This window comes from Bacteroides sp. MSK.18.37, from assembly GCF_019129155.2.
GTDB classification, from domain to species: Bacteria; Bacteroidota; Bacteroidia; order Bacteroidales; family Bacteroidaceae; genus Bacteroides; species Bacteroides ovatus.
The window spans coordinates 3,114,261-3,171,931 of the sequence record NZ_JAHOIB020000001.1 but is presented as its reverse complement, the minus strand read 5'-3'; the positions used below and the strand labels follow the sequence as shown (position 1 = coordinate 3,171,931).

Here is a 57,671-nt window from a genome sequence, read left to right as displayed (position 1 = left end):
AATTCCAGTCAATTCCACTTTAGATATAGTATAGGTATAACCAGCCTCTTTTGTCACCTCGATATTTACTTGAGTCAATGCATGTTTAAAAGTTAAAGAAACATCTGTTGCTGCTTCATTTTTCTTCTTTTGAGCATTTGCCACAGATGCAATCACTAAGTCCTTTTGAAGGGCAGCTGTATTTCCCACTGTATAAGTAAACTTAGGATATCCTTTATCAGTAGTACCATTCGGAGCTGTATATGTAACTCCGTCTTTTGGAGAGTATGCAAAGAATTGCAGATTTTCTGCAAGAGGCCAATAATATGGACCTCCAGATACCGTCCATTTAGAATCCGAACAAGTAGCAGAACCATTTATCCATGGTGTCGAAAGAGTCACCGTAGCACTCATCTCCTCTGCCTTCGTATTATACGCATAAACCTGAAAGCCAGAATTCTCTAAACCGTCTGTATCCAGTTCAGTAGCTCTAGTTACCGCCGTATTAAAATTAATTTCGGCCTTCTGTGAAGGGGCTTCAAACTCTTCATTCTGTGAGCAACCCGTAATTGCCAAAGCAGCTGTTACTGCCAATAAAATCTTCTTCATAACTGTATTTTTTTAAGTTTATAATATTGTTATATTTTGTTTATAGCATCTATTTCATTTCACGGGTAACTCAACATTATCTTCGGGTCCCCATCCATCAACATTGCCCCCCATTCCTCCACCTCCATCAGGATTCGGTGGTGTTTCCGGCTTATCAACTTCAATCTTATCATCAGGCGGTAACTCAATTTCCGGTGGTGGAGTTGGTTTTCCATCTTCCCCTGTTCCAGCATTTTCAAGTGTACCTATTATTTCAGTAACATCAATTGTTGCTTCCTGAACTGTATTATCTGTTTTGATAAATTTCAATATTAATATTATAGCATCTTTCTCACTAGAAGTTTCCCTCTCTGATATTGACATTCGCGTCGGCATTGTCATTTCCTTTACTTGTTTGAAAGCGGTGAAAGATGCCGTTACCTTATTGTCTCCCTTCTTTACCTCAAAGTAGATAGGTTGTGAGCTACACACTCCACGACCTTTGCCTATACAGTAACAATCGGATAATCCATCAATGCTCCCTACCACTGTTGCAACATACTCCAAACCTTTAGCCTCTACTGCAAAAGAATATTTCTTCACCACAGATTCCATCTTCCAGTCTAAATGAAGCACTTCTTCACTCTTCTCTATTTTCAGCTCATCTATATTCAATACATACAACGAATCGGGTGACCAAACCATCTTTTCCATTCCTGCAATCCCCAAATCATTGCAATATTCTGTATAAGCTTCTATAGATTCATAGGACTCTTCTCCTCTAATTCGTATACGATCCGAGTTAAAGTTATAACCCATAGTTACTACTGAATACCGTCCCGGAGGAACTTTCATTTCTCCGCCTCGCACCGAAAGGTATTTATCTACTTTCCTGCCATCTCCGTTCTTCGGATAAAAAATCACCCGAACTCCCTCCGGCAGTTGATCTGTCACTCCATCCCAATCCAGCTTTATATCTACCCCACTTACGGGATAATCATCCAATATATCGCGACGGCTACATCCAGTTAGCATCAGTAGCGAGGACAAAAGCACAAGAAACCTGTATCTTGTATTCCGCATTGCGCCCTCCTATCTCTTTGTTGTTATCAGCCATACCAAAGAAACTTTCGCCTTGGTAGGACCAATAAAGTTATAACGCCCACTATTTATCCATATAATATCTCCCTCATAAGGAGTATATTTTTTATATTCTGTTGTCAAATACCCTATGCCAAGACTGAATTCAAGGGAAAAATGCCGTGCCAACTGCCGTACATATCCATAAGTCACTCCCGCAGCTCCGTAATACTTACCTTGATAGCCGTCGCCACGTAACTGAAAATCATATATCCCGCCTTCAGCATAAAGTCCGATAAACTGTCCGGTCAATCGGTCACGTCTCTGACGGTTTCCCAGCCAACAACGTCCTTCCATCCCTCCCGAAAGAAGCTGATAGCAGAAATCATGTTTGCTATTCAGCCACCACGGACATTTATATTCAGTATTCAAAGACCACCTCTTGCCTATCGGAATTTCCACTTCTATATTTGGCGCCAATGCCAAATCATATAACAGATTATTCTTCACTGCAAGTACAGTTTGGCTTTTCACCGGCCCTTCTGCCTCCGATATATCGACCTCACAGGCCTGTTTTTCTTCACTTTCTCCCACAGACTTATCAGGTTGATCTTTCGGAAGCGCCTCTTCCTGATTTGAAACAAACAACCCGGAGACAGAAGATACCGGTTCAAAAGCCTCTTTACTTAATTTCGGAGTTTCTCCAACAATCGTAATAACCGATCGCCGCAGCTCCGGAAAGATATTGTGAACAATGTATCGGTAAGCAATTCCCCGATTCAATTTCCGCAACAGTTGCTTCCGTTTATTGACATCATTCTTATGATAATCAATTAATATCAGCACTTCTTCCCGATCCGGCAAGTTGGAGTCGGATGCCACCAACTTACGAAACTCCGACCAATCCTCTCCCTCTGAAAAAAAATGAATCTTATCAACACTAACATCCGAATTATACCGTTGCAAGAATTCCTTTATCGAATCATTTCTCCGGGCAACCAAACTTTTATTATCAGACTCGTTGCCATCAGGAGAAACAAAAGTTTCCACATTTAGCGCAGTTATATATTTCGTATTCAAATTCCCGGGAAACAAAGAATCCAAAGCTGCAATCACTTGATTATTACCTTTATAACAAGGATTCACTCCCGCATCATTCGCATCAAAATATATCACTACCCGCCGGATTGTATCATTCGCAACAGCGAAAAATGGAATCGAAGCATACCCACTTTCTGGAAGGCTTAATAAAGCCATAAGAATAGTCAATATATAGATACCATGTTTCATTGTCGTTCGTTTCTGATGACAAATATAGAAGTTAGAAAACAAACCGAATCATACTTTTAGAACAAAAATCAAGACATGAAAGATTCTGTGAAACGATTGAAACGATTTTGCAAGTTTTGAGAGTTTAAGCTCAATAATAAACAGAAAAAATGTCCTTGGTAACTCATCTGCGTGATAACACCGTACTTCTGTTCCGCCTGCAAACAGTTCACATTCATAGGAAGTTCTGACAAGCGGCTTTTCCACATACACATGGATACCAAGCTTCATCGCCTCTATACAAATCGGAAAATAACTATGATCGGGAGTCGCCAGGAATTTTCTACGAGATATTTTATCCCCACCCAAAAATTTCATTAAAGAAATCATGTATCAAAGTAGGTTTATGAATAGATCACATTTCTATAAGGAGTTTACAAAGCGGATGGGAGTGGTACCTAAAGACTACCGTTTGGCATAATAAAAATTAGATATAGATTGCATCTTTCTCTATATGATTGCGAAATAAACTACGCATAATTGCGGTTAAAGACACGACATCCACTTTTGCATTAAAACGCTCTTCTAATGACTCTTTTATTTCCATTCGAATAAAATAATCCGGATCTTGAAGCTTTACACAAATATCAATATCACTATCCTCTTTCTGCTCACCACGAGCCACAGAACCAAAAAGTCCCAACTTTTCAATTCCATATCTCTCCCCAAATTCTTCCTTAAAATTCCGGAGAATAGCGATTATTTCATCTTTTGTTTTCAATTGACACTATTGTTATAATGCAAATATTAAAATTTATATTGGAATTAGCAAGTTCTTAATCATATTTTGTAGTATCACTAATTAAAAAAAGATGCACAGGTCATCGAATTTTCATCGATCCCCTGTACACCTACTACTCTAAATTCTACTTCAAAACATAAATAGCCTAATTATGCTGCCGAATCCATTATTAACAACCATGTTAGTTTTATCCATCAAAAGTACAGAACATAATTACGTAAATAGTTCAGAAGTGCCCAGAACGCCATCATCATTGCCAATACAAACAAAACGACAAGTCCGATTGCCAAAGCAATCCAATGTTGTGAATGATCATCAGAATATTCTTTATGACCATCATTAAACTTGTATATTGTCCGCACTGTCTGCGCTCCTGCCAATAACCCGAACACTCCGGCAAAAATACCATTATGAATGTTTCCACCGCCACGAAGTGCCCGCTTATCAATTAAGAATTGAGGCGTCCTGCTCGCTACCACATACAAACCGGTAGCTATTAAAGTAGAAAACATCATACCGACTCCCATCATCCAATACATCAAGATACCCACAATGACACCTAACCAGATTAATTTCTTGGAACCATCAAAATGACGTTCTTCACCACTATTAATCACATCAGTCAATGAGTTTAAGCGTTCTATGACATCAGCATCAGTAGGACACATACCGATAACCTGATCAATCAAAAGAACAGATTTCTTAATTTGCTTCATCTTTGTCGGCTTTCTGAATTCATCATCATCTGTTTTTTCAATCACCGTCCAAGTAGCGAATGCCTCATCCATCAGCTTCCATGCCTCCGTTATCTCGTCATCCGTCATTTTCTCCGGCATTCCGGCTGCAAGGCGTTTATTCAACATTCCTTCTACCGTAAAAACCTCTTTATAACGTGCGCCCTTATACCATACAAAAAACATATGCCCCACAATAAATAAAACAACGGCAATAGACAAAACCAGTTGGACAACAGCCAATATCTTTACTCCCAAAGGAACTCCGTCATCCGCCGCAGCATCAGCTATTGCATCAGCTCCACTACCGCTTTTTACAAGTGTCAATCCATTAAAGGCAGCATCTTTTCCGCCTTTATCAAGTCCGGTAAACGACAACTTATCATCCTTATAAACGACTTTGCATTGACCGGAAATCCCGGCATCAACCTCCGGACGTCCGCCTACAAAAGAAAGAGTCAGTTCATTCCCGTTCATACTCTCGACGTAAAACTCATAAGTTGCCATCAAAGATTCCCTTCCACCGGGTTCCAGCATATTCACTTCCATAAATCCATTGCATCTGGCATTCTCATTATAAGGATTCAATTGCCAATTACCATCACAATTCAATGTGAACGCAACCTTTAAATCGCCTTCTTTATTTGCTCCTAGCCAGTCACCGCTAAAAACATCTTCCTGCGCAAATGCAGTCATCGAAATAACCATCATTACAATGGCACACAAATACTTTTTAATATTCTTCATAATATAATAAAATTAATATTTCAACACCTTGGCTGCCACGTTCTTAAATTGCGACATGGCAAGCCCGATAGAAGCTCCGATATAAGTAGGATCACAAATAATGTACTTCTTTCCGCTTACAGTTATATAATCTCCGTCAATGTTTTCATCAAAACAGACCGCTGTTGCCATGTGATTGGGATATTCCAACAATACAACATCAAGCCCCATAAGAGTACGTACCAAATAAGAGTATAACACAGCACGGTCTTCGCAATCGGAATAAGGATAGTAGAACAGCTCATCCACAAAGAAAGGCTTTTCATAACCAAACTGGTCACCATCTGTCTTATAATCAAAAGCTGTCTGCACGAAATTAATCAGTATATTAGCAGCTTCCGATTGTTTTTTCCCTTGTATGGCAGCTTGCAATGATGGAAGCACCGTCTGTTGTACTTCCTGACTGACAGGAGCTCCCACATAGACAGAAAAGTCACATTGCGGATAATCCTTATAGAAAGAAATAAGTCCCGAATTTACTTTCGAGCAGACTTTGACGGATGGATAAGCTTTCGCTTGCAACGTTTTCTCCACGTAAGTTCCTGAAAAGGGTTGAGGAGTAGTGATATTCATATTTACCGGGTTCTTCGCATTGGCGAAATCACGGTTGTAAGTGTAAATAGAATTAGTTTTATTCGGGGTAGTATCAAACCTGTAATAGTTTACTCCATTCAAAGTAATAAAACAGGTAGCATAAATCATGTTACCCGAAGCATAGAATAAAGTAAGGCGGTTATCCATACGCGCCACCTTAACCCTATATCCCGATTGAGAAAGGAGAAACATTTGCATAAGAGCTATTTCATCGGAATGAGTACTTCCACATAGTTCAGCAGCCACTTTCCTCGTCAACAGCAGATAACCATAGTCATTCAGGGCATTATCCTTTTTAAAAGCCAGACAGTCGTCTATCAAAGGCTGATAGTTGCTACGCGATAACGTCTCCCATCCGGCAGAAATATCTTTCTCTGCAATCCCTTTTAAAGTGAGCCGGTTCTTCAATGAAGCATTGACAACACAATCTTTACTGTAGAACGAAAACTCTACACCGGAAAGCGAGCGTTTGGCCGGAACAGTTTCTTCAGGCTTCACTTCCGGTTTTATTTCAGGGAGCACCGCAGAATCCTTTTCCGGTTCTACAGCCACATCTTTACCTCCCGGTATAACCGGAACCGGTGTTTTCCCTTTTGAAGGAGAAAATGTCGCACTTGGAGTCACTGTCGGAATGGGGAGTCGGGTCACCTCCCCTACTTTAACCTCTTGCGGTTTTGTTGCCGGCTTCTTACGGTCAAAGCTAACCGGTTTTACAGGCTCTGGTCTTTGAGGACGTACCACCGGCTTCTGCAAGTCATACTCTTTCCAGGTTTCTTTCAGAAATTCGGCAAATTCCTTATTCTGTTCGCTCACAAAATCATCAAACTCTTTGTGCTGCTGCTTCACAAAATCGTCAAACTCCTTCATGTCTTTATCTATTTGCGCAAAAAGACTAAACGGCAAACACAATGAAAAAACTACCATAGATAGTATTCGTATCCTATTTTTCCTCATTTCCTTATTATATTTTGTTGTTCTGTTATCTGCCAATCCACACACAGCTTATTATTCCGTATATCTTTGATAAAGGGGGAAATAGACAAGACAGCGACAACCTTCTCCCGATACAAACCACAACCGGAATCAGTGCCGCCATTGAAACGATCGTCTACCTGCTTGACATTTACATCAGAAAACGGATATAACAACAACGCCTTCACTAAAGAAGACATATAGGCATTCCAAAAGGCATTCCTCATATCCATCTTCTCCAGTCCGCCCTGACCTCCGAAACCAGCATCTTCATACCAACAGTCTTCTTGTAAAGAACAAATTTCAACTCCGTTCATATATGAAATTATTTGAGGAGACGACTGTGTTCCCTTAAGCTGAAACCATGACTGGTCTGATTGCTCCCTACAACTATCCGATTCCAACAATAAATTGAATTTCACCTCTTCTTCCTCAACCCTTTCTTTCGTAAACAAAAGCATCAACTCACTAATGGAATGATAAGAAAAATCGCAACTATCATTCGATGGAGTAAAAGATACCTCCAGAAATTTCTCTCCAAATATAGAAGTATATTCATGCTCAATCCGGTAGGAAACATGTTGAACGGGATGTTCGATCACTCCCAATACAAGCATTTTGTTTCTTTGGTCTTCGTATGTATTACTGGCAGTCTCCATGGTGGAAAAAACGTCCGAGAGAAGTCTCAATTGTACCCCTTGCTGCAATGAATACAGATAAGCCGCTCTTTGCAAAGCAAGCATCCTTGCAGCTTCGGATTTCATACAAGGATCAGATATACCAATTACCCGGCCTTTCCGTTGAGAAGCAAACACCCATTCCGGCAAAGTCTCCCGCTGTCCCGATCTCCAGTCATAAGATTGGTTATAAACTGTATCAACAGACATTGCCTGTGAAAACACATCAATACCGGGAGACAAAAGCAACTGGATAATAAAAATAACTACCCAATTATATCTTATATCCGACAAATTAAGTTTCATCATTCAATCTTCAAATAGTTGGGTAGTTATTAAAGAGATCATTACTATCCTCTGTGTTCTAAACAAGCTGATTATTGGGCGTTTTTACTCATTTCTTCTTCAAATACCTTTTTGAACTTTTCATATTCAAAGTCAATGCGCAATTTGTCATCATTCTTAATACGATTTGCCATAGCATTCATGATTTCCTCTCCTGCCAGTTCAAGAGAGACATATACTTTGTATTTACCATCAGGAGTCTTCATGGTTTTTTCACAAATTACACGCGTACCGCTCAATTCCTGTTCCACTACCGTACGGGTCAATGATTGATAACGACTTTTGCTTTCATCATTTTCACCTTGCTGATAAGAGGAAACATAACTATCGGTTACCGATTTCACTTTTGCATTGATAGCAGTAGCAATTTCAGCCCGGGCCTCCGTCATCGCTTTTTTCTTTGCAATAGACATATCCGTAGAAAGTCCCATCGAACTAGCTCTAAAATACTCTTTGTTCGTTTGAAATTCCGGTCCCGAACAAGGAACATTAATTTCTACGTCCTGTTGCACTGTCGGTTGCTGCACTGTTTGTGTTACAGGTTTTGAACTACCGCAACTTGTCATAACAGCAATGGTTAGCAATGCTGTTCCCAATAAATTAATTCTTTTCATTTCAAGTCTTTTTTAATGTTAATATATGATTCATTTCAAGCCTCTCAACTTCACTATATTATTTTTGAAATCCTTCAATTGCAGCAGTGCCACAGATTGCAACTTACTTACCTCAATAACCATCTCCGTAGGCAGATCAGGCACAATGAGCGCAGTGACTCTGCGGTCATTGAACTTAGAACCCAGTTTGACACTGACAATCGGAGATTCTTCACCTTTTTCGTTTATAACCGTCAGATTTCCACTATATAAGTCCACTTCGCAATCGTCAGCATTTGTATTCACAATCTTAAGATGTATCCTCGATTTGTCTCCTAAAGTTGCAAGTTTGTCAAATTCAACAAAGACACCATCCAACCATTCAACCCGAATTGCCTTTTGATTCTCTGGTTTGGCGGACTTAACCGGAACCAAAGGAGCAGGAATAACTTCCGGCACCACAACAGGGACAGATATAACCGGATCAGCTTCTTTTTCCGGTACGGAAGCACCGACTACCGGAACAGGAACATCCGGCAACATCTTCTGTCTTTCCGGAATCTTTCCGGTTCTGTCGAATGTTATTTTCTTCAATTCATGCGCAAACTCCCGATTCAACCGTTTTATCAATTCACGCGCCGCCATATTCTTGCCTTGAGAAGCGGACTTATTTTCTGGTACTAATGTCCGTTCATCATTAATAGAATAATTCAATAGGATTTGCCCCGTCCGGTTATTTTCTATTTTAATCCCCAACGTAGAAAAGAATTCGATGAAGTTGTACAGTTCACCCGGAACGGTATTGCCTTTACGACACTTATTATCCAATGTAACGATAATGTCGGCTTCAGAAGGAGATGCAACTACGTTAAAGAAATGATTGTTCAGCAAACTCTTCACAGTTCGTTCCACCGTCTCTATATCGCTCTGCGCACTTCTAACATAAGCAGAAGTCTGTGTCTGCGCCGTGTTGACAGTCAACGTTGCTCCGGGAAGAGAAGAAAGCATTTGTTTGAATAAAGCTGCATAACTTCCCTTCCGGAACAAGCTGAACACATCATCAATTAATGAAATTCCAATTTCCTGCTGTGCCTGTTTAGAAGTAATATTGCGCACATAAAGAGCGGCAACTCCCGATTCGTCGGTGGGAGACATGGAAGACAAATCTCCCGACCCGGAAACAAACTCGGCTTTCAACCGGATATTCCTTAACGGATTTCCATTACGGTAAACACCTATAGCAATAGGCTCCCTTATACCTTGAAACGGCGTGGCTGAAACGGTTGCCGGATTCAGAACAATCGTTATTCCATCAAATACTCCGGCCAAAGCCGCATATAGTTCAGTCGCCAGATTAATCGTCTTTCCTTCGTAAGAGCAGAACAATTCCTGATTAAGTACCGGGCGTATAGCCTCCATTCCATTCGAGAATAATTCAATGGCAGTCATTAAATCTCCCTGTTGTAAGGTAATGTGTCCCTTATACCAGAAATCGAAGCCGTTACGGATTGCCTTCTGACGACGTGCTGCCACCAAAGCCGCATAATCATCCTTATTCAGTTCATAATAAACCCAATACTCATTGTCACCTTGCCAGGAATCCACCAGACGAAAGTTCTCTATTTCCGCCCGGGCTTCTGTACGAATACTTTCTGCGAAGGTTTGTTTCACATTACCATCGTCCTCCAACGTATTCAACAAAGAATTGGCGGCAATCACCACTTGAATTTCAGATACAAGATCAGACAAAGCGTTTTGCTTTGCCTTTTGCTGATAATCTCCTTCCGATATTTCAGCCATTCCTATTCCGATGTAACTTAAACCACTAACAGGATGCTGTTTCACCCAGTCAGGACGGTTCGTTTGTTGACCGGAAAGCGGAAAGCAAAACCATGAAATCACAAGAATAAATAAAAACCAATGTTTCATACGTCCTTGATTTATTGAATAGTCAAATAGATGGTACTTCCATCCACTCTATGTTCACTATCTATTCCCGAATCATTCAGATAATTAACCAGATTATCCGCAAACGTGATGCAATCCATCGGCAAGCCGTCGCTGTCCTTTGCAGGAATCTGTATCGAATCAAATATCAGACTATCGTCCACAGCACCTTGAATATGGTAGCGTCCTCCCTGGGCATTTTTTCGTACCCAATTGCGTATATGCGCCGAAAGAGTAGTACTACCGTTTATCCGACTATTCATCGTATTGATAGCATTATCTGCGAGACTAACCCGAAGAACAACCGTATTCCCCTGTTGAACTTTCCGGGCAAACTCTTTCGAGATATCTTTCAGAAAACCATCCAGAACATCTTGTGCCGCATATGCGCATAACTTATCCACGTCCGTCGTCCTAAAGCGGTTCGTCCAGCTTTTCCGGCTAGCCAAATCTACTCCGGTAGCCGTTTCACGAGCAGTCATAATCAATGAGACTCTACTTCCCGAAGCTGCAGATATGTCTTTTTGTAAATCAACAATCACATAAACGTCCGCTCCCGAATTCATCAACAACTGCTTATCATTGGAATCAGCATTCTTACTTTCCCATTCGGAAGCACGCAAAGTTCCTGACTGTTTTCCCTCGGCAGCCACTGTCTTCACGCCAAGCTTAACAAATCCCTCCTTTACCGTACTTACGGCTATACGAAGATCAAAATCATTCTTCAGAATATCAGCGTATGAGCTTCGGTCATTGCTTTTATAGGGGACTACCATGATTGTCGGCAAAGCAATTGGTTGCCGGGTTTCCTCCATCGACATTTCTTCCTGGGGTCTCGTCATCAATTTGTTCCGTATCAAGTCTTTTTTAAGCGCACCTAATAAGATTTGAGCCGTTACTGTACCATTGTATAGCTTGGAAGATTGCCGTACCGGATCTCCTACCGTTTCATAGTTCTTCACAAAGAGCATATAACGTGAACTGAAAAACTGATTCATATAGTAAGAATCTTCTTTCCCGACGAGCGGCTGTCCGTTTTCCACTCCGTCAATGCCGTTGAGAAATATAGCATTAAAGATCGACTTCAATGCCATATTATATACATCTTTCTTTTTTTCGGCTGTTCCGGAAGCGGTGATAACGGCTATGTTATCATCTGCCTTCACACAAGTTACGTCATTGGAGTATGACTCCTGTGCCATGAAATGAATAGTGTATACAACTAGCAGGTTCAAAAGCAGTATTCGTAACTTCATCATAGTCCAAGTCCGCCTAAAAAGGTATTTTTTCGAGAAAGAATAATCAATTTCTTTTCTTCTTTCGATGCTTTCATTATCTCCTCACCGCCTTTGCTCACGGTACATAAAGAACGCGTTCCGCTCAATACTTCTTTCACATTCAAGCGTCCGACTTCTTTCAATGACAGTTCTCCGGCAATATCCATCTCTATGTAAACGATAAATTTCTGGCCTTTTTGTACCCCTCTCTTAGTTCCAAGATCGATATATACAGTTTGTGCTTTATCTTTTTTGGTACTCTCAATCTGTACAATCGTTCCTTTCATTTTGAAATACTCGTCAACAAAATCGTCCATGCTTATTACTACATAATCCAAAGTCTTAATGATTGCTTCATCAGGAGTATCGCCAATATTCCCGGTCAGCCCCTCGTGAGTGAATGTCTGGGTTCCTTTGAGTGTACCGTTAGAAGGGTCTACTATTTTCAACGTGTAAGAAACACTCCCCTGATAATAGGTCTTCCCTTTACTATCTGTTTTTTTAACTCCCTGCATACTGGTAATATTTCCCTGAATAAGATATTGGGCGCCTAACGTTGTCATGACCTCGCTTCTGCAAACGGCATCTCCCATAGCAGAAGCCTCTTGGCGTCTTTTCGCTTCAGTCTTCAATGCTTCATTAGAATCAACATCAATAAGTTCTACACGATCCATCTTCTGGATACCTTCTATTACTTTATTACGCAATGCTTCCGCCAAAATATTACTGATAGTACCGGGACGCGAGAAATAATCAATATAGACTCTTTCTTTACCGTTTTCATCGGTTTGTGCATAGCCTAACATTGGAATTAGGCAAATAGAGAACAATAGTAAAATCTTCTTCATGTCTGTTTATTATTTATTATTAATGCTATGTTTGTTTTTTAGTGCAATATTTCGCTCTTTTAATACAATATAGAATGTTCTTTTTTCAATAATGATTTACTGTTATGAATGATTGTGTTTTCTCTGACTGCAAAGTTAAGCACACATTAAGGTGTATTGTATACACAATATTTACTACAACCATCCGTTAAACGAATAGTTATCTCCAAATATCAACGAGAAAAGGGAAAAGAGTGGTATGTTCAATAAAACGAGGTCGTTTTCCCGTCTCCAAGCTATTTGCACTATCGCATTTTCCACAGTTCTCTCGAATAAGTATAAAATAGCATTTGTTATATCCACTAAAATTGTTACATTTGTCCAATAATAAATTGCTTCCCAATAACAAGATACATGGAAACAGATTTAAAGAAGATAGTAGGACATCGGCTGCAAATGCTTCGTATGGAAAAGAATCTTACACAAGAACAAATGGGAGAAAAGTTGAACTTATCAACAAGTGCCTATTGTAAGATTGAATATGGTGAAACTGACCTCACGTTAACCAGGCTGAATAAAATAGCAGAAGTACTGAATATGTCTGCATTGGAGCTATTTAATAAAATAGATGGAAATGTGTATGTCAATAATTCCGGTACTATCGGAACTAATATTGGAGTCGCTAAAGACTGTAGTAGCGTGCATATCGAAGCGGCAGATGATCTTCGTGAGCTAATAAAAGCAAACAGTCGGCTCCTTGACATGTTATATAAACGTATAGAGCTTTTAGAAAATAAAGTGCTCTTATAGTGATTATACGCCTAGAGAAATCTCTAAGACGATGTATCGCCTATCCTTCCGTCTTCCAGAATCAGGAGAGGAAAGGCATATCATTTTAGGAATGACACCGGAACAGGAATAGATATAGTTAACTATCAATAAAATACAAATAGAATATATGTCAATGCCAATACGATCAAATATAATCCGACTTCATCTTTTCAGTTAATCTTAGCATATACACTTTTTGTTGTTTATAACCATCAGGAGAACTATAATTTGACTATTTATAAATGATCAGTTTAGGTTTATGGCAAGAGTTGTAGTTGTCATCAAGTATTGCCCCATTTGAGAAAATGATGTGCTCATCCTTGAATGTACCATATCCTTCATGAGCATGACCGAACAAATGATAATGTGGCTTTACCTCGTAAATCTTGTTTCGAAGTAATGCATTTCCCCAGTGAATTCCTGCTGATTCATCAAGTATCATGATAGGAGGTTCATGAGTAATGAGCACGTCAACATCATTTGGTATCAAAGTCTCAGGATGGTTATATGCCAAACCAAAGAACTTAATACCATCAATCTCACATTCACAATCTTGAAGGAAGTATACATTGTTAGGCAAATCTTCAATGCCTTCAGCCTCCCAAAGGCAAAGGTCATGATTACCAGTTATGAAGATTTTGTGAGGATAGGGTAATTCGATGAACCAGTTGAGAAAGTTAAGCACTTCTTCCTCTGTGCCATTGTCTGTAAAATCGCCACAGTGTACAATGACATCAGCAGCTGGAAGATCGGTCAACTGCCGATGCTGATTATGCGTATCAGAAATTTGAAGTATTTTCATTTTACAGAAATATGAATGTCATGTATGTCAACATCACCTTCGTCGAATATAAAGTATGAAGAAATTCCACTAATGCTATCATATCGTGAGTTCTCATCTTTATGTATAGGTATGACTCCAATACGAGGATGAACAGTTTGACAGACTTCTTTTAATGTTTCAACATCAGCGTGTCCACTTGTGTGAACACCATCCATTGTTCCATCTAATATTCTATCGCCAAACAGATTACGGATATTTATAACATCGCTGTTTGTGTAGTCTTTACCCTCTTTTGCATAGCCACCCCACATAGAATATATCAACCACGGTTTTTCATCATTATATATATCGAGCATTCCCTTAAGCAAATAGCCACTGCTCATTCGAATTGGCATTAAGAACCCTTCCTTCTGTAGCTTGTTTCTAACATTGACAGTTCTATAATTGATTAGCTTGAAAGCATTAAACTGGAATAAATCAGATTTGCATCCTGCATATTTCGTGAATACATTAAGGACCCTATTTTGATACTCATCAACTAAGAATATACGTCCAGTCTTTTTACACGCCGCATGGAATGTTGCAAGCCGGTCAAGGTCAGTTGACGAACACAAGGCAAAGACATACTTGTGTTCACGCAATGCCTTTATAATATTCTTCTGTATTTCGCTCTCTGAAATCACACATTCTTGACTTCTTCCTAACATTGTTCCTTCTGTTATAAGTATGTCAACTTCTCCCACATTCTTCTTCAAAGTAGGAAAAAGACCTTTGCCAATATAGCCATGTCTGCGAAAATCTCCTGTGTGTAGTATCTTCTTTCCCTCACATTCTATCAAGAACATATATGCATCAAAAGCAGAATGACTAACAAAATAAGGAGTAACGAAAATCTTCCCTTTCTTACTGACATCAATACGTTTTGCCGCACAATAGGTTTCCATACGCTCTATTGCTTCAATCTGTTTGGAGTAATCTCCGTGCCCCCTCAAAGCGTCATATTTGCAGAGCATAACTTCTTTTGCTCCTACTCCTATATATTGAAGGACATTTGTTGGTATCAGATGGTGCAAACCAACATGATCACTATGATAATGTGTATAGAATACGGCATCAGCATTTCCTATGATTGATTTTACTTGTTCTTCTGTCAGTTCTTCTTTTTTGTAACCAGGAAGATTGCTACCGAAGTCTATAAGAATTTTACAATTCTCAGTCGATATTTCTGTAATACAACCACCTATCTGGTCAGCCCCACGATGAATAATAAGATTCATTCTGTTTCTAAGTCTTCTGATGCAAAGAGAGTACCCTCGGATGTGCATGTGTATGCTTTCATTTCCGGCAAAAATAAATCACGAATAAATCTATATCTTTCGCAGATTGTTTCAGATAGTCTATTGTCTTCTCCTACAATTACACACGGTATTATTCTTCCGGAAAGCTTTAATGGTATTTTATTTTTGTAATTGGAACCGATAAGTCCATAATCTATTTTTTGCTCGATCATTGCTTTTATTCGTTGGTACAACTTATCATCTTCTCTAGCTAATTTTTGAAACTGTAGATAGTAATATGAAGTTTGAATGGGCGACAATGCAGTCTTAGTAGGATCATTTTGTTTAAGTTCCATTATCAATATATCTCCATTAGTATTTAGACCAAGGAAGTCAAATTCACCATACTCAGGTTTTATTTCTTCAGGGAGTGTTCCATTGTACGTCTTTCTTAATTGTTCAATTTTCAATGTTTGTTGGTCTACGATTTCCTTATTCCATTCATCTTTTATGTCTTTTGTTTTAAAACCGATAACTAGTTCCTTGTCAAAAAGAATAAAATCATCAGTATCTTTAACTTCGAACGTATAACGACGTCCTATTAATGTCTGATAATATCCTTCATTGCAAACCTTTGTATCTTTATAGTATCTTTTGAATTTTTCCGTGGAAGCGATTTTCGCTAAATATGTGTCAAACTGATCCGGTGTTGGATTTCTAAAAAAATCTGGTTGCATTAATTCTTTGTAAGCCTCGGCTACATCACATATTTCATTAACTTTACCCGAATGACTACGAAAGGTTAGTATACGTCCAGTACCTCTATATATAGAAAACCAAGAACGATTAGTTTTAGGATCATTTCCAGTCTGGAAATCTAAACAATTATGTGATTTAACATAACTGATGATCCAAGGAAACCGCTCGTTTATTTGGGTTAGCAACTTTTCATCCATTTTCCTATCGTAATAGGTTGTTTTTATTGTGTAATTATTAACCATTTCCAATTTCTTCATTTAGAGTTTATAACTGTGTATATTGATCTCTGCTAAGACTCTGCACGCCATTATTTTCCTATTTATATCTATTTATGGCAGCAAAAAGTCTTTTTCTAATTTCTTCACGCAGCCCTATTGGCTCCATAACTTCGATCTTTTCACCCATAGCAAGTAACTGACTTGTTAGCTCTGGAGTTAAGCAAAGTTGGTATTCAAAGTCGCTGTACTCTTTGTGTTCTGTTTTTATCTCTTGTTGAGAGAAATGCAGTGGCAGAGAACGCATATACTCTACATGAACACCGAATACCCGAACAACTACTTTCTGTGGCTTCAATTTGTCATTGACAAATATGCCAACTGTATGAGCATAATATTCTTCTGCATCAAAATCATTGGGGAGTATAAATGAGTCATCTGTCAATTCCATTTCCAAAATACGATCAAGGGCAATATTCCTTATTCCCTCCTGCTCTTTGAGATAGCCGACTACATACCAACGCTGATGGTAAACCTTCATAGCGTATGGCTGCAAGTGAAATATTGACTGATGACCATTGAAAGGTTTATAATCAATCTTCAGTTCCTTTTTTCGTTGCATTGCATCTATGACTGTTTGGAGATATTCAGTTCCTTCAGGAATTTCCTCAAACAAAATTCGATCTTTCATGTTGCGCCCTGCTTCTATCATATTAGACACAGTGAAGGAGTTAAGCAACCACTGACGAGTCTTGTCATTTTTCAGTTGACTGGAAGAAGAAATATAATACTCATAGCTGGATGTATCACATTCGACCTCTACACCAAAAAGTTCTGCAATAGCTTCTCTATGCATGTGGAATGTACGTAATGCAAGCGGTCTACCATCACCGAGACAACTATCTTTCCATCGACAGCTTATCTCCTCAAAAATTAATCTGCGATGCTGAAGCAGCGTGTTGAGCAACCAGATATAGCGGTTAAAGGTTTTACTTATCATTTTCTAAACTTCCGTGATTTTCAAAATATTATTACTATTTTCTATTATTCAATTGCTTAACCCCTTTTTGTATATCTCATCTAATTGTTTTTCCTACTTTAGATATCTTGATAGCATGTTTTATAGGGTAGAATTCATAATCTTATTTAGTACAAAGTTAACTTTTTTGTATGCAAAAAAACTGCATACCACCTAAATATATTAATTTATAGCAATTTTTTTTATGTGTGCAACGTTTCTGCATACTTCACCATTATTTTTGCACACTCATTTTAACATTCTATTCGTCATGGCATACAAAAAAAATCCAAAGAAAAAAGATGCTCTCAGTATAAAGAGAGCTGTAGAATCTCTGCGTTTCCAAATTGATTGGGGTTTAAAACTACTTGGCGCAGAGAAAGGAGATCTATTTCATCAATTAGCAAAAGTAGAGGTTGATTTCATCTCAGAGCTCAACCTCACCCAAGATATTCTTGCTATCAAGAGCCTCGTGGATGGAGTGAAACAGAATTTACAGATAGAGCCCACACCTGAAAGTGGAGACTTCACCCATAGTGTCGTTGCTCTCGCTCTTGGCATTGCCTCAATTAGCCACCTTAGCAACATAAGTTTACCAGAGTCATGGAGAGACCAGATAGAGAAAAAACTACTTACAATCTACTATCCGGAAAAGCTGCGTAACAAAGTCGTAGATTGGGCAAAAGCGAACGGTTACAGCACCTCCAGCTACCTTGGCCGTCCAATCGTGAAATTCAAGCAGTTGTACTTAATTATAGAAAGAACAAAATAAGTCCGCTTTTTTTGCTCTGACCATCGCATTTTTTACAAAATACGCTCATTCCATATTAAACATTCCATTCTACTACCGATAAATATCCATTCAATTACAACACATAAGAATTTTCATGATCGTCTTTACATTGAATTTATACGCAAAAGAAAGGGGCTGTCTAAAAAGGGACTTGTTAGACACTCCCCTAAAATTCTTTATTGAGTTACCTATACCCTAACTCTTATAAGAGTCTACGCAAAAATATCGCTTCGTAGAATATAACCGATTACATCTCCCTTATGTACAGTCGCACCTTGCTGTGCACATATCTCCACCACACGTCCGGTAAATCCGGTTAGAATCTTTTCATATTCCCCCCACGGAGTGGAAAGATAACAAAAGACTTCGTCATGCTGATATTTACGCCCGATGAATGGAGCAATGGATGGTCCCTCTACGGAAACTTCCCAAAGTACCTGTCCGTTATCAGGGGCAATAACCGGATCTGCCTTGGCACGTTTCAACTTCTTAATTTCCTCTTCCGAATACCCGTTCTTTGCCATTGCCGCATCCTTAGCATGTTGCAACTCTTCCTCAAAACGCTTTTTGGCAACCCCGGACTTATAATCACGATACTGGCGATCGTGCATAGCCAGTTCAAAAAGTTCTTCGTCATCCTCTCCATATTCCCAGCCATTTTCATCCATTTCCTTTCGATATTCATCCAAAGCATCCGGATAATTCAATTGCGGGTCGGTATCGACAAATTCATATCCTTTAGATTTCGCCAACTCTATAATCTCCGGTGCAAGCGTACCCGGCAGACGTCCACTTTTACCCAGAATCATATCCCAAGTATGGTTATCTATCATTGTCCAACGTTCTTCCCCTTTTACCTGCTGCATAAGATTCATTAATGCAACATTTTTCACATACTGGCTGAAAGGAGTCACCAAAGGAGGATAACCCAGCTTGGGCCATACATATTCCACTTCATCAAAAAGCATCACAAGCAGATCATCCAGACTAAGTTCCGGCTCATTCTTACTCCTTAATATCATATTGATGCCGGAATGCACTCCTTTCAGGTCTGCCATCATGGAACCCATCATGCCACCCGGCAAACCACATTTCAGTAGAAGCGAAGACATATATTTGTTAGTAGGATCCATAAAATAACCCAGAAAATCATCAATGAATTCTTGCGTCATCGCACGAGCTTTCATATATGCTTTCATATTTATGTCGGGAACCTGGAAGCCTAAATCTTTCAACATAGCTTGCACAGAGATTACGTCCGGATGCACTTTGCCCCAAGACATCGGTTCCATAGCCACATCAATGATGTCCGCACCATTTTCGCAAACCTCAAGGATAGAAGCCATAGACAATCCCGGTCCGCTATGACCATGATATTGAATCAATATATCCGGATGTTTCTCCTTGATGGTCCTGACCAATTCTCCTAACATACCCGGACGACCGATACCTGCCATATCTTTCAAACATATTTCAGGTGCACCGGCCTCAATCAGCTGATCGGCAATTCGGGCATAATACTCAACGGTATGCACCGGAGAATACGTGATACAAAGAGTTGCCTGCGGAATCATACCTGCTTCCAGAGCATATTTAATGGAGGGAATAATGTTTCTCGTCTCATTCAGTCCACAGAAGATACGGGTGATATCCACCCCTTGTGCATGCTTGACTTTATACATTAATTTACGCACATCCGCCGGAACCGGATACATACGTAATGCATTCAAACCACGATCGAGCATATGTGTTTGAATGCCCGCTTCTCTAAAAGGTGCAGTAAAAGCACGGACAGCTTTATTAGGATTTTCGCCGTACAATAGATTCACTTGCTCAAAAGCACCTCCATTCGTTTCAACTCTTGTAAAACAGCCCATCTCAACAATCAATGGAGCTATACGTACAAGCTGGTCAACCCGAGGTTGATACTTACCGGAAGATTGCCACATATCCCGATAAACAAGACTGAATTTGATTTCCTTTTTCATCATAGTCAATAATAAGTGATTTTTTCGGTTAACTTCACATATACAAATATAAAGGTTTGTTTTGACATATAGTCAAAAACAACCTTTAAAAAATGGGTGAACAGAGATATTTTACATCATAATGAAAGCAAACAACGTCTACATTCTTCCAACTATAATAAATAACAAATCAAATTGTCTAATGTTCAGATATATCCCCTTAAGAATCCAAAGGCTTCACGAAGTTTATTCATACTAAGGTTTGCACGAATGCAAATCGCTTTTCAAAGTCATCATTCGGTATAAAAAGGGTAAGATAACCATCAGGCATAATCCATCTATCACGAAGTTTATCATATTCAAAAGTACTATTGCAATAATTAATATAAGATGTTACATTAGTGGAGTCATTAAGATAAAGAATAGATTTATTACAGATATCATTTTCTAAAACACAAACTAAGACAGCATTGTCCACTACAATTTCAATGCCTTTACTTGCTTCCTCCTTAAACAAGTATTCATATATACACATCTCTTTTTTAAAAAATAATCTTTGAATGCGGCTACTTGTATTAGTGAGCACGCTTCTTCCCACATACAGTAAATTTTCAAAGTGTGAATGCAATTTAAGAGTATCCATTTCATCATTTTTTTATTGTTATTACTCTGCTAAATATTTTATGACTGATCTCTCTCATTTAAGACCCTTGACTTGCCAGGTATAAATTATTCTCCAAAGTAACATATTCACATTCATATACTCACAATCATATATGATTGTATGATAAGTTTCAATTAAAATAAAGAATTACAAGAAAAAACATCTACCCATTCAAGATTACACAAATAAAGATGAAATGAGACTGTCTTTAATAATGTAGTGATTATTAACCAGACACACAAAGATTTCGTATATTTCTCATTTCAACACACCGAAAAAAGTTTATCTTTTCTGCATAAACGACTTTTGAGTTTCTAATAAACTCTCAACAAGTTTATTAAAAACCCGAATGTAGCTTTCAGAAGGATTTACGTTGAATTTATGCAACAAAAAAGGCTACAAACCCTATAAAAGGTTGCAGCCTCAAGCTTTTAATCGGGTCGTCTATACCCTAATACTCATAAGGATCTCCTAGATGTTTTGTTATAATCTTATACTGTTTCATCGTCAAATAACGATGATTATACGGCATATAACCAGTCGGTACAAGCTCTTTGGTCAACGGGTTACAGTCTTTAATCCATCGGCTCAGACAACGCACTGCATTTTTACTGGTCGTACATCCGGGGAAGTACAATGCAGCTAATACAGCAAAAGATAAGATTCGTCTCATTTCGTTTTTAAAGTTTTAATTTGTCGTTTCATTGTTTCTTTCGTTCTACAAATATACAACATCAAAAAGCGTTTGTCAAGTCATTTGGGATTTTATCGTTAATATAAAGGAATACCCACCTTTATTAACCCAATTACTAAGCAATTGAAACAGATTGAGCATTCTCAATATTTAACGCTAGAATTAAGTCTAATGCTCACAAAAAGAAACTTAAAAATACTTATACGAAAATGACAATCTTTAAATCACAAGAAATAACATGTTTATATTAAAAAGAGATACATGAATGGATTGTGATTTACTTTTAAATTAGTAACTTTGAACCATTGGAAACAATAGAAATTAAAAAAAAGTCAGCCAGCAGAGTTGTGATTTGCTTTCAAATTAGTATCTTTGAACCATTGGGAACAATACGAACATGTAACACATTTGGAAGATTAGAGTTGTGATTTGCTTTCAAATTAGTATCTTTGAACCATTGGGAACAATATAAAATTAGGGTCATAACACATTGACGTGTTGTGATTTGCTTTCAAATTAGTATCTTTGAACCATTGGGAACAATATTACAAAAAAGTACATCTTCACAAAACAGTTGTGATTTGCTTTCAAATTAGTATCTTTGAACCATTGGGAACAATCGATGTGGTTATGTACGAGGCGGCAGCGCGTTGTGATTTGCTTTCAAATTAGTATCTTTGAACCATTGGGAACAATATTCTAAGGTGGTTATAAATTCGCATGCAGTTGTGATTTGCTTTCAAATTAGTATCTTTGAACCATTGGGAACAATCGACCATTGCTGGGCTTTCTTTTCATTGCGTTGTGATTTGCTTTCAAATTAGTATCTTTGAACCATTGGGAACAATAGCAAACCAATAATATAAGATTCCTCATCAGTTGTGATTTGCTTTCAAATTAGTATCTTTGAACCATTGGGAACAATAGCAAACCAATAATATAAGATTCCTCATCAGTTGTGATTTGCTTTCAAATTAGTATCTTTGAACCATTGGGAACAATAGCAAACCAATAATATAAGATTCCTCATCAGTTGTGATTTGCTTTCAAATTAGTATCTTTGAACCATTGGGAACAATTTTACTACAATAACCCTTGACGCAATCCGGGTTGTGATTTGCTTTCAAATTAGTATCTTTGAACCATTGGGAACAATGATTGTCATATAATTTTCTTAGTCCATCCGGTTGTGATTTGCTTTCAAATTAGTATCTTTGAACCATTGGGAACAATAGTATACTCGCTTACCCCTGAAAACTTTATGTTGTGATTTGCTTTCAAATTAGTATCTTTGAACCATTGGGAACAATCATTTGCGTTAACACAGTATTAGCCTTATTGTTGTGATTTGCTTTCAAATTAGTATCTTTGAACCATTGGGAACAATCTAATTTACAGGAACGAGTAAGAGAATATAGTTGTGATTTGCTTTCAAATTAGTATCTTTGAACCATTGGGAACAATTACATTAATCCCGCCTACATCTAAGCGGTGTTGTGATTTGCTTTCAAATTAGTATCTTTGAACCATTGGGAACAATACATATGGCTGTAAAATTTCCAGATAGGCTGTTGTGATTTGCTTTCAAATTAGTATCTTTGAACCATTGGGAACAATCGCGTATTCGATAACTGGGATCGCGAGAACGTTGTGATTTGCTTTCAAATTAGTATCTTTGAACCATTGGGAACAATCACCTTCCTCTAAAGCGCCTGCACTTTCCTGTTGTGATTTGCTTTCAAATTAGTATCTTTGAACCATTGGGAACAATTAAGGAAGTTGTATACTTTTTGTGATAGGTGTTGTGATTTGCTTTCAAATTAGTATCTTTGAACCATTGGGAACAATCACAGCGGGATAACCCCGCTGTCTTTTAAAGTTGTGATTTGCTTTCAAATTAGTATCTTTGAACCATTGGGAACAATTAGTCTTCCCACATAGAACGAAGAGTTACCGTTGTGATTTGCTTTCAAATTAGTATCTTTGAACCATTGGGAACAATTAAATCTCAATTCTTTTCTAGACCAGTAGTGTTGTGATTTGCTTTCAAATTAGTATCTTTGAACCATTGGGAACAATACAAACCATAATACGACAAGGAAGCTTTTGTTGTGATTTGCTTTCAAATTAGTATCTTTGAACCATTGGGAACAATACATTTCATATAATAAGATGTAATTCAATTAGTTACAAAGAAGATTAGAAAAGAAAAAAGAAGACTGTTCCCAACACAAAATCTCGCATTAATGCGAGATTTTGTGTTCTAAAACAATTCCAATTGCTGCCCTGGTGTATTGACACTCTGCGCCTTCTTTCCATAGAAAAGTTCTATGTCCCCAAATTGTTTATCCGTAATACACATGACTCCGACATGCCCTAGTTCCGGAAGGAAAGATTTAACTCTTTTTATATGTACTGCTGCATTCTCGCTACTAGCACAGTGACGTACATAAATGGAAAACTGAAACATCGTAAAACCATCTTTTTGCAGATTCTTTCTGAAATCCGCATAAGCCTTCTTTTCCTTCTTCGTTTCAGTTGGCAAATCAAAAAGAACGAGCACCCACATTATACGATATTCACTAAGACGATCCATTACCGTTCGGGATAGGCAACTCGGCGAAGCTCTCCATTGAAACATTTATAAAGTGAGGCAGTAGTTTGCCCCACAGCAATCATCAACGGACTGCGTTTACCTCCAATTATTACTTCCAATGTCGGAATAATAAGCAATCGCGTTTTCACCTCTTTCGTTAGCTCCACACCCATTCCATACTCCTGTATCAAGCTAAATACTAATTCATCCACATAAGGACGATAAGGTTCCATAATATCATCCGCCAAGCAATAAGCATTGTATCGATTATGATGATGGATACCCAAAGTAGGAAGTAATCCACTTATTACCAACCCACGTGCTACCACTGCACGAAGAATTGCATATCCGTAGTTTAATAGGTTATTTGGAGGAATACCTTCACGATCTCGCGTAAAACCGTCAACATCTGCAAATAAAGATTTCCAATAATATGCAGCAGCACGTGCTTCCAAATTATCAGGGTCGCCACTACGTACATCAGCTGCCCACACGCGCATACACTTTACCTCTTCATTCATACAATCTTTGAGCACAGATGCTTGGTTGTTAATCTTCGCCTGAATAGTTTGTTGCCAAAGTTGTTTCTTCAACGGCAACGAAGCGTCTAATTGTTCACGAAAACGCTCATTCTGCGTTGTATTTCCATAAAGAGGAAGCATCAGTCCAACTGGCATACTCTTACTATCGCAAGTGATTACAGAGCAAGTGTTTTCAAGCAAAGCCTCCAACACACCGGAAGTGATGGTGATTTGCTTGTTATCCAAAACTACAATGCCAATGTCTTCTATAGGTTTTGTCACTTCCGCCTGCTTTTTCAATACTTCCGGTAAGGCCGTTGCTTTTTCCACATCAGGCAATTTAATAACTAACTGCGCATTGCGCAACGACAGATAAACCGGATTTCCGAAATAAAGTGTTTTCTTAATCATGATTCATTCCTTTCAAAAGTTTATCAAAGTCCGATTCGTAATTCCGAAGTTGCCTAGTATGAAACTTGTCATATTCTTGTTCCGCCAATGCTTTGGCGACCTCATGGCTCACCTGCCCACTATGTTGCAATACCGCTTCTTCGTTAAATTGCAAGAATGCATCTAGCTTCTTCACCCAATCTTTCATATACATCACCTGTCCTTTTTTCGCTTGACGTTCTGCATAATCCAAATACATCGAAACAATACGATTCAAATCATCCATTTCAGTTTCATTGAGATAGTTCTTTGCGATGGATACATCCGGTTTACGAATCATCCCGTTAGGCGCATTTTTCCAAGTAGTCAATCCCATATTAGGTTTCTCTGCATCCACACGGGCAACAATTATCTCCGCTGCCGTCTGTCCGGAAATTGCCCAATGCAACTTATTCTGAACAGTTGCAAAAAACGTCTTTGTCACCTCGCTACCAGCTTCGTAATCAGCACTACATTGCGAATAAATATCAGTTATCTTCTGATAAAAACGACGTTCACTGCTACGAATATCACGAATACGAGCCAATTGCTCCTCGAAATAATCTTTGCCGAATAGCATTTGTGGATTTTTTAATCGCTCGTCGTTCATGGCAAAACCCTTAATCAAATATTCTTTCAGTACGCTGTTTGCCCAGATTCTAAAATGTGTGGCCTGAATGCTGTTGACACGGTAGCCTACGGATAAGATAGCATCAAGATTGTATAGCTTCGTTTGATACTTTTTACCATCAGCAGCAGTTAGTGCAATTTTTGCACTAACTGAATCCTCCTGCAATTCAGCCGTTTGAAAGATATTCTTCAAATGTTTTGTCACTACGCTTCTATCTACTCCAAACAATTGCGCAATCTTATCCTGTGTCAGCCAAACTGTTTCATTAAAAATATAGATTTCGACTTTCACTTCTCCATTACTGTCTTTGTAAAGAAAGAAATCAGAGGGAATTGGGGTGTTATTGTTTTTATTCATAAGCCAGATATTCCTTTAATATTTCCTAATCGATCAACTTTTAGTTTTATACAAACGTCTTTAATCATCTCGCCAGTCAGACTCCTTCCAATCTTATTCAATGACGAATATTCAACTTTGTTTACTATAGGACTTGCTACATAATAAGGAACAAAATGGCACTCTGAACCTGTACAACTTACCATTTTATAAATTCTCTTCCGTTGTTCATTATTAAGTTGGTCCAAATTAACAGCGTGAATGTTTTCTCGTTCATCCTCTATAGGCACATATACCAAATCATTAGGAGATAAATAAAATAATAGACTATGTTCCTTTCTATTTTTTTCCGGAACCACACTTAATCCTTGTTTTAAACGTTCTATTACGATATTTAAAGGTATAGTTTCATAAGAACGAATACCATTTTCATCTACATATATAGCAAAGAACAAATTGGTTCCCTTTGCCGCTTCCACATATTTGTCTTTCTTGTTTCCTTTTACTCCAACAGAGAATTTATTACCAATTGTTTCATAAACACGAACTTTAAATATTGGAAGATGCAACTTCCCTTCATTAAGCTGAATGATATTCTTGTTCATCTCCTCAATACCTTCAGGAGAGAACGCAATTTCAACCTTATTCCCTTTTGCCTCTAAATGATTAAGCAAGATTTTTTGTATGCCAGTGTCTGTTACAGATCCTTGAATAAACTTTTCTGTAAAAGATGTATCTACATTTTTTCGCACCGCCGCATTTTCTTCATCAAAATAATACATTTTTACTTTTGATACATCTACTTCTCCAAACTGGTACTTCCGATCTTTAAAATATCGCAAGATTGTATCCACATCAAATTTACCATATTGACAGGTAAGCCGTTTTATTTCTTGTTTTAGCTTTTTATCGACTATCTTTTTCCAATCTTTTAAAGCCTCACTCAAACGCACGGTTTTTCTTTTACGAAGTGATACTTTTGCAAATACAGTTTCTTTGTGTAGAGGTTTACGAATTGCCCAATTAAGACCTTTCTGGCCTACCTTTATCTTTTTACCGTTTTCATATTTCGTATATATATTGGTTGCCTTATTAATTATACGCAGGTTTTGTTTAAAGCTAACAATAATTTTTTCCAATTCATTACGGGCATCAACAGTGAAATTATCCCATGGCTTTTTAAATTCTTTCGGAATATCTTTTGTTACATTGTTCTTTGTTTGCGGGTCAATATATGTCACTCGCTCAAACAATCGTAATTTTCGTTGTAAATCATATCGAATTGTATCTGTATTTGCATGTTTATTGTTTAACAGATTGACATGGTCACGAGTTGCACAGGCTATTACCAAAGCATCCATTGCATGATGCCGATGATCAATACGCTTCTTTTGAAACCCTTTTGATAGTTCTAATGGAACAGTAGGCAAATATTTTTGATGTTGTTCATTCCAACTGGTGAATGCGATAGTCTTTGCCAACTCATTCATCCGCACAAAACGAGGAAGAATCAAATCATTCCAAACATCATTCAACCCCCAATCTTGTTTCAACATAGTTGTAATCTTGCCATTTACAGGAAGTACATTTTTTGAGTTTACTCCATTGTCATTTTCTTTTGCACGTACAAGATTTGACAAAAGAGGGAGAACAAATTTGCTGATGTAACGTGTATCATTCATTTGGCGTTCTATCATCTTTTCAGGTATTTCTTCCAATAGAAGCTTTGTCCTCTTGGAATGATTATAAGCATAATGCTGCTTTACAAAATTCTGATACGCCTCCTCATCAAAGATAGTTACTTTTTGTCCAAAGCCTGTTTCCACAATCTGCCCATGGTAGTTTTTTATAAACTCCAACCCTAAACATTTATCCTTCAATTTATTTACAGCGGCCTCACAAATTACTTTATTACTGAAACTATCATCATAGTAACGAGATTTTGGAATGATATGCTCAATCTGATATTCTTCGGTAAAGAGCTTCCCTAACGGGATGACCTTACCCGTATATGGAGAACAATATTTTTGCTCCAACCATAGTTTGTAGCGTTGTAGTTCTGTCGTTGTGGGTTGTGCAACCCTGCTTATTTTCTTTATATCTTCCTTTACCTTTTCATCCTTTTCGTTATCAAGCCCAGTGCTAATTGCATACTCTTCATATATTTTCAGAATATCCTGTTGCGTGGGTGAATAAGGACGGACATTTTCAACCTCCAATTTGCCATCAGAATTATTCTTTAATTCCATTAATAATGCTTTGATTCGCAAATTGGTATTCTCATTTTCTGTTACAACATTAACTATTTTTTTCCTTTCGTCAGCAGTGTTCTTCATATCACGTCCAAGCTCAACATGGATTTCACTAAAAAAGTTTTCTGCTCCTTGTCCGTATTTTCGCCAAATATCTCTCACTACCCGTAAAGTTTCCGTAATTATTTGTTCTACAATCGGATTACGTAAGGAATGCTGTTTAAACTCATTCAAATACTTTTCTAAATCAGCAACCGAATGCCATTTTCCTGCAATATCTGCTTCTGAATGTCGCCCATAAACAAGATATTGAGCCAACCATAACTGTAAACCTTGAAAATCGTTTTCATTAGTTAAAGCAATAGACTTTTCACGAACTATATCCTTAATTTCCTCATCATACTCGCCTGTGATTATTTTGGATATTCTATTTTGGGTATTATTATCAATATCATTCCATTTCCAGTATTTCCCCAAACGCATCAAAGGTAACAGTTTCTTTATTGCTTTTTCGGAGAATGATCCATATTCATTTTTAAAAGGAGGAATTTTCTTGAAATTATCTACAAAAGAAGCAATATCTAAATCATACTTTTTTGCAAAAGTTCTCAACGCTTTCTCAAACTCATTTTTATCTGTAACAGAATAAATGATATGCCAAAGTTTTTGTTCTATTTCTTTTGTAAAGAAATTATCTGGAATATTTTCTACTTTAGCCAAACGTGTAGAAATCATCGTTTTTGTTTCACTGCAAGGATATATCTTATCTTCAACATAATTCCATCGATATGCCTCTGTCTTTACCTGTTTTTTCAGACCTTTTGCCTTTATCAAATATTCAAGCAAAGGTTTCTGTTCTATACTTTTCCTATTACTTAAGAAATCAAATAGCTGTTCTTTATCTTCAATGTTTGCAATAAATTGCAAAGTAACATCTTCGTCATCTTCCTTCCGATATATCTTCAAATTGTACAGCCATTGCCATATACGGAATTCCTGATAAAGAGGATTGGATTTTGAAATGACCTTCAGATACTCTTTAATATTATTTCCATCTTTATCTTTGTATGTTTTAAATTCAAGTATGCAATCACCTATCGCAGACTTCTGACTCCGTAATGGTCTCTGATAAAATAAAATATCGTCCAAGAATAAATGAACAAAATCTCTTTTACTTAAAATAAATTGGTACGTCTCATTACTCCGATATAACTCTCTTACACAGTCGTTGTATAAATCTTCATCTCTCAATTCGGGATGAAACTCTCTTTGTTTCTCAAGAATTTGTTTCAGTTCATCCTTGTAGAACTTACGTTCGATTGTCCGTACAAGCTTTCCACGAACTTTTTGCATAGGATTTTGCAGTAATGTCTCATAGACATACGCACCAACTGTTTTATGAGACTTTTCTATATCACTCTCCGTCTTCTTTTTCAACAATACCCAATCATTTTCGCTTGGCGCACGAAAAGACCGCTTTTCTATTCCTTCCTTATCTTTTTTAACCGTCCCGTCGTCGTTCAAATCTGTAGTAACAATAAAATCACGTGTTTTATCTTTCCATCCAAATAACGGAATCTTACTGGAGCGACGATAAATCCAGCCGTTTTCTAAATGTAAAGAATACCATATATCACCTTTACTATTCGGTTTTTCATCGGCTATGACATCCACTATTTTCAATGAATAATATTCTACTAATTTATTAGGGTTCTCTTCCTCTTCTTCCCCTCTTAATTGATAATATCCCCGTTTCTGATTGAAATTTAATAAAATCCAAGCTAGTTCTTCCTTCTCTATCTCTTGAGAAAGAGCTTTCTTACGCAAATAATAGATAGTCCAATCATATGGGATTTTTTTATCTTCTCTAACCACCCCCTTATTCTTAAATTCTTCTATCATTTCATTAAAAGACTGTTGAAAAATAAACTCGAACCTCCCTTCATCATTTTGTTTCCAAGCTAGTTTGGGCTCCTTTTCATCAAAAAATTGTCCTAATCGCTTCTCAAAATCTATTTGAGAAGCATAATGTTCGGGTAAAAACTTCATCATATTCAAAACACGAATCAGACGCTCACGACGTAATAATGCTCTTTCGCGCAATCGGCGTGTGCCACGATAGACCGTTCGCGCAGCTGTTTGAGTCTCTACCGGATTCCCCCCACTGAAAGTATCCAACACACCCTGATCCATAGGAATAATCCGACTACCCATTCCTAAAATTCTCTGCTCTTCGCTGTCAACCAATGCCCAACCAATACTGTTGGTTCCCAAATCCAGTCCTAATATTCTTTTCATATTTGCCCTATCTTATTATAACTCATCAAATATATTAATATTTTTCCACAAATTAGACATTAAAACAAAATAAATTACTATCTTTGTCACACTAATTAAAAGCAAATCACAATAAGGATTATTCCGTTGTGAAAACATTCAAGGTGGGGCATTTGCCTCGCCTTTTTTGTACTACTACAAACAAAACATCCCATATCAGCAGATAGGTTATATCATCCTTCAACACCAAATTCTTCGAATGAATCACATAATCTCCTTCTATACATTTATGAGAACTTTTTGTTGATTTTCCCCAATAGTCCTCGTAACACTTTTCTTTATTATATAAAATTTATGCTCCGTAGTGACAAGCATTAGTGTTATAGCATTCTCATAAAAGCATTCATTGGTAGTCATTGAATTTGACAGCAAAAAAATCCACCATGGCTATTATGAAAAGATAATTCTATATATTACACAGCAACATACAAGTACACATTTTCCTTTAAAAGGAACACCTCGTTGGTTTTAAAGGAACGATGCCTTGGTTTTAAACCAACGGGGCGTTCCTTTTAAACCAACAAAGCACTTATTTTAAGCCTTATTTCACGAACCCTTCGAATGACCATGAAAACATATTCAAGAAAGCTTGCATTTCTTTCCATTACTTACCATGAAAGTGCCAAACTTTATCCATTAGAAGTGCGTCGTGTCCGATAACAGTGAAAATCAGTGAAAGAATTTAAAAGAGAAACAAATACAACAGAATTATTTGGAAAGAATAAGTTGAACGCTTACATTTGTCATGTGATTTTTTTCATAGTATTAGATTTAAGGTTAACAAAGGTTGGAGCAAGGCGTTGCTCCTTTTTTTATATCCATATATGAGGTTAGTCTATACGAGTTAATTCAATAACTGATACATTCCTCCTGCCAATACACGAACTACTCCTTTCATTTCCAGTTCAAAAAGAATAGCATTTATCTTATGTACGGGAATATCTGCTTCTACTACCAGAGAATTAATCTGTAAATTCCCCTGTTTCTCCAGAATAGAGACAATCTTCTGTTCTTCTTCGGACAAGTCGAGAAAAAGACTACGTTGCACATTTACTTTTTCGGAAGAAGTTGTTGGTATATTCCATCCCATTGCCTGTACAAGATCTTCAGCCGATAATAGTAAGGAAGCCTTATTATCTCTAATCAACCGATTACACCCCTTTGAATATTCATCATTTATCCGGCCGGGAAAAGCAAAACAATCGCGATGATAGCCTTCAGCAAGTTCAGCAGTGATTAATGAGCCTCCTTTTTCTGCCGATTCAATGACAACCGTAGCATCACACATACCTGCGACAATGCGGTTACGACTGACGAAATTATGTTTGTCGGGATTCGTACCGGACAGAAATTCGGTCAATAGTCCTCCTTTTTCGAGCATATCAATGGCTGTTTTCCGATGGACATAAGGATAAATACGATCCAGACCGTGGGCAAGGACACCTACCGTAGGCAGATCATTGACCAGCGCTTCACGATGCGCATGAATATCGATTCCGTAAGCAAGTCCACTGACCACCAACACATCAGGACAAAGTGTTTTCAGATCGCGTAAGAAAGAGGCGCAAATCCGGGTACCATAATCAGTGGCATTACGGGTTCCTACCATATTCAGGATATGAAGGGAATTCAAATCGGTATTTCCTTTAAAGAAAAGGACAATAGGAGCATCTTCACATTCCCGCAAACGAGAAGGATAAGCCTCGTCATGGAAAGTCAGGCAGGAGATCCGGTTCTTCCGGATAAATTCATATTCCTGTTCGGCACGGATCACAGCTTGTGGACAATCCAACGCATCTACCACCCGTTGACTCACTTCAGGAATACGTTCCGGTATTTCTTTACGCAGACGGAAGACATCAACAGCATTATTCATTCCGTCTATCAGATGTTTCGCCCCTATGTGCCCGATACCGGGCACCATTGTCAGGGCGATACTATAAATCTGTTCTTCCTCGGAACTGCTCATTTCAGGTAAGGGGCAAAGACGCTATCGAATAATTCGCTGTCACTCAAACGTCCGTTTACCACACATACCGTTTCAACAGTGGATTTCACTACTACTTTATTATCACTCTTACGGAAAATATCCTGATAGAATACATATTTGATACCTTCCTTCTTCATATAGAGTTTAGAGACAAACTCGTCTCCGCTTTTCAACGGCGTTTTGAATGCCATATTAATGCGTGCCACTACCGGATCGACTCCCTGTTCGTGGAGTGCAGCAAAACTGATGCCTACCGACGTCAGAAACTCATGGCGGGTATGTTCCAAATAATGCTGATAGTTCGCATTATTAACAATCCCTTGAAGGTCGCACTCGTAATCACGCACCTTCATTTCCAATTCATAGATATAGTTCATCAATTAAAAATTGAAGATTAAAAATTAAAAGTTGAGAAATAGCAGTTAGCCTCTTTTTTGCTCAATATCGAGTCCTTTGAACTTCTTCAGTTCTTCGGTTGATACCAGTTTATACAGCTTGTCACTGGGGCGTATCTTATCTGATTTCATGGAGAAGTGCTGGCCTTTCTTCACAGTCTGCACGGATTCCAAGTCAACACGGGCTTCTTCCAAAGTCATGAATAGAGCACCTGTGGTCGGTCCGGTAATGAGAAGTTTATCGCCTACGCTAACTTCCGCAGCCTCTACCAGAAATTCGGAAACTCCAATGTTAGAGAAGTATTTGATACCTTTACCTACATATATCTTACGTTCCGTAGCTGCCGAGCCATAGTTTCTGGTCCATTCGCCTAAACGTTGTCCCAAATAATAGCCATCCCAAAAGCCGCGGTTGAATACTGTTTTCAGACGTTCGTCCCAAGCTGCAATCTTTTCATCGGTAAATGTTCCTTCCAGATAAGCTTTGATAGCCTCTTTGTAACATTCTACCACTGTACGTACATATTCAGGTCCACGGGCACGGCCTTCAATTTTGAATACACGCACACCGGCATCCAACATCTTATTCATAAAGTGGATGGTCTTCAAATCTTTCGGTGACATGATATATTCGTTATCAATATCCAGTTCCACATCCGTCTCTTTGTCACGGACTGTATAGGAACGGCGACACACCTGCATACAAGCGCCGCGATTGGCAGAATGGTTCATCTCATGCAAAGAGAGGTAACATTTACCCGATACAGCCATACAAAGCGCACCGTGACAGAACATCTCAATGCGAATCTGTTCACCGCTCGGACCACAAATATGTTCTTCCTGAATCTGGCGATAGATTTCGGCTACCTGCTCCAGATTCAACTCACGGGCCAATACTACCACATCTGCAAATTGTGCGTAGAATTTTAAAGCCTCTGCATTGGAGATGTTCAGTTGAGTGGAAAGGTGTACCTCCTGCCCTATCTGACGGGCATAGTTCATCACCGCCACATCGGCTGCAATCACCGCAGAGATTCCGGCTTCCTTGGCTGCATCGACAATGGTATGCATCAATGGAATATCTTTATCATAGATAATCGTGTTGACCGTCAAGTAACTTTTCATCCCGTGTTCATCACACGTACGGGCGATCTCCCGCAAATCATCAATCGTAAACGTATTGGCCGAACGGGCACGCATGTTCAGGTTTTCTATACCGAAATAGATAGAATCAGCACCTGCCTGAATAGCCGCAGCAAGAGATTCGCGCGAACCGACAGGAGCCATTATTTCAAAATCTTTCAAACTAAGACTCATAGAATATATACTTATTTGTATCAGTTAAGCAAATGAATGCGTACAAAGGTAGGCTTTTTTCCGTATTTTTGCAGCGAAAACAAGAAGTTACTTCAATCATAAACAGTAAATATCAGATTCATATATGAAGATAGGCCAAATAGATTTGGGTAAATATCCCATCTTACTTGCTCCGATGGAGGATGTGACTGATCCGGCTTTCCGCCTGATGTGCAAGAGGTTCGGAGCAGATATGGTATACACCGAATTTGTGTCGAGCGATGCGCTGATTCGCGCTGTCAGCAAGACTGCGCAGAAACTAAGTATCAGTGATGCCGAACGTCCCGTTGCCATCCAGATATACGGGAAAGATACGGAAACGATGGTGGAAGCTGCCAAGATTGTGGAACAGGCACAACCTGATATTCTGGATATCAATTTCGGATGCCCGGTAAAAAGAGTAGCCGGAAAAGGAGCAGGAGCAGGTATGTTACAGAATATCCCCAAGATGCTGGAGATCACCCGTGCGGTAGTAGATGCGGTGAAAATCCCCGTAACGGTCAAGACCCGCCTGGGATGGGATGCTAACAACAAAGTAATTGTAGAGCTAGCAGAACAGCTACAGGATTGTGGTATTGCTGCACTGACTATACATGGCCGCACCCGTGCACAAATGTATACCGGAGAAGCAGACTGGACATTAATAGGCGAAGTGAAGAATAATCCACGGATGCATATTCCTATTATCGGTAATGGTGACGTGACGACGCCTGAACGCAGCAAAGAGTGTTTTGACCGTTATGGAGTAGATGCTGTCATGATTGGTCGTGCCAGCTTTGGTCGTCCATGGATATTCAAAGAAGTGAAACACTATCTGGAGACTGGTGAAGAATTACCACCGCTAAGTTTCGACTGGTGCATGGAAGTGCTTCGCCAGGAAGTGGTCGACAGCGTAAATCTACTTGATGAGCGCAGAGGTATTCTGCACGTACGTCGTCATCTGGCTGCGAGCCCATTATTCAAAGGAATCCCTAATTTCCGTAATACGCGTATTGCCATGTTACGGGCAGAAACAAAGGAAGAGCTTTTCCGCATATTTGAAGAAATCACTTCCCAACGTAAAGAGAATCCGGAAGTTTAATCTACTATAGATCATAATCTTCATCCGCAAACTCTGATTCCTGCGGATGGAGATTACCTGTTTCAAAATACAGAAGTATATTCCAATTTTCTACTTAAACATCGGTTGTGCAAACCACTTCTTAAACATCCAGGTCACAACCACATACAATAGGAATGCAGAGAAAAACCCTACAATGGCATCAATCACATAATGTGCCTGAATATATACGGTAGCCCCGCAAAGCAACATATAGAAAGGTATCAGACAAGCAAACAATTTCTTGCTGCCACGCCATGCCATAATCATCAAAATAGTAGAAATACCGACGTGTGAACTGGGGAATGCTGCCGTAGGACGTTCGCCTACCTGCTGTGAGCCTTCCACTAAGCTATAAAAGAATCCATGCTGATAACCCGGTCCGGGAAGTAATTCCTGATTATGATTGAAATAGTCACCGATAGCAGGGAAAATACCTTTAGATACATTATCAATCCCGATGGCAGGGAAATAGAATTGAGGCCCCGCGACAGGAACGAATATATAAATCAGATAATAGATAAAGAAGGAAGTGACGAGAACAAAAGACATCTTTTCGAACCACTCAAACTTATAAATGAAATAAAACAATGCCACAATCAGCATCATCGGATAATAAAAGAAATATCCCATATTAAATGCTTCACTGACGATAAGGTACGGAAACGTATGGCAAAACCAGATAGCAGGCTGACCATTGAAAATAAACTCCTCGGCAGTTGCAAATACATGGTCTAAATTCGGAAAGAAACGATTGAACTCGAAAGTATCCGGATACCAGTAAGACAATAGACTCATCTGGATAACAATGCGCACAAACGCTGAAAACTTACAGGGGGCAAGACGATAAAGATACATCAACAAAAAGGTCATCGCCGCGATCATAGCCCTATCCAGCAACATGTGCCATGGATGATCCATTCGCTGAAACAGGAATAGAATCAATATGGAAGTCAACAGATTATAAATCAGTGTAATCTTTTCCACAGCAAACAACCCTTTCCGGGTTTCTATGCGCTTAAATAAGTCTAAAGCCATCCTTCATTTTTATACCAGGCAATGGTTTCACGAACTCCCTTTTCCAAATCATATTCGGGTACATACCCAAGTTCTTTCATTACCGGGGATATGTCGCATTGCCAGTTGCGTTGTTTCATTATCTTATATTTATCCGAATTCAGGGTACTGCTCCTCCCGGAACGTGTAGCAATGAATTCAGCGAACAAAGATATAACTTTTAGCACAATTAATGGACATTTCAAGTGAAGAACAAACGGATTGCCCAATTCTTTTTGTATCAGATCCGAAAAGGCACGACTTTTATAGATTTTCCCATCTGTCAGGAAATACGCCTTTTGAACCACTTTTTTCTCCATTCCCTGAAAAATCGCCTGCACAATGTCCTTCACATAAACAAAAGTCAAGTCCTGGCGTCGAAAACCGACCGAAAAGTCTACATGCTTCTGAATGGACTTGGCCATCAGGAAATAGTCTGACTCACGGGGACCATAGACTCCCGTAGGACGATAAATGACATAAGGAAAACCGGGAATACTCTGAATATATAATTCCGCTTTCAATTTACTCAATCCATAAGCCGTATTAGGCATCGGAGTATCTTCTCCGCTTATCGGAGTATAATCCTTCTCACGTACAGGTCCGAATACACTCAACGTGCTAATATATATAAACTGCTTCGGAACCATATTCAATTCCTTCAGCGTGTCTATAAAATATTTAGTCTGAAGATAATTCACATAATCAAAGGTCTTTTTATCAGAACACTTTGTCACACCGGCGCAATGGATGATATAATCAAATTTGCTGTAAGTACCTTTATGCCCGGAGAGTTGGGCGCGAAGCTCATTGGGATGTGCAAAGTCCAGTTCCAGAAAGTGAATTTTCCGGTTCTTTAAATACCGCTTGCTACTCGTGGGGCGAATTCCGGCCCACACACCAAACTTTCGTTTCAACGCTTCCTCCACGATGAAACTTCCTATAAAACCACTTGCACCTGTAATTAAAACACTCTCCATTATTACTTCCCTGGTTCTACATGAATATTGATTCAAAAAATATGATGCCACAAAGATACGATAAATATAAAATAAAAGCCATTTTGCTTTTCTCAATTATTATTTGTTTATTTGCAATGCGATTTATTTACTATTCAACACTTTTAAAGCACGTGGAAGATAAGGCCGATTTTGATTTTCTTTTTAAAGAGTACTATCCTCAACTTTATTATTACGCATTTCATTTGATTAATAATATGGAGGCTAGTAAGGATATTGTCAGCGACGCCTTCGAATTTATTTGGGCCAATTATGCTAAAATAGATAAAGCCACAGCTAAATCTTATCTATATGTCTACGTTCGCAACAAAAGCATTGATTTCCTGCGGCATCAGAATACACACGAACAATACGTACAAATCTATTCCGAACTGACCAAAAGTTATGTTGAGACGGAGTATCAGGAGCAGGATGAAAGAATGATGCATATCAGTAAGGCGATGGAAAAACTGACTCCACATACCAGGCATATTTTAGAAGAATGTTATATTCAACGCAAAAAATATCAGGAAGTGGCAGAGGAATTAAATATTAGTGTCAGTGCAGTCAGGAAGCATATTGTGAAAGCATTACAGGTGATACGTGAAGAATGTGCAAAAAAATCATAAAGCAGGTGTCTTTATTTTATGATTAAACGTAATATAAATAAGTATGATACAGTCGAACAGTGATGAATAAAGATATTGACAATATAGATAGTACAGATAAATCTGTAGAGAAGGCACTCGACATTATGGAGAGCTCTTCAGAAATAAACGTCGAACAACTGCAGGAAATGCTTAAAGATGAAGAAACCCTGCAGGCTTGTCGCGACATCATGGATAGCAGCCTCTTCCTACAACAAAAAAGTGGAATGGAACTACCCAATATAGAGATGGAGCTAGAACGATTCAAGAAAAAACAATACACGGCAAGAATGCGTTCCAACTTCTGGAAAGTAAGTATGGGAATAGCCGCCATGATTGCCGTTCTATTTGGAACTTACTATCTTATCAATACCCTGACGACCCCTGCCCTGGAACCAATCACAGTATTTACTGCTGATGCTGCCCCTCAACATATCACTCTGCAAAAAGATAACGGAGAAAAGATTGTATTAGACGAACCGCAATCAAACAATCAAACCTTACCACAGAAAATGATCTCAAAGTCCGAAAAGAAAGAATTGGATTACAGGCAAGTCATTTCAACGACCACTCAAACACATGTACTCACTGTTCCACGCGGTGAAAGTTTCAAGGTAGTGTTATGTGACGGCACGGAGGTCTGGCTCAATGCCAATAGTAACTTTGTCTATCCAACGGCCTTTATTGGCGACGAACGTATCGTCACTTTAGAAGGTGAGGCTTATTTTAAAGTGGCCAAAGATCCGGAGCGACCTTTTATCGTAAAAACCAAAACTGTACAAACCCGCGTTCTCGGTACTGAATTTAATATACGCAGCTATACTCCTGAAGATACTCATGTAGTGCTTATTAATGGAAAAGTAGAAGTCAGCAATACCAAAGGAGGATCATATACCAGACTATATCCGGGAGAAGATGCACATCTGCAATCTGATGGCAACTTTATCCTGGCAGAAGTAGATCTAGACTCCTATGTTTATTGGAAAGACGGCTATTTCTACTTTGACAATGTCACATTGAAAGATATTATGCAAAATTTGGGACGTTGGTACAATGTAAACATAGAGTTCAGAAACAAAGAAGCGATGGAGTATAAAATGCACTTTATATCCGATCGTACCAAAGACCTGGAACATACGATCTCATTACTTAATAGAATGAAAAAAGTGACAGTCACCTTGCAAGGCAATACGCTTACTGTAGACTAGATTTTTATTGCATAAGTATAACTAATCTATGCAAAATACAACAAAATATCACTTTTATTAAAAAATAAATCGCAAAAGGGGTATCCATTTTTTCTTCTCATACGCACTAGTTATATAAACATGTTCAAATAGTGTTATTAAAGACAAACGTATGAGAAATAATTGGAACCTACTTATTGTGTGTTTTCTATGCGTATTATGTTTCCGACCCTACCAAGTAAATGCTCAGGTGCAATCGCAAAAGAAAATCACGATTGAAATTAGCAACGAACGGTTGCCGTCCGTACTAAAACGTTTAGAAAAACTATCCGGATATAAGATCCTGTTTACGTATGACGATGTCAAGAAATTCACCGTTTCTGGCTCCGTCAAGGATAAGAGTATAGAGCAGACTCTCGATATAATCTTAGCCAATAAGCCACTGGAATATCATATTGAAGACCAATTTATCACAATTACTATCAAAGGTCCTTCCAAACAGGCGAAAGTATTCAATGTGAAAGGAGTGGTTATTTCCGGTGATGACGGACAGCCGCTCATTGGTGCAACCGTTGTCATCAAAGGAAGTAAGTCCGGTGTATTAACGGATATAGATGGAAAATTCTCGATAGAAAATGTATCCAATAAATCCCTGTTACAATTTTCCTATATAGGAATGAAACCGCAGGACCTGACTCCTGCTCCAAATATGAATGTTACATTAATGCCTGATGTACAAACATTATCTGAAGTAGTAGTAACAGGTATGCAGAAAATGGACAAACGTCTGTTTACAGGAGCAACCAAACAATTGTCCGCAGATGAGGTCAAACTAGATGGTTTGCCTGATATCAGCCGGGGACTTGAAGGACGTGCTGCAGGCGTATCTGTACAAAATGTTTCCGGCACATTTGGTACCGCCCCAAAAATCCGGGTACGTGGTGCTACATCTATTTTCGGTAGTTCAAAGCCACTATGGGTGGTAGATGGAGTCATCATGGAAGATGCTATCGACGTAGGTCCGGATGACTTATCCTCAGGAGATGCCGAAACATTGATTAGTTCAGCTATTGCCGGATTGAATTCAGATGATATTGAAAGCTTTCAAATATTGAAAGACGGATCAGCAACCTCTATCTACGGTGCGCGAGCCATGGCAGGGGTTATTGTAGTAACCACCAAAAAGGGAAAAGCCGGTGTCAGCAAAATCAGCTATACCGGTGAATTTACAACTCGTATGATTCCCAGTTATAAAGAATTCAATATCATGAATTCACAGGAACAAATGGGAATCTATAAAGAAATGGAACAAAAAGGATGGCTCAACAATAGCGATACTTACCGTGCAAAAGATAGCGGAGTGTATGGACGTATGTATCAGTTAATCAATCAATACAATCCGGTTACAGGACAATTCGGACTTGCCAACACTCCGGAAGCACGTAACGCTTACCTGCGTGAAGCGGAAATGAGAAATACCGACTGGTTTGATACTTTATTTTCCAACAATATCACACAAAATCATTCTGTCAGTATCACTTCCGGAACAGAAAAATCTTCATTCTATGCTTCATTAAGTGCCATGTCAGACCCGGGGTGGTACAAGCAAAGTGAAGTAAAACGCTATACAGCTAATTTAAATACAACATATAATATATATAAGAATTTATCTATAAATTTAATATCCAGTGCTTCCTACCGTAAGCAGAAAGCGCCCGGAACACTAAGTTCTGAAGTGAATGCAGCTAGTGGAGAAGTCACCCGTCAATTTGACATCAATCCATATTCGTATGCACTAAACACATCACGCGCATTGGATCCGGCAGTCAACTATACAGCTAACTACGCACCATTCAATATCCTTCATGAATTGGATAACAATTATATGGACTTAAACGTAGTTGACGTTAAATTCCAAGGAGAAGTAAAATGGAAAGCACTTCCAGAATTAGAGCTTAGCGCATTAGGAGCAGTCAGATATCAAGCTTCTTCGCAAGAACATAATATTAAAGACCACTCGAATCAGGCAACAGCATATCGCACAGGAATGGATGACGCCACTATTCGTGACAACAATAATTTACTCTACACCAACCCCGACAATCCTTATGCTTTACCCATCAGCATACTGCCGGAAGGCGGTATTTACCAGCGTAAGGACTATCGCATGCTGGGAGTAGACTTTCGTGCCACAGCATCCTGGAATCATTTATTTGCAGAAAAGCATATAACCAATCTTTTCGCTGGTATGGAGGTGAATGATTTAAAACGCATGCAGAATTATTTTCAAGGATGGGGAATGCAATATACAATGGGCGAAATTCCATCGTACGTATATGAATTTTTCAAGAAAGGTATTGAGTCCGGTGAAAATTATTATGGATTAAACCATACCACAACAAGGAGTGTAGCAGGTTTTGCCAATGCAACCTATTCGTATGATGGCCGTTATACAGTAAACGGAACATTCCGCTATGAAGGCACCAACCGCATGGGAAAAAGCCGTTCTTCCCGCTGGTTACCTACATGGAATATTTCAGGAGCATGGAATGTACATGAAGAAAATTTCTTCGAAACACTCAGCTCCGTGCTGTCACATTTGACATTCAAAGCATCCTACTCTTTAACTGCCGACAGAGGTCCGGAATATGTAACAAATTCACATGCCATAATCACCAGCTATTCACCATTTCGCCCTTTCACCAGCGGACAGGAAACCGGACTTTATGTATCCGACCCCGAAAATAGCGAATTGACTTACGAAAAGAAGCATGAATTAAACATCGGTGCTGATATGGGATTCTTAGACAACCGGATCAATTTCTCAATCGACTGGTATAAACGCAACAACTATGACCTGATTGGTATAACTCCGACACAAGGAGTAGGTGGTTCTATTTATAAATATGCCAATATAGCCTCCATGAAGTCACATGGTATTGAATTCACCATCTCAAGCAAGAATATCCAATCGAAAGACTTCTCATGGAATACAGATTTCATCTTTTCCAAAGCAAAAAATGAAGTGACCGAGCTTAACGCCCGTTCCAGCGTGATGGATCTGGTTTCAGGCTACGGTTTTGCGCGTCAGGGCTACCCGGTGCGTGGTTTGTTCTCTATCCCATTTGTCGGCCTAAGTTCAAATGGTATCCCAATGTATAATATCAATGGAAAAATAACCAGTACTGATATTGATTTCCAAACACGTGACAATATAGACTATCTAAAATATGAAGGTCCCACTGATCCTACTATAACAGGTAGCTTTGGTAATATCTTCACCTATAAAGCATTCAAACTAAATGTATTTATCACCTATTCATTTGGTAATGTAGTACGTTTAAATCCGTGCTTCAATTATCAATACAGTGACTTATCCTCTATGCCCCGTGAATTCAAAAATCGCTGGACAGTTCCGGGTGATGAGAAGCATACCAATATCCCTGCCATCATTTCCAAACGTCAATATGAAGATAATAAAGATTTGATGTATGCATATAATGCCTATAATTACTCTACAGAACGAATTGCCAAAGGAGACTTTATTCGTATGAAAGAAATTTCCTTGTCCTATGATTTTCCAAAATCATGGATTACATCAGCAAAGATATCCAATTTATCTTTGAAACTTCAGGCTACTAATTTATTCCTAATCTACGCAGATAAAAAGCTAAACGGACAGGACCCGGAATTCTTCAATACCGGTGGAGTTGCCTCCCCTGTACCCCGTCAGTTCACATTAACTCTTAGATTAGGATTTTAACCATTCAGATAATTATAAAAATGATGAAATATAAAAACGTATTATATACAGCAGTCATTTCAACCTTATGCCTGGGAATAACCTCCTGTAGTGATTTTTTGGATGAAATGCCGGACAACCGAACTGAACTAACTACCGAAGAGAGCATTACCAAAGTATTGGTATCTGCATACCCAATGACCACCAACTGTCACATAGGCGAATTCTACAGTGACAACATTGATGAAAATAGTAAAGCATACAGCTATCTTTTCCGGTTAAACGAGCACTTGTATCGCTGGCAGCAAACCACTGAAGAGAATCAAGACTCACCTCATGCCTTATGGAATGATTGTTATAACTCGATTGCATCGGCCAACCAAGCCCTGGCAGCCATCAAGCAAATGGGAAACCCTCAATCATTGTCAGCCCAAAGAGGTGAAGCTCTAATATGTCGCGCATATAATCATTTCGTACTAGCTACCACATTCTGCAAAGCGTATGGTACAAATGCAGATAAAGACCTAGGTATACCTTACATAAAGGAACCGGAAACATCTGTAAATCCACAATACTCACGCGGAACTGTTGCTGAAGTCTATCAAAATATCGCAGCCGATTTAGAAGAAGGATTGCCTCTAATCGACGACAATATTTACTCACGAGTGAAATATCATTTTAATAAAAAGGCTGCCTATGCATTTGCTGCCCGCTTTTATCTATATTACACACAGCCGGATTTTTCTAACTGCCAGAAGGTTATCAATTATGCCAATATAGTACTCGGCACGAATGCTTCCCAATATTTACGTGACTGGGCTGCATTAGGAGCTTTATCTCCCAACAAGAACATACAGCCGAACGCTTATGTAGATGCAGATAATCGGGCAAATCTACTGGTAATATCAGCAGCTTCATATTGGCCATTGGTTTCCGATCCGGGTTATGCCAACTGTGAAAGATACTGCATGAATAATATTACTGCCTCGGAAAGTTGTAAATCCGAAGGTCCATGGGGAGACCAGTCAAGCTACCACCAAATCCCATTTGCGCCTGGTGGCTCTATCAAGAACGGATTCCGCCGTTTAGTCATCTATCAGCAGTTCACATCAGGCAACAGCTGGGTCGGTTATATGCTGTATCCTGCTTTCACTACCGATGAAGCATTACTTTGCCGGGCTGAAGCTTACACATTACTAAAACGTTACGACGAAGCTGCAGCCGATATAGACGCCTGGCAGAAAGCCTTTACGAAAAATACACAAACCTTGTCCAAAGAGACAATCAATGATTTTTATGCTCAATTAAAATATTACACACCGGAAGCCCCGACGGTAAAAAAGGAATTGCATCCGGATTTTATAATAGAAAAAGGAATGCAAGAGAATCTGATACACTGTATTCTACATGCGAGACGCCTGTTAACTTTAGAAGAGGGACTTAGATGGCAAGATATAAAGCGCTATGGCATTGTAATCTACCGCCGCTATTATGAAGGTTATACCTTGGTGAATATCACCGACAAGATGGACACGAATGACCCCAGACGTGCAATTCAGCTACCGGCCAGTGTCATTACGGCAGGTATGCAACCAAATCCAAGAAATGACTAACTAACTTAAGGAGGGAAAAATATGAAGAAATACATCATATATAGTTTAATCATAACATTAACCTGCGGACTGGGAGCTTGCAACAACGACGAGGGCGTGGACAAAGCAAACAGCATCTTCTCTACAGAAGAAGTAGAACGCAGCCCATTCGACAACTGGATATTGGGTAATTACACCCATCCGTACAACATTGCATTGAAATATCGCATGGAAGATAACGAGAGCGATATGACACATGTATTAGCTCCTGCCGACTATAAAAAATCCGTAGTACTGGCTAAAATTATCAAACATGTATGGCTGGAAGCATACGATGAAGCGACCGGTAATCCGGACTTCTTACGTCAATACATCCCCAAGACCATTCACTTTATCGGCTCTCCTGCCTATGAAGACAATGGCACCATGGTATTGGGAACGGCAGAAGGTGGTATGAAAATTACATTATACAATGTAAATGACATCAATCCTGATAAAATAGATATCAATCTGCTAAACGAATACTATTTCCAGACAATGCATCATGAGTTCGCCCACATCCTGCATCAAACCAAAAACTATGATCCGGCATTTGATCGTATCACAGAAAATGCCTATATCGGCAGCGACTGGTATATGGTGGGAGCTAACCGCAATGCATGGCAACAAGGATTTGTCACTTCCTACGCAATGAGTGAATCACGTGAAGATTTTGTGGAAAACATCGCAGTGTATGTCACAAATACCAAAGACTACTGGAATAACATGCTGCAGAATGCCGGTGAAAACGGCCGTGCACTCATAAAGCAAAAATTCGAAATAGTCTATAGTTACATGGAACAAACCTGGGGAATCAATCTGGACGAATTACGCGACATCGTTCTACGCCGCCAAGATGATATAGCAAACGGCAATGTAGACTTAAGTATTATTGAATAAACTATGAAAATTATGAAGAAATATCTATCAATATACACACTTCTGGCATTGACTTGCATTGTATTACAATCTTGTCTTTTCTCTGAAGAAGAAATATTCGACGAATCATCCGCCAACAGAGCTACAGCCGATGTAATAAAATGTCAGGAGATTCTTAAAGATGTTCCGAACGGATGGAAACTGGAATATTACATAGGAAGCAACTATTCTGCAGGTGCAGTCACCCTACTAATGAAATTTGATGGAAAACAGGTAGAAATGGCGTCGGAAGCAGGAGCAGAAGGTTACAAGCCGGGTACCATAATAACCTCCCTGTATCAAGTTAAATCGGAACAAAGCACTATGCTCACTTTCGACTCATACAACCAGCTGATCCACATGTTTTCAGGTCCTTTAGGCCTGAACATGAACGTGGGAGGAGATTATGAGTTTATTATCATGAGCGCAACTCCCGACAAGGTTATTCTACAAGGAAAAAAATATAAAAATATAATGGAAATGACGCCTATGCCCAAAGATATACCATGGCGTATCCAGCTTGAGGATATCATTAACATCGAGAAAGATGCTTTTCTGAATACATATCGCATGGAGAAAGGGGGCCAAGTACTGAACTACTTTATACGTGACAATGGCACAATGTCTACATTCTCCGTTTACAGTACCGATTATAGCAGTGCAGAAAGTTTACCATATATTTATACAGAAAAAGGGCTGAAGTTACAGTCTCCATATAATGTCAACGGAGTTGAAGTCCAGCACTTCAAATGGGATAAAAAGTTCAGGCTATTTGTTTGTACCGATGCAGATGCAACGGATATTGTATTAAAAGAGTATTATCCCGAAAACTATCTGCAATATGAAGACTATATCGGTACCTACACTGCAACGGTTGACGATTACGATGAAGGTCCAACTTCACAATCTGTAACCATCACTCCTAAAGTCAGAGGAGAAAGTTATACTCTGAAAAGTATTGGCGGATTCAACTTCACTCTTCTGTATGACAAAGCCAGCGGAAAACTGATCTTAGATTCACAAAGTATAAGTCCGGTTTCTTCATCGTCTTACTACTTTGCGTGTGCGGCAGGTGTAGAAGGATATGCTCACACAGAATTAAGTTTGCCTTCACGCTTACGCAGCGGATTAGTAAATGTTACGGTGAAAATCAATCCTTTCACTTTCTACTTCGCGGATAAAGCAAGCCAAGAAAATACGTCATTGATAATCTGGGCTTATTCATCCGATGAATATTCAACTTCAGGACTAATGGGTTACTGGAGTTGGTATAACTCAATCTTAATGGAAAAAGAAAACGAAGGTAATTAATACAATTATGAGAAAGCTTTTTAATATATTCTTATTTGTACTTTGCACCATAGCAATAGCGGGATGCAATGATACGGAAAGCAGCGAATCCAGGTTAGAGATCAAAGCTGTAAATACTAATTTCCAAGCGACTGGAGGAAAAGGCTACATACAACTTCAGGCAACAGGCAATATAACAGCAGATGTTAATGCCGACTGGTGTGTGCTGAAAGAAGTAAACCCCAATGAAGTAGTATTCGAAGTAAAAGAAAACACCGGATACTCTGGTAGAAATGCTTTATTGACAATCAGTAACGGAGTAGAAAAAAAGGCGTTCAATATCAATCAATCCGGAGCTGTTTTCATCTTCGGTAAAGACGAGTGGATGCTCCGCACCGACAATAAAGCAGCTACGCTACCTATAAAATTACAAAGTTCTTTCGATTATACAATAGACATACCCGCAGAAGCTCAAGAATGGTTGTCATTTGAACAGAATGCGAAGGGAATAAATTTCAAGGTAAAAGAAAATACCTCCGGAAAAATGAGAGGAGCTATTGTCAATGTGGCAGCAAAAGACAGATCGGCTTCTTATCAGGTAATACAATATGATGTTGACGAACTTACCGGAACATGGCAAGGCATGTTTTCAGACGGGCAAATGAATTACGGCTTGAAAGATGTCATCATTGAAAAACAGGAAGACGGAACATACCTGCTTTCAAACATTCTAACCGGATTGCCTTACAAACTGAAAGCAAAAGCCATAGACAATTGCCTGGCTTTTGGGGCCGGTCAAAACCTAGGAGTCTTCGAGGACAATTTATATCTCTCATTCGAAATTCTTAGCTCTGACCTATATTATGTAAAAGATCCTTCTGTAACAATCTCATTAGGCCCCGTAATGTTAACAGACGGAACATTCGTTTTCGCTTTTTCCGGAATAAAAGAGAGTGATCCTTTCGGTTTTGTTTTCCGGGTATATGAAGATGCAAAACTACAGAAGGTTATAGACAATCTGTCCATTTTTATTAATTGTATTCTATTTAAAGAAGACATAATCCAATAACATATGAAAAAGATACTATTAACTAGCTTTATCGTGGCATTAGGATTACTTGGTGCAAGCTGTAAAGATGACAACAGCACCGCAGGCGGAGGAGGAGAAATACTTCCAGACCAACAGGTAAGCTGTGAGATATTTATGCCGACTAACGGAGAAACCGTTATAATATCAGACAAACTGATTATCAGAGGAGAAGGAACGACTAACTATGGTAAAATTATCTCCGCTGAACTTAAAGTAGGAGGAGAAGTTATTACCGACATAAGTTCGGTTCCATTCTATTATGAATATACTTTCCCCAAGGAAGCTGAACCAGGAGAGTTGAAAATTGAATTAGCAGTCAAAGGAGATCATGAAGGCAGTGCTTTGGCAACTATTACTGTCACAACAGAACTCGGTGACAGGCCTGCACCACCTCAATATGGAGAAGACCTCACAGATACACGTGATGGAAATGTATACAAGACGATACAACTTGCAGAACAAATCTGGATGGCAGAGAATTTACGTTATTTACCGGAACAGAATTTTGATATATCTTCAACAGCGCCCAAATATTATGTTATGTTCGACAGTGATATCAAAACAGACTTGGGAAAAGCTTATTTAAAAGCTTATGGAGCCTACTATAACTTACCTGCAGCACTTCAAGGTGAAACAGCATTAGGAGAAGATGAAACACGGAATATAAAAGGTGTTTGTCCTGACGGATGGCATATTCCTTCACAAAAAGAATGGCAGACATTATCTAAATATGTTTTAGACTCCGGCATGGCCGCTATCATGAATGATGGTCAGGTAGACGAAACAGCAATAGCAAAAGCTTTAGCTTCAACAACAATGTGGATGCTGCCGGAATATACAGAAATAGAACCTCAACCAACTTGGGTTGGCGTAGAAATGGAAAAGAATAATGCAACCTTATTCAACGGTCTACCCATCGGATTCCGTGCATGTGCAGGTGACGAAGACTGGATGCATTCCTGCTACAGTGCCGGCTGGTGGAGTTCGACAGCTGGAGTACAAATGGGACCTGAATTCGGTATCACCGTACGTTTATGGTCAGACCTCCACACATTTGTAACCAATGCAGAATTCAATCCGGGAGTAGGTCTTCCTGTCCGTTGCATCAAAGATTAACGATTATATTATTACTCACTAAATATAAATACATTTATGAAAAAATTTGGATTCTTTTTATTCGCAGTCTTAGGACTAATTGCTTGTGGTGACGACAACAATGATCCCGCTCCAGAACAACATGTAACATGCTCCATATCTGCACCTGCTGAAGGAGCTACGGTAAACATTGCAGAAAAAATGACAATCAAAGGAGAAGCTACGATTGACTTTGGTGAAATCTCAAACGTCACATTAAAAGTAGGAGGCAAAGCTATATCAGAAGTTACCGCAGTGCCTTTTAGCTATGATTATACATTTGAAGCTAACCAAACCGAAGGAGCATTAAAAATTGAATTAACTGTCAAAGGTGATCAAGGAACAATGGCTACAAGCGAAGTTAACATCACTCTGACAAAGCCGGAACCCACTCCTGAACCAGGTGAAGGAGAAATGGTTGATTCACGTGACAACCATGTATACAAAACCGTAGAAATCGGTGAGCAGACATGGATGGCTGAAAATCTAGCTTATTTACCTAAAGTAAATAAACCTGCTGCTGCCGCTACTTGCGAAGGAGAACCTCTTTATTTCGTTTATGACTACGATGGTGAAGATGTAAATGCCGCAAAAAATACTGAAACATACAAAACATATGGAGTTCTATATAATTGGTATGCTGCAATGAATAAAGAAAATGAAGAAGGGAAGGACGCAGATGCTGTACCAAGTGGAGTACAAGGAATCTGTCCAAGTGGATGGCACCTACCTAGTAAAGCAGAGTGGAAAATATTAGAAAATTTTGTAGCTGAACAATTACCCCCTGTTGAAGGAGATGTATGGGAAGATGATTTTGGAGACAAACACTCTGATCCAAATTGCAAGAATGTTTGGTCAGCATTAGCAGGTCTTGAAGGATGGAGTGCTTCCGGAAACTCCGACATGAACCCTGACTTGGCAAATGGACCTCGTAATACTTACGGACTTACAATTATTCCTTCCGGGCAATGCTATCAAACAGGAAGCTTTGGCTGGTCAGAAAGTGGTGCTGACTTCTGGACCACAGAAATGCAAAGCCAAGGAGCAGGAAATATTACTTTTAGTAATAATAGCTATGGAATAACTTATTCTAAATATGGAATAACCCCCAAACGTGGTTTTCCTATACGCTGTATAAAAGACTAATTTAATAATATAAATCTCTCTTAAGTATACATAGAGGTGTGTCGGGATGACATGCCTCTTTTTCTGTTTATAAATAATCAAGCAATATTTCTCTATCGACTTAATACTTCACAGAAAAGCAAATCAAAAAATAAATAGACCTTGACAACAAACTAACCAAAAATTTGTTTACTTTGTATCCTATCAATGATTGAACTACTAATAAATTCCATATAATATGGCAAAAAAGAAAGAAAAGAAAGAGAAAAAGGCCGGCAAAAGAATGAGTAAGAAAGAGCTGGCAGCATTATTAATAGACTTTTTCCATGCCAAATCCAGCGAGACCTTGAGTATGAAATATATATTTTCGGAATTGCGTCTCACTACCCATCCGCAAAAAATGTTATGCGTCGATATATTACATGACCTTTTAGCTGACGATTATATTTCTGAAATAGAAAAAGGAAAATTCCGTCTCACCAATCATGGAACAGAGATGGTAGGCACTTTCCAACGGAAAAGCAATGGCAAGAATTCCTTTATTCCTGAAGGAGGAGGCGAGCCGATATTTGTGGCCGAACGCAATTCGGCACATGCCATGAACAATGACAAAGTAAAGATCACCTTCTATGCCAAACGGAAAAACAGAGAGGCAGAAGGAGAAGTGATAGAAATACTGGAGCGTGCAAACGATACTTTCGTCGGCACACTGGAAGTAGCTAAGTCATACGCATTTCTGGTGACAGAGAATCGTACATTAGCCAATGATATCTTCATCCCGAAAGATAAGCTGAAAGGCGGAAAGACCGGAGATAAAGCCATTGTGAAAGTAACCGAATGGCCGGACAAGGCAAAGAATCCTATCGGACAAGTAATAGATATATTAGGTCAGGCTGGCGACAATACCACAGAGATGCACGCAATTCTTGCGGAGTTCGGTCTGCCGTATGTATATCCGAAAGCAGTAGAGACAGCAGCGGATAAGATTCCTGCCGAAATTTCAGCAGAAGAGATTGCCAAACGCGAAGATTTTCGTAAAGTAACAACTTTCACCATCGACCCGAAAGACGCCAAAGATTTTGACGACGCACTTTCCATCCGCAAGCTAAAGGACGGATTGTGGGAAGTAGGTGTACACATTGCCGACGTGACACATTACGTAAAAGAAGGCAGCATCATCGACAAGGAAGCAGAAAAGCGGGCAACTTCCGTTTATCTGGTAGACCGTACCATCCCGATGCTTCCCGAACGGCTGTGTAACTTCATTTGTTCACTCCGCCCGAACGAAGAAAAACTAGCTTTCTCCGTTATCTTCGATATTACGGAAAAAGGAGAAGTCAGAGACTCACGCATCGTACATACGGTTATCAACTCCGACCGTCGCTTCACCTACGAGGAGGCACAACAAATCATAGAAACAAAAGAAGGAGACTTCAAAGAAGAAGTACTCACGTTAGATACGATTGCCAAAGCACTGCGCGAAAAACGCTTCTCTGCAGGAGCCATCAACTTCGACCGCTACGAAGTGAAGTTCGAAATTGACGAAAAAGGAAAACCAATCAGCGTTTACTTCAAAGAGTCAAAAGATGCCAATAAACTGGTGGAAGAATTCATGTTGCTCGCTAACAAGACCGTAGCAGAAAAGATAGGATGTGTGCCGAAGAACAAGAAAGCCAAAGTGCTTCCTTACCGTATCCACGACCTGCCCGATCCGGAGAAGTTGGAGAACTTGTCACAGTTCATCGCCCGCTTCGGCTACAAAGTGCGTACAAGCGGAACGAAGACTGATATTTCAAAATCCATCAACCATTTATTGGACGACATACACGGAAAGAAAGAAGAGAACCTGATAGAAACCGTATCCATCCGCGCCATGCAAAAAGCACGTTACTCAACCCATAACATCGGTCACTACGGACTAGCTTTCGAATATTACACTCACTTTACTTCTCCCATCCGCCGTTTCCCGGACATGATGGTACACCGTTTGGTGACGAAGTATATGGACGGAGGACGCAGCGTATCCGAAGCTAAGTACGAAGACCTCTGCGACCACAGCTCGAACATGGAACAAATTGCAGCCAATGCCGAGCGTGCTTCCATCAAATATAAACAGGTGGAATTTATGAGTGAACGTCTGGGGCAGATTTACGACGGTGTAATCTCCGGCGTAACCGAGTGGGGACTTTATGTAGAACTGAACGAAAACAAATGTGAAGGTCTGGTCCCTGTTCGTGATCTGGATGATGACTACTACGAATTCGACGAGAAGAACTATTGTCTTCGCGGACGCCGCAAAAACAAAATATACAGTTTGGGAGACGCTATTACTGTTCGGGTAGCTCGTGCCAATCTGGAAAAGAAACAATTGGATTTTGAATTAATAGAAAAGTAAATTCACCACAGAGTACGCTAAGAAATCAGGAAGTAAAAAGACTTCGTGTACTCCGTGTCCTCTGTGGTAAGCCAAACAGCCATTATGAAAACTGTCATTATTGAAGATAAACAACGAATCGAATCCATTATTCTCCACTGCGATGCCTGTTTTGTAGGCATTACTGATTTGGAAGGTAATCCCTACGTAGTTCCGATGAACTTCGGTTATGAGAATGGCATCATATATCTTCATTCGGGTCCTGAAGGCAGCAAGTTGGAGATGCTGGAACATAATAATAATGTATGCATCACTTTCAGCGTTGGACATAAACTTGTCTACCAACACGAAAAGGTAGCCTGCAGTTACAGTATGCGTTCGGAAAGCGCGATGTGTCGAGGGCAAGTAGAATTCATCGAAGAGATAGACGAGAAACGCCGTGCATTGGATATTATCATGCGTCATTACACGGATAGTGAGTTCAACTATTCCGATCCTGCGGTACGTAATGTCAAAGTATGGCAAGTACGTATCAATCAGATGACAGGAAAAGTTTTCGGTCTGCGGGCCAACGAAAAGCCATGAAGCGGTTTTCCGGCTTTCGACAATACTTGAGTAGAGTATTCAACAAGCATTGTAGAGTATTTCCAAACTAATTTCTCTAAACAAAAGTTTAGATCACTTTTACCCTCACACCCCCACCATTGCCTGTATCTCTTTATCCATCGACATTACAGGTGTGAGAGTAAAGGTGATTATAAAGACTATTCTATCCTCTCATATCAAATTCTTTTTGTATACTTGCAACATAAATAAAATAGATAAGTACTCTTGCAAAAAAATAGATTATGAAGAAACTGCTATGTCTCGCCCTGTTAGTATCTGCCGGAAGTATCTACTCCGGAAGTATCTCGGCAAACAACAAACCTACTGATAACAAATCCGGCAACAACTCAAAGGACATATACAAAAAGACCTGGATCGACTTCAATAAAAACGGTATAAAGGATGTATACGAAGATCCCTCCGCTCCTATCGAAGCCCGCATCGCGGATTTGCTTTCGCAAATGACGCTGGAAGAGAAAACCTGTCAGATGGCTACTCTCTACGGTTCGGGACGGGTATTGAAAGATGCATGGCCTACTGCCGGATGGTCAGCGGAAATTTGGAAGGACGGTATAGGAAATATTGATGAGCAGGCGAACGGACTGGGTAAATTCGGTTCTGAAATCTCCTATCCGTATGCCAACAGCGTAAAGAACCGACACACCATTCAACGCTGGTTTGTAGAACAGACACGACTGGGTATTCCGGTAGACTTCACCAATGAAGGAATACGCGGATTATGTCACGACCGGGCTACCATGTTTCCCGCTCAATGCGGGCAAGGTGCCACGTGGAACAAAAAACTGATCCGGGAAATTGCGAAAGTCACTGCAAATGAGGCAAAAGCATTGGGATATACCAATATTTATTCTCCTATTCTGGATATTGCACAAGATCCTCGCTGGGGACGTGTGGTAGAAAGTTACGGAGAAGATCCGTATCTGGCGGGCGAATTGGGAAAACAGATGATCCTCGGTCTGCAAAGCGAAGGTATTGTTGCTACTCCCAAGCATTTCGCCGTGTATAGCATCCCGGTCGGTGGACGCGACGGAGGTACGCGTACGGATCCGCACGTGGCCCCGCGTGAGATGAAGACTCTTTATCTGGAACCTTTCCGCAAAGGTATTCAGGAAGCGGGTGCTCTAGGAGTGATGAGTTCGTATAATGATTATGACGGGGAGCCAGTTTCCGGAAGTTATCATTTCCTCACGGAGATTTTGCGTCAACAATGGGGATTCAAGGGATATGTAGTATCGGATAGTGAGGCGGTAGAGTTTCTGCACACCAAACATCGTATCACCCCGACTGAAGAAGAGATGGCAGCACAAGTGGTCAATGCAGGATTGAATATCCGTACTAACTTTACTCCGCCACAAGATTTTATTCTCCCGTTGCGCCGTGCTATCAACGAAGGCAAAGTTTCTTTGCACACGCTCGATCAACGTGTCGGTGAAATTCTCCGTGTCAAGTTTATGATGGGACTTTTTGATAATCCGTATCCCGGTGATGACCGTCGTCCGGAGACAGTGGTACACAACGACGCTCATAAAGCAGTATCTATGAAAGCCGCTTTAGAGTCCATCGTTCTTTTGAAGAATGAGAATCAGATGCTTCCGTTATCCAAGAACTTCAGCAAAATAGCTGTGATTGGTCCAAATGGGGAAGAAGTGAAGGAGTTGACTTGCAGATATGGTCCCGCCAATGCGTCTATTAAGACTGTATATCAGGGAATCAAAGAATATCTGCCTAACTCGGAAGTTCGCTATGCTAAAGGCTGTGACATTATTGATAAATATTTCCCGGAGAGCGAACTGTACAATGTTCCATTAGATACACAAGAGCAGGCGATGATTCAGGAAGCGGTAGAATTAGCAAAGGCTTCGGATGTCGCTATCCTTGTACTGGGTGGAAATGAGAAAACGGTTCGGGAAGAGTTTTCACGTACCAATCTTGACCTCTGCGGACGGCAACAACAATTATTGGAAGCGGTTTATGCAACAGGTAAACCTGTCGTTCTAGTGATGGTGGACGGAAGGGCAGCAACCATCAACTGGGCAAACAAATACGTTCCTGCCATTATCCATGCCTGGTTCCCCGGAGAATTTATGGGGGATGCCATCGCTAAAGTTCTTTTCGGAGACTATAATCCGGGAGGACGTCTGGCTGTCACTTTCCCGAAATCAGTGGGACAGATTCCTTTTGCATTCCCATTCAAGCCGGGCTCTGACTCCAAAGGAAAAGTCCGTGTAGACGGTGTACTTTATCCTTTCGGATATGGTTTAAGCTATACGACCTTCGGATATTCAGACTTGAAAATATCTAAACCTGTGATCGGTCCGCAGGAAAATATCACTCTTTCATGTACTGTAAAGAATACAGGAAAGAAAGCAGGGGATGAAGTAGTCCAGCTTTATATCCGGGATGATTTCAGCAGCGTTACCACCTACGATAAAGTATTGCGTGGTTTTGAACGTATTCACTTACAACCGGGAGAAGAACAAACGGTCAACTTTACCCTTACGCCTCAAGACTTGGGATTATGGGACAAGAATAATCAGTTTACAGTAGAGCCGGGAAGTTTCTCGGTTATGGTGGGAGCTTCTTCACAGGACATACGGCTGAAGGGGAGTTTTGAGGTCCAATAAATAAATCCAAGACAGTCACTAAAAGCAATGTGAGGCAGCCTCTTACTATTTAGGCCACCTCACATTCTTTTTATTTCTCTTTCGTCAACTAGGATAGAGTTATAAGTTATACTTAATAACACAAATAAAACTGGCATCTTTATAAGTTATGCTTAATAAAACTGCCATATCTGTTTTGTATATCAACTATAACTATAAAAAGATGAAACTTATCAATAGCCCTATTTATACAGAGCGTATTCGTCGGTTCACTGTAAAAGGGGAGGATGTCAACCAAAGATATTGCGCAATTCACCAATCTTACTATTCGTGGAGTAGAAACAGCCCGTTACCGAATAAGAAAGAAACTTGCCATTCCCGGAAATATAAATCTTGTTGATTTCCTGATTGACTTTACATAGGAACATTTACTGAATATTCCTTCTAATTTCACACCCCTATTCTGTTGGGATTTTCTAAAGAAACTTTATCTTTGTAATGTCAACAATTAAAAGAATATGGTTCGTTTTAATCTTGTTATCACCTTACTACTAATGATAAGCATAGCTGTCAAAGCCGAACTGACCAACCGGATGTTCGATGTCAGGCATGTAGGCTATGCAGAAGGCCTTAGTAGTCAACGTGTCTTTTCGATTGTCGAGGATGGAGACGGTGCTATGTGGATTGCTACAAAAACCGGAATAGACAGATACAACGGTCATACGGTAAAGAACTATGATTTGCCGGGCAGTTTCTATTATGGCGATCTTGCCGGACGCAGGCTTTACTTATTGTACGACGCACAACAAGGACTGTTCGCCTACGACCACACCGGACGAATCTACCGATATTCCACCATCCTGGATCATTTTGAACAAGTCCTCCACCTGGGACAATTGATTCAGGAAGAAGTCATCTTGAACAAACTCTGTTTGGATAGTGACGGAACCTGGTGGATGGGGGCGGATAAAGGACTATACAAGCAAGAAGCGGACCATCGTATAGTTGCCGTGTTGAAAGGACAATATGTCAACGACATTGCATTTGCCGGCGAGTCGCTTTTTGTGGGCACTTCTAACGGAGTCTGGCAACTGTCACACGCCCTGCCGGATAAGAAACGCCAGCTGCTGGAAGGGTGGAATGTACAAACATTGTTCTGCGACAAACCGAAAAAAGAACTCTGGATAGGCACATTTGGCAGCGGTTTGTCTGTGATGAACCTCGACACTTCCAAAGTGCTTGCGCTGGAGGGACAAGGGAGCACGTTCCTTCATCCGATACGGGCAATTACAGACTATGATGTGCATACCATACTCATAGGCGTGGACGGTGGCGGTGTGTATGCGATAGACAAAGACACCAAGAAAGCCCATTTACTGATGAATACCAAAGATGACACAGATACTTATCTGCGCGGAAACGGCGTATATGCCGTAACCAGAGACGACCAAGGCAACATCTGGATAGGTAGTTATACGGGAGGCGTATCCGTGGCTATCCTGCTGAAACATCCCATTTCGATATTAGCACACGAAAAGGGAAATACCCATTCTCTCATCAGCAACAACGTAAATGATATCGAAGAAAACCCGGATGGCAACCAATGGTTCGCTACCGATGATGGAATCAGCATCCGAAACACCCTGTCAGGCACTTGGAAACACGTGCTGAAAGAAATCGTAACCATTTCTCTTTGCACATCCGGAAATGGGAACGTATGGGTAGGAACGTACGGAGACGGAGTGTATCTACTGGATAACAACGGACGCGTGTTACGCCATCTCACCAAGCAACAAGGGCAATTGACCACCAATTATATTTTCTCCGTCAGACAA

43 protein-coding genes, 1 pseudogene and 1 CRISPR repeat array (2 of these 45 cut by a window edge) are annotated in these 57,671 nt (G+C 39.5%); of the genes and pseudogenes, 17 read left to right on the top strand and 27 right to left on the bottom strand.

The window, feature by feature from the left end; genetic code table 11:
• From KSX81_RS12690 to KSX81_RS12640, 11 genes are all read right to left on the bottom strand, one after another.
• Window positions 1-588, bottom strand: partial view of a fimbrillin family protein gene (locus KSX81_RS12690; protein ID WP_115483926.1) — the 5' portion only. Its footprint begins 378 nt before the window's first position; the window shows 588 of its 966 coding nt (coding positions 1-588); it begins with the start codon at window positions 586-588; its stop codon lies beyond the left edge, outside the window.
• A gap of 54 nt (window positions 589-642) precedes the next feature.
• Complete coding sequence (locus tag KSX81_RS12685) at window positions 643-1,602, bottom strand: DUF5119 domain-containing protein (protein WP_015531842.1); 960 nt, start codon at window positions 1,600-1,602, stop codon at window positions 643-645.
• Between the two features lie 57 nt (window positions 1,603-1,659).
• Window positions 1,660-2,937, bottom strand: coding sequence for a DUF3575 domain-containing protein (locus KSX81_RS12680; RefSeq protein WP_118418268.1), 1,278 nt, complete (start codon window positions 2,935-2,937; stop codon window positions 1,660-1,662).
• A 466-nt stretch (window positions 2,938-3,403) separates the two neighbouring features.
• A complete protein-coding gene (locus KSX81_RS12675; RefSeq protein ID WP_115483924.1) occupies window positions 3,404-3,697 on the bottom strand; it encodes a nucleotidyltransferase family protein in 294 nt (97 codons plus the stop codon).
• Between the two features lie 215 nt (window positions 3,698-3,912).
• Window positions 3,913-5,199, bottom strand: a complete 1,287-nt coding sequence (locus tag KSX81_RS12670; protein WP_115483923.1) for a hypothetical protein — start codon at window positions 5,197-5,199, stop codon at window positions 3,913-3,915.
• Window positions 5,200-5,211: 12 nt separating this feature from the next.
• Entirely contained in the window at window positions 5,212-6,786 is a 1,575-nt protein-coding gene (locus KSX81_RS12665) for a hypothetical protein (RefSeq protein WP_217725461.1), read from the bottom strand.
• On the bottom strand, window positions 6,783-7,790 hold the full coding sequence (locus KSX81_RS12660) for a hypothetical protein (RefSeq protein ID WP_118418265.1): 1,008 nt from the start codon (window positions 7,788-7,790) through the stop codon (window positions 6,783-6,785). The genes KSX81_RS12665 and KSX81_RS12660 overlap by 4 nt, the downstream gene beginning before the upstream one ends.
• Before the next feature lie 68 nt (window positions 7,791-7,858).
• Window positions 7,859-8,440 carry an LPP20 family lipoprotein gene (locus tag KSX81_RS12655; protein ID WP_115483920.1) on the bottom strand — a complete coding sequence of 194 codons (582 nt, stop codon included), beginning with the start codon at window positions 8,438-8,440 and terminating at the stop codon, window positions 7,859-7,861.
• Window positions 8,441-8,470: 30 nt separating this feature from the next.
• Window positions 8,471-10,348 carry an LPP20 family lipoprotein gene (locus KSX81_RS12650; protein WP_217725460.1) on the bottom strand — a complete coding sequence of 626 codons (1,878 nt, stop codon included), beginning with the start codon at window positions 10,346-10,348 and terminating at the stop codon, window positions 8,471-8,473.
• Between the two features lie 11 nt (window positions 10,349-10,359).
• The gene (locus tag KSX81_RS12645) at window positions 10,360-11,625 is read right to left on the bottom strand and encodes a DUF6175 family protein (protein WP_217725459.1); all 1,266 of its coding nucleotides are present in this window, start codon (window positions 11,623-11,625) and stop codon (window positions 10,360-10,362) included.
• Window positions 11,622-12,491, bottom strand: coding sequence for a hypothetical protein (locus KSX81_RS12640; protein WP_004298503.1), 870 nt, complete (start codon window positions 12,489-12,491; stop codon window positions 11,622-11,624). The genes KSX81_RS12645 and KSX81_RS12640 overlap by 4 nt, the downstream gene beginning before the upstream one ends.
• 393 nt (window positions 12,492-12,884) lie before the next feature.
• Between KSX81_RS12640 and KSX81_RS12635 the strand changes: the two genes are divergently transcribed.
• Complete coding sequence (locus tag KSX81_RS12635; protein WP_004298505.1) at window positions 12,885-13,280, top strand: helix-turn-helix domain-containing protein; 396 nt, start codon at window positions 12,885-12,887, stop codon at window positions 13,278-13,280.
• 253 nt (window positions 13,281-13,533) lie between these two features.
• Here the strand turns inward: KSX81_RS12635 and KSX81_RS12630 are convergent, their stop codons facing one another.
• From KSX81_RS12630 to KSX81_RS12615, 4 genes are read right to left on the bottom strand one after another with little or no spacing between them, the layout of a single operon-like run.
• Window positions 13,534-14,103: a metallophosphatase domain-containing protein gene (locus KSX81_RS12630; RefSeq protein WP_195645662.1), complete on the bottom strand. Its 570-nt coding sequence runs from the start codon at window positions 14,101-14,103 to the stop codon at window positions 13,534-13,536.
• Window positions 14,100-15,362 carry an MBL fold metallo-hydrolase gene (locus tag KSX81_RS12625; RefSeq protein ID WP_217725458.1) on the bottom strand — a complete coding sequence of 421 codons (1,263 nt, stop codon included), beginning with the start codon at window positions 15,360-15,362 and terminating at the stop codon, window positions 14,100-14,102. The genes KSX81_RS12630 and KSX81_RS12625 overlap by 4 nt, the downstream gene beginning before the upstream one ends.
• On the bottom strand, window positions 15,359-16,378 hold the full coding sequence (locus KSX81_RS12620; RefSeq protein ID WP_175353276.1) for a hypothetical protein: 1,020 nt from the start codon (window positions 16,376-16,378) through the stop codon (window positions 15,359-15,361). The genes KSX81_RS12625 and KSX81_RS12620 overlap by 4 nt, the downstream gene beginning before the upstream one ends.
• Window positions 16,379-16,436: 58 nt before the next feature.
• On the bottom strand, window positions 16,437-17,336 hold the full coding sequence (locus tag KSX81_RS12615; RefSeq protein ID WP_217725457.1) for a helix-turn-helix transcriptional regulator: 900 nt from the start codon (window positions 17,334-17,336) through the stop codon (window positions 16,437-16,439).
• A gap of 289 nt (window positions 17,337-17,625) precedes the next feature.
• Here KSX81_RS12615 and KSX81_RS12610 point away from each other — a divergent pair, with 289 nt between their 5' ends.
• Window positions 17,626-18,126 (top strand): hypothetical protein, encoded by a 501-nt coding sequence (locus KSX81_RS12610; RefSeq protein WP_099147335.1) that lies wholly within the window; start codon window positions 17,626-17,628, stop codon window positions 18,124-18,126.
• Window positions 18,127-18,359: 233 nt separating this feature from the next.
• Here the strand turns inward: KSX81_RS12610 and KSX81_RS12605 are convergent, their stop codons facing one another.
• The 10 genes from KSX81_RS12605 to KSX81_RS12560 all read right to left on the bottom strand — a co-directional run bounded on the left by KSX81_RS12605 (window position 18,360) and on the right by KSX81_RS12560 (window position 34,276).
• A complete protein-coding gene (locus KSX81_RS12605; protein ID WP_032844821.1) occupies window positions 18,360-20,135 on the bottom strand; it encodes an oxaloacetate decarboxylase in 1,776 nt (591 codons plus the stop codon).
• Between the two features lie 229 nt (window positions 20,136-20,364).
• Window positions 20,365-20,757 carry a hypothetical protein gene (locus tag KSX81_RS12600; protein ID WP_004322958.1) on the bottom strand — a complete coding sequence of 131 codons (393 nt, stop codon included), beginning with the start codon at window positions 20,755-20,757 and terminating at the stop codon, window positions 20,365-20,367.
• 472 nt (window positions 20,758-21,229) lie between these two features.
• Window positions 21,230-21,451, bottom strand: a complete 222-nt coding sequence (locus KSX81_RS12595) for a DUF4248 domain-containing protein (protein WP_032846614.1) — start codon at window positions 21,449-21,451, stop codon at window positions 21,230-21,232.
• A gap of 365 nt (window positions 21,452-21,816) precedes the next feature.
• Window positions 21,817-23,627: a CRISPR direct-repeat array (repeat unit 47 nt; unit sequence GTTGTGATTTGCTTTCAAATTAGTATCTTTGAACCATTGGGAACAAT).
• Between the two features lie 108 nt (window positions 23,628-23,735).
• Window positions 23,736-24,068 carry a CRISPR-associated endonuclease Cas2 gene (cas2, locus tag KSX81_RS12590; RefSeq protein ID WP_009001195.1) on the bottom strand — a complete coding sequence of 111 codons (333 nt, stop codon included), beginning with the start codon at window positions 24,066-24,068 and terminating at the stop codon, window positions 23,736-23,738.
• The gene (cas1, locus tag KSX81_RS12585; RefSeq protein WP_009001196.1) at window positions 24,068-25,000 is read right to left on the bottom strand and encodes a type II CRISPR-associated endonuclease Cas1; all 933 of its coding nucleotides are present in this window, start codon (window positions 24,998-25,000) and stop codon (window positions 24,068-24,070) included. Before cas1 ends, cas2 begins: the two co-directional genes overlap by 1 nt.
• Window positions 24,993-26,006 carry a virulence RhuM family protein gene (locus tag KSX81_RS12580; RefSeq protein ID WP_009001197.1) on the bottom strand — a complete coding sequence of 338 codons (1,014 nt, stop codon included), beginning with the start codon at window positions 26,004-26,006 and terminating at the stop codon, window positions 24,993-24,995. The genes cas1 and KSX81_RS12580 overlap by 8 nt, the downstream gene beginning before the upstream one ends.
• Window positions 26,003-30,535: a type II CRISPR RNA-guided endonuclease Cas9 gene (cas9, locus tag KSX81_RS12575; RefSeq protein ID WP_115483915.1), complete on the bottom strand. Its 4,533-nt coding sequence runs from the start codon at window positions 30,533-30,535 to the stop codon at window positions 26,003-26,005. The genes KSX81_RS12580 and cas9 overlap by 4 nt, the downstream gene beginning before the upstream one ends.
• An 883-nt stretch (window positions 30,536-31,418) precedes the next feature.
• Window positions 31,419-32,543: a DNA-processing protein DprA gene (gene dprA / locus KSX81_RS12570; protein WP_032845594.1), complete on the bottom strand. Its 1,125-nt coding sequence runs from the start codon at window positions 32,541-32,543 to the stop codon at window positions 31,419-31,421.
• Window positions 32,540-32,941, bottom strand: coding sequence for an acyl-CoA thioesterase (locus tag KSX81_RS12565; protein WP_004302689.1), 402 nt, complete (start codon window positions 32,939-32,941; stop codon window positions 32,540-32,542). The genes dprA and KSX81_RS12565 overlap by 4 nt, the downstream gene beginning before the upstream one ends.
• Before the next feature lie 45 nt (window positions 32,942-32,986).
• Window positions 32,987-34,276, bottom strand: a complete 1,290-nt coding sequence (locus KSX81_RS12560) for a peptidase U32 family protein (protein WP_004302691.1) — start codon at window positions 34,274-34,276, stop codon at window positions 32,987-32,989.
• Window positions 34,277-34,400: 124 nt separating this feature from the next.
• On the opposite strand from KSX81_RS12560, the gene dusB reads away from it, so the two are divergent.
• The gene (gene dusB, locus KSX81_RS12555) at window positions 34,401-35,396 is read left to right on the top strand and encodes a tRNA dihydrouridine synthase DusB (protein ID WP_004322952.1); all 996 of its coding nucleotides are present in this window, start codon (window positions 34,401-34,403) and stop codon (window positions 35,394-35,396) included.
• Between the two features lie 90 nt (window positions 35,397-35,486).
• Here dusB and KSX81_RS12550 read toward each other — a convergent pair whose 3' ends face one another.
• Entirely contained in the window at window positions 35,487-36,452 is a 966-nt protein-coding gene (locus tag KSX81_RS12550) for a phosphatase PAP2 family protein (protein ID WP_175353273.1), read from the bottom strand.
• Window positions 36,443-37,450, bottom strand: coding sequence for an NAD-dependent epimerase/dehydratase family protein (locus KSX81_RS12545; RefSeq protein WP_175353272.1), 1,008 nt, complete (start codon window positions 37,448-37,450; stop codon window positions 36,443-36,445). The genes KSX81_RS12550 and KSX81_RS12545 overlap by 10 nt, the downstream gene beginning before the upstream one ends.
• Window positions 37,451-37,494: 44 nt before the next feature.
• On the opposite strand from KSX81_RS12545, the gene KSX81_RS12540 reads away from it, so the two are divergent.
• From KSX81_RS12540 to KSX81_RS12475, 14 genes and pseudogenes are all read left to right on the top strand, one after another.
• A complete protein-coding gene (locus KSX81_RS12540; protein WP_004302699.1) occupies window positions 37,495-38,097 on the top strand; it encodes an RNA polymerase sigma-70 factor in 603 nt (200 codons plus the stop codon).
• Between the two features lie 62 nt (window positions 38,098-38,159).
• Window positions 38,160-39,323: a FecR family protein gene (locus KSX81_RS12535; protein WP_004322945.1), complete on the top strand. Its 1,164-nt coding sequence runs from the start codon at window positions 38,160-38,162 to the stop codon at window positions 39,321-39,323.
• Between the two features lie 151 nt (window positions 39,324-39,474).
• Window positions 39,475-43,065 (top strand): SusC/RagA family TonB-linked outer membrane protein, encoded by a 3,591-nt coding sequence (locus tag KSX81_RS12530; protein ID WP_004298545.1) that lies wholly within the window; start codon window positions 39,475-39,477, stop codon window positions 43,063-43,065.
• A gap of 23 nt (window positions 43,066-43,088) precedes the next feature.
• A complete protein-coding gene (locus KSX81_RS12525; protein ID WP_118418259.1) occupies window positions 43,089-44,657 on the top strand; it encodes a RagB/SusD family nutrient uptake outer membrane protein in 1,569 nt (522 codons plus the stop codon).
• A 21-nt stretch (window positions 44,658-44,678) separates the two neighbouring features.
• Window positions 44,679-45,575 (top strand): putative zinc-binding metallopeptidase, encoded by an 897-nt coding sequence (locus tag KSX81_RS12520; RefSeq protein ID WP_004322942.1) that lies wholly within the window; start codon window positions 44,679-44,681, stop codon window positions 45,573-45,575.
• A gap of 12 nt (window positions 45,576-45,587) precedes the next feature.
• Window positions 45,588-46,904, top strand: coding sequence for a DUF4302 domain-containing protein (locus KSX81_RS12515; protein ID WP_149963854.1), 1,317 nt, complete (start codon window positions 45,588-45,590; stop codon window positions 46,902-46,904).
• Between the two features lie 7 nt (window positions 46,905-46,911).
• The gene (locus KSX81_RS12510; RefSeq protein ID WP_004322939.1) at window positions 46,912-47,952 is read left to right on the top strand and encodes a BACON domain-containing protein; all 1,041 of its coding nucleotides are present in this window, start codon (window positions 46,912-46,914) and stop codon (window positions 47,950-47,952) included.
• A 3-nt stretch (window positions 47,953-47,955) separates the two neighbouring features.
• Window positions 47,956-49,089, top strand: a complete 1,134-nt coding sequence (locus KSX81_RS12505) for a fibrobacter succinogenes major paralogous domain-containing protein (RefSeq protein ID WP_004298550.1) — start codon at window positions 47,956-47,958, stop codon at window positions 49,087-49,089.
• Window positions 49,090-49,125: 36 nt separating this feature from the next.
• Window positions 49,126-50,253 carry an FISUMP domain-containing protein gene (locus KSX81_RS12500; RefSeq protein ID WP_004322938.1) on the top strand — a complete coding sequence of 376 codons (1,128 nt, stop codon included), beginning with the start codon at window positions 49,126-49,128 and terminating at the stop codon, window positions 50,251-50,253.
• Between the two features lie 217 nt (window positions 50,254-50,470).
• Window positions 50,471-52,627 (top strand): ribonuclease R, encoded by a 2,157-nt coding sequence (rnr, locus tag KSX81_RS12495; protein WP_004298552.1) that lies wholly within the window; start codon window positions 50,471-50,473, stop codon window positions 52,625-52,627.
• 84 nt (window positions 52,628-52,711) lie between these two features.
• Window positions 52,712-53,191, top strand: coding sequence for a pyridoxamine 5'-phosphate oxidase family protein (locus KSX81_RS12490; protein WP_004298553.1), 480 nt, complete (start codon window positions 52,712-52,714; stop codon window positions 53,189-53,191).
• 263 nt (window positions 53,192-53,454) lie between these two features.
• A complete protein-coding gene (locus tag KSX81_RS12485; protein ID WP_004322936.1) occupies window positions 53,455-55,857 on the top strand; it encodes a glycoside hydrolase family 3 N-terminal domain-containing protein in 2,403 nt (800 codons plus the stop codon).
• A 266-nt stretch (window positions 55,858-56,123) separates the two neighbouring features.
• Window positions 56,124-56,258: pseudogene (locus tag KSX81_RS12480) on the top strand (helix-turn-helix transcriptional regulator); the annotation flags it as partial.
• A 96-nt stretch (window positions 56,259-56,354) separates the two neighbouring features.
• Window positions 56,355-57,671, top strand: the 5' end (the start) of a protein-coding gene (locus KSX81_RS12475) for a hybrid sensor histidine kinase/response regulator transcription factor (protein WP_217725456.1). 2,655 nt of this gene lie beyond the right edge of the window; 1,317 of the gene's 3,972 nt are visible here — the first part of the coding sequence; the start codon lies at window positions 56,355-56,357; the stop codon falls past the right edge of the window.

Coding starts and splice junctions, on each gene's coding strand:
- cas1 (WP_009001196.1), bottom strand. CDS start 25,000: ATGATTAAGAAAACACTTTATTTCGGAAATCCGGTTTATCTGTCGTTG.
- KSX81_RS12650 (WP_217725460.1), bottom strand. CDS start 10,348: ATGAAACATTGGTTTTTATTTATTCTTGTGATTTCATGGTTTTGCTTT.
- KSX81_RS12640 (WP_004298503.1), bottom strand. CDS start 12,491: ATGAAGAAGATTTTACTATTGTTCTCTATTTGCCTAATTCCAATGTTA.
- KSX81_RS12485 (WP_004322936.1), top strand. CDS start 53,455: ATGAAGAAACTGCTATGTCTCGCCCTGTTAGTATCTGCCGGAAGTATC.
- KSX81_RS12520 (WP_004322942.1), top strand. CDS start 44,679: ATGAAGAAATACATCATATATAGTTTAATCATAACATTAACCTGCGGA.
- KSX81_RS12500 (WP_004322938.1), top strand. CDS start 49,126: ATGAAAAAATTTGGATTCTTTTTATTCGCAGTCTTAGGACTAATTGCT.
- KSX81_RS12610 (WP_099147335.1), top strand. CDS start 17,626: ATGGCATACAAAAAAAATCCAAAGAAAAAAGATGCTCTCAGTATAAAG.
- dusB (WP_004322952.1), top strand. CDS start 34,401: ATGAAGATAGGCCAAATAGATTTGGGTAAATATCCCATCTTACTTGCT.
- KSX81_RS12665 (WP_217725461.1), bottom strand. CDS start 6,786: ATGAGGAAAAATAGGATACGAATACTATCTATGGTAGTTTTTTCATTG.
- KSX81_RS12630 (WP_195645662.1), bottom strand. CDS start 14,103: ATGAAAATACTTCAAATTTCTGATACGCATAATCAGCATCGGCAGTTG.
- KSX81_RS12620 (WP_175353276.1), bottom strand. CDS start 16,378: ATGAAGAAATTGGAAATGGTTAATAATTACACAATAAAAACAACCTAT.
- KSX81_RS12545 (WP_175353272.1), bottom strand. CDS start 37,450: ATGGAGAGTGTTTTAATTACAGGTGCAAGTGGTTTTATAGGAAGTTTC.
- KSX81_RS12605 (WP_032844821.1), bottom strand. CDS start 20,135: ATGAAAAAGGAAATCAAATTCAGTCTTGTTTATCGGGATATGTGGCAA.
- KSX81_RS12635 (WP_004298505.1), top strand. CDS start 12,885: ATGGAAACAGATTTAAAGAAGATAGTAGGACATCGGCTGCAAATGCTT.
- KSX81_RS12655 (WP_115483920.1), bottom strand. CDS start 8,440: ATGAAAAGAATTAATTTATTGGGAACAGCATTGCTAACCATTGCTGTT.
- cas2 (WP_009001195.1), bottom strand. CDS start 24,068: ATGGATCGTCTTAGTGAATATCGTATAATGTGGGTGCTCGTTCTTTTT.
- KSX81_RS12510 (WP_004322939.1), top strand. CDS start 46,912: ATGAGAAAGCTTTTTAATATATTCTTATTTGTACTTTGCACCATAGCA.
- KSX81_RS12660 (WP_118418265.1), bottom strand. CDS start 7,790: ATGATGAAACTTAATTTGTCGGATATAAGATATAATTGGGTAGTTATT.
- KSX81_RS12615 (WP_217725457.1), bottom strand. CDS start 17,336: ATGATAAGTAAAACCTTTAACCGCTATATCTGGTTGCTCAACACGCTG.
- dprA (WP_032845594.1), bottom strand. CDS start 32,543: ATGAGCAGTTCCGAGGAAGAACAGATTTATAGTATCGCCCTGACAATG.
- KSX81_RS12530 (WP_004298545.1), top strand. CDS start 39,475: ATGAGAAATAATTGGAACCTACTTATTGTGTGTTTTCTATGCGTATTA.
- KSX81_RS12525 (WP_118418259.1), top strand. CDS start 43,089: ATGAAATATAAAAACGTATTATATACAGCAGTCATTTCAACCTTATGC.
- KSX81_RS12535 (WP_004322945.1), top strand. CDS start 38,160: ATGAATAAAGATATTGACAATATAGATAGTACAGATAAATCTGTAGAG.
- rnr (WP_004298552.1), top strand. CDS start 50,471: ATGGCAAAAAAGAAAGAAAAGAAAGAGAAAAAGGCCGGCAAAAGAATG.
- KSX81_RS12540 (WP_004302699.1), top strand. CDS start 37,495: ATGCCACAAAGATACGATAAATATAAAATAAAAGCCATTTTGCTTTTC.
- KSX81_RS12565 (WP_004302689.1), bottom strand. CDS start 32,941: ATGAACTATATCTATGAATTGGAAATGAAGGTGCGTGATTACGAGTGC.
- KSX81_RS12515 (WP_149963854.1), top strand. CDS start 45,588: ATGAAGAAATATCTATCAATATACACACTTCTGGCATTGACTTGCATT.
- KSX81_RS12580 (WP_009001197.1), bottom strand. CDS start 26,006: ATGAATAAAAACAATAACACCCCAATTCCCTCTGATTTCTTTCTTTAC.
- KSX81_RS12560 (WP_004302691.1), bottom strand. CDS start 34,276: ATGAGTCTTAGTTTGAAAGATTTTGAAATAATGGCTCCTGTCGGTTCG.
- KSX81_RS12490 (WP_004298553.1), top strand. CDS start 52,712: ATGAAAACTGTCATTATTGAAGATAAACAACGAATCGAATCCATTATT.
- KSX81_RS12595 (WP_032846614.1), bottom strand. CDS start 21,451: ATGAGACGAATCTTATCTTTTGCTGTATTAGCTGCATTGTACTTCCCC.
- KSX81_RS12670 (WP_115483923.1), bottom strand. CDS start 5,199: ATGAAGAATATTAAAAAGTATTTGTGTGCCATTGTAATGATGGTTATT.
- KSX81_RS12680 (WP_118418268.1), bottom strand. CDS start 2,937: ATGAAACATGGTATCTATATATTGACTATTCTTATGGCTTTATTAAGC.
- KSX81_RS12600 (WP_004322958.1), bottom strand. CDS start 20,757: ATGGATACTCTTAAATTGCATTCACACTTTGAAAATTTACTGTATGTG.
- KSX81_RS12505 (WP_004298550.1), top strand. CDS start 47,956: ATGAAAAAGATACTATTAACTAGCTTTATCGTGGCATTAGGATTACTT.
- KSX81_RS12625 (WP_217725458.1), bottom strand. CDS start 15,362: ATGAATCTTATTATTCATCGTGGGGCTGACCAGATAGGTGGTTGTATT.
- KSX81_RS12685 (WP_015531842.1), bottom strand. CDS start 1,602: ATGCTAACTGGATGTAGCCGTCGCGATATATTGGATGATTATCCCGTA.
- KSX81_RS12645 (WP_217725459.1), bottom strand. CDS start 11,625: ATGATGAAGTTACGAATACTGCTTTTGAACCTGCTAGTTGTATACACT.
- KSX81_RS12550 (WP_175353273.1), bottom strand. CDS start 36,452: ATGGCTTTAGACTTATTTAAGCGCATAGAAACCCGGAAAGGGTTGTTT.
- cas9 (WP_115483915.1), bottom strand. CDS start 30,535: ATGAAAAGAATATTAGGACTGGATTTGGGAACCAACAGTATTGGTTGG.